Genomic DNA, 55,395 nt, shown 5'->3' on the forward strand with positions numbered 1-55,395 from the left:
AAGCAGTGATGCATAGTCCAAAGGGGCAAAAAGAGCGGCGCGTTCGATCCAGGTCATGGCCGCGACAGTAAGGCCGGGCATGGGAACTTGCCAGAGTAAGAAATTGGTAATATTATTTTACCAAAAGGAGTGATGCCATGGAGATGCCAAAGCCAAGCCCGGATGTTCTGAGCCGGAAATCTGCGCTTGTTGCGCGGCTGTCGCGGGTTCTGCCCGAAGATGCGATCATCCATGACCCCGCCGAAACCCGCGCTTACGAGTGTGACGCTTTGACAGCCTATAAATGCCCGCCGATGCTGGCCGTGCTGCCGTCAAGCACACAGCAGGTTTCGGACGTTCTGCGCATTTGTCATGACGAAAACGTGCCTGTGGTGCCGCGCGGCGCGGGCACTTCACTGGCCGGTGGAGCCTTGCCCACGGCGGATTGCGTCATTCTGGGCGTCGCACGGATGAATGAGGTGTTGGAAATCGACTACGACAACCGCTTCATCAGAGTACAGACGGGTCGCACCAATCTGAGCGTTACCGGCGCGGTCGAGGAGGAGGATTTCTTCTACGCCCCCGATCCGTCTTCGCAGCTGGCCTGTGCCATTGCTGGCAATATTGCGATGAACTCGGGCGGAGCGCATTGCCTCAAATATGGGGTAACAACAAACAACCTGTTGGGCGTGACCATGGTCATGATGGACGGCAGCGTTGTCGAAATCGGTGGTGCGCATCTGGATGCACCAGGTCTGGATCTGTTGGGCGTCATCTGTGGGTCCGAAGGTCAACTGGGTGTGGTGACCGAGGCCACGCTGCGTATTCTTCGCAAGCCCGAGGGCGCACGACCGGTCCTGATGGGTTTTAATGACAATGAGGTTGCGGGGCAGTGTGTCTCGGACATCATCCAATCGGGCATATTGCCGGTCGCGATCGAGTTCATGGATACATTGTGCATCAGGGCCTGCGAAAACTTTGCCCATGCCGGGTATCCCGATTGCAACGCGCTGCTGATCGTCGAAGTGGAGGGGTCTGACGCTGAAATAGATTTTCAGCTTTCGAAAATCATCGAGATAGCAAAACGCCATGACCCGGTTGAATTGCGCGAAAGCCAGTCGGCTGAGGAAAGCGCTAAGATCTGGTTGGGTCGGAAATCTGCATTCGGTGCCATGGGACAATTGAACGATTATATGTGTCTGGATGGCACGATCCCGGTGTCAGCCCTACCAACCGTTCTGCGTCGTATCGGAGAATTGAGTGAGGAGTTTGGGTTGCCGGTCGGAAATGTGTTCCACGCGGGCGACGGAAATATGCATCCGCTGATCTTGTTCGATGCCAACAAACCCGGCGATCTGGAAAAATGCGAAGCTTTTGGGGCAGAGATTCTGAAGCTGTGTGTTGACGAGGGTGGCTGTCTGACTGGGGAACATGGTGTGGGGATCGAAAAGCGGGATCTGATGTCTCATCAATATTCACCTGCCGACCTTGAGGCGCAGATGGCGGTTAAGGACGTTTTCGATCCTAAATGGCTGCTGAACGCGGCCAAAGTGTTTCCGCTCGACGTGTCGGAGCCGCGGCGTATGGCTGCAGAATAAGGGGGCGCTGCCCCCTTGCCCCCGGAGTATTTTGAAAAAGATGAAGCCAATGAGACCTGAGACTGAGGCCGATCTGGCAAAGCTGGTGGCCGGGTTGGAAAACCCTGTACGCATTGTCGGAGGCGGGACGCGTGGAATTGTCGGTCCGCATGCAGAAATCGAAACCGGAGCTTTGCGCGGTATCACGCTATATGAACCCGGGGCGCTGACCCTTGTTGCACGGGCAGGGACGCCTTTGGCAGAGATCACGGCGGCGCTGGAAGCAGAGGGCCAGCACCTCGCATTTGAGCCGATGGACCATCGCGGTTTGCTGGGAACACAGGGTGAACCGACCATTGGCGGTGTCGTCGCGGCCAATATTACGGGCCCGCGACGGATTCAGGCCGGGGCCTGCCGGGATTTTCTGCTGGGGGTGCGCTATGTCGATGGGCGCGGGCAGGTGATCAAGAACGGTGGCCGCGTCATGAAGAACGTCACCGGGTACGATCTGGTCAAATTGATGGGCGGGTCCTGGGGTACTTTAGGGGTTTTGACCGAGGTCTCGCTGAAGGTGTTACCCAAACCGGAACGGGCGGCAACATTATCTGTTGCGGTTCGGGATGCTGGCACTGCGGTTCGGGTGTTGTCCGCTGCACTGAGATCGCCGTTCGAGGTAACCGGGGCTGCGTATGATCCCGACGCCGGGAAAGCCCTGCTTAGGGTCGAAGGCTTCACGGATGCGGTCGCATATCGTACAGGCAGGTTGACGGCTGAACTGTCCCGGTTTGGGGAGATTTCAGAAGAAGCAGATGCAGACACGCTTTGGGCTGGTATCCGCGATGCTCATCCGTTTCAGGGGCAGGACGGGGATGTCTGGCGGCTTTCCGTAAAACCCGGAGATGCGGCCGAAGTTTCTGCGCGTGCTGAAGCGGATCAGTTGCTTTTTGACTGGGGCGGCGGGCTTGTCTGGCTGCGCGTCCCGAAAGGTACGGATCTGCGCGCGCGGCTTGGAGTGTTTTCCGGCCACGCGACACTTGTGCGTGCGGATGCTGAAACGGTCGCGCGACTGGAGCGCTTTCAACCGGAGAACATGGCCGTCTCGACCCTGACAAAGGGATTACGCGCGAAATTTGACCCACGTGGTTTGTTCAATCCGGGGCTGATGGGATAGGTTTATGCAGACATCATTCACTGAACGGCAGCTGCAAGACCCGGCAACCAAGCGCGCAAACGAAATTCTGCGAAATTGCGTCCATTGCGGATTCTGCACGGCGACTTGCCCGACTTATCAGGTTCTTGGCGATGAATTGGACAGTCCGCGCGGGCGCATCTATCTGATCAAGGATATGCTCGAAAACGAGCGGCAGCCCGATGAAAAGACGGTCAAACATATCGATCGGTGCCTGTCCTGCCTGGCTTGTATGACCACTTGCCCATCCGGCGTACACTATATGCATCTGGTCGATCACGCGCGTGAATATATCGAGGCGAATTACAAGCGCCCTTTGGCGGATCGTATTTTGCGTTGGGTTCTGGCGCAGATCCTGCCCTATCCGATGCGCTTTCGCTGGGCCCTGATCGGGGCTAAACTGGGTCGCCCGTTCCGGTTCTTGATGCCAGATGCCCGGTTGCGTGCCATGCTGGACATGGCGCCAATGAACATTCCACCTGTCAGCCGCAACGATGATCCACAAAATTTTGCGCCCGAAGGCGAGCGGAAAAAGCGGGTGGCCCTGATGACGGGATGCGCGCAGAAAGCGCTGAATACCGACATTAATGACGCCACGATCCGTCTGCTGACCCGGCTTGGATGTGAGGTTGTGGTGGCTGAGGGTGCTGGATGTTGTGGAGCACTGACCCATCACATGGGCAAGGTGAAAGACAGCCATGCAGCCGCAATCGCCAATATCAGGGCCTGGATTCGCGAGATGGACGGCGACGGATTGGACGCCATCGTGATCAATACCTCGGGCTGTGGGACGACAGTCAAGGATTACGGGCATATGTTCCGAAACGACACGCTCTCGGATGATGCTGCGCGGGTCTCGGGTATTGCGATGGATATCAGTGAGCTGGTTATGCAGCTGAATTTGCCCGAAGGGCGTGATCAGGACCTTACTGTTGCGTATCACGCAGCCTGTTCACTGCAACATGGGCAGAAGATCAAGACCTATCCCAAAGACCTGCTGAAACGTGCCGGGTTCAAAGTGGTCGAGCCCGCCGACAGCCATTTGTGCTGCGGTAGCGCAGGGACTTACAACCTCATGCAGCCGGAAATCTCGGGTCAGTTGAAGCAGCGTAAAATAAAGGCACTGGAGGTCAAGAAACCCGATATCATCGCCGCAGGCAATATCGGCTGCATGATGCAGATCGGGTCCGGCACCCAAGTGCCAGTCGTTCATACGGTCGAGCTGCTGGATTGGGCGACAGGGGGGCCAAAGCCACCCGCCTTGCAACGGGCAGAGGGCGCTGTTCCCATATTGCGATGAGCCGCCCTGATGCCGACCCGCATCATTTCCTCAGGAAATTCCCCTGTACACCGATCGCCCTATTTTCGCCCAACGGGGCACGTACGACAAAAGCTTCAGAGTGAGTCTCCGGAGACCCGAGTGCGCAACTGGATTAAGGCGATTGTGCTTTGTGCTTTGCCGATGGCGGCTACAGCACAGGACACCAGGCTGGAAAGCCTGGAGACCTCGGATTCCGGGCGCGAATGGATGGCTGTCGGGCGTCTGGATATTGCCGGAAAAGGGTTTTGCACCGGAACGCTTGTGTCGCCGACCCTTGTGCTGACAGCTGCGCACTGCCTGTTCGACAAGGTGTCCGGGCAGCGGGTGAACCCGTCCGATATCGAATTTCTGGCTGGGTGGCGGCTGGGCCGCGCTCTGGCCTATCGAACGGCAAGACAAGCTGTAATTCACCCGGATTATCAATTCAGTGCCGAGTCGTCGACGGACCGTGTCGGCGCGGATGTCGCCCTGATCGAGCTTTGGCAGCCGATCCGCAACACATCGGTCATTCCGTTTGAATCAGGAGATCAGCCCCGCCGGGGTGCGGAAGTGGGCGTGGTGTCTTATGCACATGACCGGTCAGAAGCGCCTTCGTTGCAACAGGTTTGTTCGGTCATGAACCGGCAGGCAGGCGTTATGATCATGTCCTGCGACGTCGACTTCGGATCTTCAGGGGCACCGGTTTTTTCCTTTACAGGCGCTCGCCCTCAAATCGTGTCGGTTGTGGCGGCAAAGGCCAGCATGGATGGCCAGAGCGTTGCGATCGGCACTGCGGTTGAACATTCGCTGCAACTGCTGCGCGACGAGCTGTCTGCCGGGCACGGATTTGGATTGTCGACCTCCGGTTCAAGTACCGGCAAGAACGTCGGTGCAAGGTTTGTCAGGCCATGACCAAGGTCTTATTAATTTTGCTTTTGGGCCTGAGTGTTCTGGCGACCGCATCCCATGCGCAAGCCAACAAACGCAAGCTGACAGACCGGGATGACCTTTATGGTTGGGAAGCAATCGGGCGGCTGGATGTGCGCGAAGAGTCCTATTGCACAGGTACGCTGATCGCGCAGGACATGGTGCTGACCGCTGCCCATTGTGCTGTGGACCGCCGTACCGGGGAAACATACGCGCCCAAAGACATCACGTTTCGTGCGGGTCTGAGCAACGGCAACGCGTTGGCCGAGCGTCAGATTACGCAGATTGCGGTTCTGCCCGGCTACGCTTCAAATAACCCGCTTTCGCACGAAGGTGTTCGGATGGATGTCGCCCTGATGCGGCTGAATGAGCCCATTCCGTATTCGATTGCCGATCCTTTCGTGTTGCACAGCGGGCGAGTTTCGGGAAACGAGATCAGCATAGCCTCGTATGGGCGCGGACGATCCGAGGCGATCACGCGCGAAAGGTCGTGCCGCGTATTGGATCGCAGGCAGGGCCTGATCACATTTGATTGCGACGTCACCTTCGGGTCTTCCGGATCCGCCATTCTGGTAAAAAACGGTTCGCGCTGGCAGGTTTTGTCCGTGGTTTCAGCGGTAGGCACCAACGGTCGCAGAAAGGTGGGGTTCGGCATGGAGCTTGACGGAATAGTGGCCGAGCTCAAGTCCATCATGCGGCGCGATGCGCCAAAACCAACAGCTACGATCCGCCGGTTACAGGCTGGGTCCGGCGCGTCCGGGTCTGGCGCGAAATTCATCAGCTCCGGCGGGGGTTGAACTCGGTCAAATCGCTTCCCATGTCACTGATATCGGATCGCCACAACGGGGTCCGTCATCAACATTGGTCCGTCCAGCCGGAGGGCCAGATCGTGAATCGCTCAAAAATGAGGATATGACACATGCGTACATTTGATTTTGCACCGCTGCACCGCGCCACCATTGGCTTTGACCAGATCGCCGACATGATGGATCGTGTTCTGACCAATGATGTGGCACAGCCAAGCTATCCACCCTATAACATCGAAAAAACCGATGTCGACACTTACCGTATCTCGGTGGCCGTCGCCGGTTTTTCAGAAAGCGACCTGTCCGTTGAAGTGAAAGAAAACGCGCTGGTTGTTGCAGGTAAGAAGGCATCCGAGGACAAGAGCCGCAGCTATCTGCATCGAGGCATCGCAACCCGCGCGTTCGAGCGTCGCTTTGCGCTGGCCGATCACGTCCGTGTCACCGGTGCAAGCCATGAGAACGGAATGCTGAACATCGACCTGAAGCGCGAAGTGCCCGAGGCACTGAAACCGCGCCGGATCGAAATTACCTCGGCTAAAGCCATCGAAAAAGATGTGGTTGACGCCAAGGCCGTGAACTGAGGCTTTGAAAGCCTAGCGGCAGTCTCCTCCTCCCGGACTGCCGCAACACCCGCGCCCCGCGTTCCTCCAGACGCGGGGCGTTGTTTTTTTGATGAAAACGCCTTTGCATATCAAAGCGTGGGCCCGGTAAACTCCGCTACACTAATCGCGAACCTGTGCTAGAACTTGCAGATGTCGACGACATCCACGCAGACTAGACCGGCTATTCCTCAACCGCTTGCGGTTGTTGGCGTTCTTTTCGCTTCAATTTGTTTCGGGCTTGTTCCCTATTTCAGCAGGGGGCTGACCGAGCAGGGCGTCGCACCTTTCGCGGTCGCATTCTACCGCTACATCGTTCCGGCGGTTTTGTTACTGCCAGTTCTCGTCGTACATCGAACAGCCTGGCGCGAGATTTGTTGGGGTCTTGCGGTCGGAGTGGTGATGGGGCTTGGCTGGATCGGATATGTCACAGCCCTAAAGACACTGCCCGCATCGACGGTGGGCGTGCTCTATATGACATATCCGGTTTTCACGTTGATCATTGCGTGGGCTTTGTTCGCCGATACTCCCACAAGGCGTGCGATTCTTGCTTCTGGTCTCATAATTCTGGCTGCCATCATAGCAGGCTCGCCAGCATCCGTTCCGGTCGAGCACATTCCTACGCTTTTAATCTCGCTGGCGGCGCCATTTGGTTTTGGCTTCGGGATTTCTGTTCTGGTCCACAGGTTGTCCCGAATTGCGCCACTTGCACGTATCGCCTCGGTATCTCTGGGATCGGTACTTGGGCTTTTGCCTTTGATGCTGAATGCAGACGTTTCCACGCTGCTTCCTGAACGTCAGTCCGATTGGGTTCTGATCATTGGAATTGGATTGGTCACGGCGCTTGTGCCGCAGCTTGTCTACACGATCTGTTCGCCGCTGATCGGCGCTTCTCAAACTGCGGTTGTCGGAAGCATTGAATTGCCCACGATGTTTGCAGTCGGGTTCTTTGCGTTTGGAGAAGCGATCACAACTGCGCAAGCCATAGCCTGTGCTTTGGTCTTAGGGGCGATTACAATAACCAGAAGTCGGGTGACGCGCACCGTAACGACCGTGATAGCGAAAAACGAAAAGACGTAAGTTTGGGATCGTATCGAGCCCCATACGAAAAGTTCCTGCGATGCTTGCGCGTGGGGAATTCATGCTTGGTGAAATAAGTTTATTTCCCAGCCGCCACCGGTCCGTTTGACCCGAACAACGCCTCGCCTGCGGGCAGAATGGCCACCGCCCCAAGGCGATGGCCCGCCAGATCAGACCGACATGCAGACGTATTTCATCTCAAGATAGTCTTCCATGCCGTGATGGCTGCCTTCTCGGCCCAGACCGGATTGCTTGACGCCGCCGAACGGGCCTAGCTCAGTCGAAATGATGCCGGTGTTCACGCCGACAATGCCATATTCCAGCGCCTCGGCCACTTTGTAGACGCGGCTCAGGTCCTTTGCATAGAAATACGAGGCCAGTCCAAAGATCGTGTCATTCGCCATGGCGATCACGTCATCTTCATTCTCGAACTTGAACAGCGGTGCCAGCGGGCCAAAGGTTTCATCCTGCGCCACCATCATGTCCTGAGTCACGCCGGTCACAATGGTCGGCTGAAAGAACGTACCGCCCAGATCGTGAGGCAATCCGCCGGTCAGAACGGCGCCGCCCTTGTCCGTGACATCCTTGATATGCTCTTCCACCTTGGCGACCGCATCGGCATTGATCAGCGGGCCGGTTGTGGTGCCCTCGGTCAGACCGTCGCCGATTTTCAGGGCTTCAACTGCCGCTTTCAGTTTGGCAGCGAACGCGTCGTAAACACCGGCCTGTACATAGATGCGGTTGGCGCAGACACAGGTCTGGCCGTTATTGCGGAATTTGCACAGCATCGCGCCTTCGACGGCTGCATCCAGATCGGCGTCATCAAACACGATAAAGGGTGCATTGCCGCCCAGTTCCATCGAGCATTTCATGACCTGATCAGCAGCTTGCCGCAGCAGGATACGCCCCACCTCGGTCGAGCCGGTAAAGGTCAACTTGCGCACACCGGGGTTTTCGCAGAACTCCTTGCCGATCTCGCTGGCCTGGGATGAAGGCACCACGTTGAAGACACCAGCTGGCACGCCGGCTTGTTCCGCAAGAAGCGCCAGAACCAGCGCGGACAGTGGTGTTTCTGCCGCCGGGCGGGCAACAAAGGCACACCCCGCCGCCAGCGCCGGCCCTGCCTTGCGCGTGATCATGGCGTTTGGAAAGTTCCAGGGTGTGATCGAAGCCGCCACACCAATGGGCTGTTTCAGCACCATGATCCGCTTGTCGCGCTGATGTCCCGGGATGGTCTCGCCATACACTCGCTTGGCTTCTTCACCGAAAAACTCGATGAAGGACGCGCCATAGCCGATTTCGCCGATGGCCTCAGCCAGCGGTTTACCCTGTTCTGCGGTCAGGATCTTGCCCAGATCTTCGGCGTTCTCCATCATCAGGTCGAACCAGCGCCGCAGGATCACGGCACGTTCCTTGCCGGTCAGCTTGGCCCATTCCTTTTGCGCGGCTTCGGCCTGTGCGATTGCTCCGGCAACCTGCGCGCGGCTGACATCGGCCACTTTGGCCACCACATCGCCCCGGGCCGGGTTGGTCACGTCGAACGTTCCGTTGTCACCATCCACCCACTGACCGCCGATATAGGCTTTGGTTACAAGCAGGCCTGGGTTCTTCAGAATTGATTTTAGATCAGTCGTTGCGTCCAGCATGTCATTCTCCGCGCAGAAATTGAGTTGGCGCACCCAATCAGGTGTTGAAGGCTTTGTCTATGGCCACTGATACAGGTCGATCAGCCCAGTTTTGATCAAATTATTTTCGGACCTAATCGTTGCAGCATAGTCGCAGCGTTGAGTTCTACGTCAGGTTGCGATCACGCGGCTTTTCTTTCCACCCCAAGTTTGCCAGAGTTTGCGTGATTTTTGGACTCAAGGGGATGTAAATGACCGTAACATTTCCTATCTTATTGGGTAATTAAAGAAAAAAAGGACAGCAGAGATGTCGAACCAGCAATTCGAAGCGCTCATCAAAGAAACGCAAACGAAAGTGCGCGAAAGCCAGTCGCAGATTGAGGGGCTGACCTCGCACATCGAAGCGGCGCGGGCCAAGATTGGAACGGCCGAGGCCGATATCGACATCGAAAATGCCACGCTCGAGGATGTTCACGCCCACACTGAGGTGATGAACGCCAACATCGCCGAGCTGATCATGGGTCTGGACGATGTTACCAACGCGTTTTCCAAGGATTTCGACGAGATGCGCTCGAAAACCGGGTGGGAATCGTTTGTTGGCATCTTTTCCAAGGGTAAATCCGAGTCGCTGCGGCAAGAGCGGATGCGCACGGCCAATATCGACGACAAATTGCAGGACCTGATCGCCAAATCCGATGTGATCGTGAAGCTGCTGCAAGGGCAGCTGACCGTGCTGGAAGAACAACGTGTAAAGGTCGAGGACAACCTGACAGGCACGCTGGACGATCGGGAGGCAACCGTGGCCGAGCTGGAAGCATTGCGGGCCGAGATTCAGGGCATGGACCCGGCGATTATCACGCTGGAAAACAAGATCAGTGTCGAACAGGACGCCGCCGCGCGGACCCAGCTGGAAACGCAGCTGGCCGACCTGAACAAGCAATACAACGCCAAGGTTCAGGAAGAGCAGGTCAAGTTGGCCAAGTCTCAGACACTGGAGCGTTATATCGAAAAGGGTAAAACTTGGGTCGATTCACTCCAGAACCAGGCGGCGACACAGATGGTGCTGATCAACAAGCTGCAAACAGACACGCAGCAGCGCGTGGTGCTGTATGACGCCCTGACCAAATCGCTGAAAACCGCGCAGCAGCAGGACGTGGCCCACCGCATTAACGAGATCGGTGTGCAAACCGACCAGGAGGCTCAGACGGCAATGGCTGCTATTGGTACCGCGACCAACCAGAAAATGGCCGACATGCTTGAGGCGCATGAGGACCACATGGTCTTTGCCCGCGACGTGCTGGAGAAAAAGGCCAAGGCGGATGAGCGGTTCGCGCGCCGATTTGCCTCGATTGTCGAGAAGCATGATAAGAATTTGTATGGGGGCTCTTGAAGGGCGCAGTCGCAATGAAAGACAGCGGCAAAGGCACCTCCTACCGACCAACGCGCAAGGATATCGAGCTACCCGATTGGGTTGAGACCGCGATGATCATGCGATGGTTCGCAATCGGCATTGGTGTCGTACTCTACTGGATCACTGAGTCTATTTGGTTTCCAATATTGGGCTTTGCTGTGTTCATTGCTGTAGGGCACGTGGTTTATCGTCTCTATCGGAAAGAGGATCCGGTTTCTGCTGAAATCGCCTTTCACAACGAGGCAGATGGGTTTCATTCAGGGGATGCCGATGGTGATGGAGACGGTGGAGACTAATGGTGAATGACGCCACCCAAGACCATGTCGGCCTGACCGACACCTTCGCCTCGCGCCGCTATTTCCGCAAATTCGAGGTGATCACTGTCCACCTCCTGCGCGTGGCGGCAACGATGGAGGCCGAGGGCGCGATCTCGAAGCAAGAGGTGCGGATTGTGTCGCGTTACCTTTCGGGGTTGCTCTACACCTTTCGCGCGCTCAGCATGAAATACCTGCTGGTCGGGCGCGATACGGGGCGGTTCTTTGGCAGCCTTGCAATGGACAAGCGCGACAGCGGGTTTCCGGTGGCGGCCGAGTTGCTGACCATGGCCAATGACGCGCAGCAGGCGCAGGTGCATCTGGCGAATATGCCCTCGGAAGATGACTTGAAAACCGACATGGTCCGCACGATCATTGGCGACCGGGGAATCCCCACCAAACTGCAATTTGCGCTGTCTCAACGGCTCTATTACGAAGAGTTGCTGAAGGGTCAGCTGTTCTGGGCCCGCAACGATCCTGAGTGCCACTGGATCGGGAATGTAGGCGAACGGCGCAAGTTCATGATCCACTGGGCGGTCTATGACAGCCAGATCAACCTGCCCGTCATCTATCTGATGCAGCTGGAGGACACAGGCAAAACCGCCCTGCCCAAGGACCAACGCCGCTGGCCTGAGGTGCAGGCTCACTTGATGGCGCAGTCTTTAGGCGGGCTGAAACTGGTGACCATCGCAAAGGGCTTTGATCAGGATTTCAACGACCTGCACCCCAAACACCTGCGCCGCATTCATGTGGGTCCGATGTATTCTTCGGCCTTTACCGAACAATCCGGCCCCTTGCGGCAGGTGCTGGAGGATGCGCAATCTCCGCAAGGTCAGGATTGGGCGCTGGCCTGGACTACCGAAGAGTTGCACAGCGAAGAGGTCATCGAGGAACGCGCTGGCTGGTTTTCAACTGTCGAGCGTGAGGTTTTTGCACTGGATCCTTTTGGCGGGCAGGGGGCCGAGACCGGGGCCACCCGCACCCAACGGTCGATCATCCTGCCACAGCGCCCGTTTCAGGTGCTGGCCGAACGCAACCCGCCGGGTTTTGCCGATGTGCGCAAGTTCGTCGTCAGCAATGCGGGGCAGGTTTTGAGGTACTAATTTTCGCCTTCGGCGAGAGTATTTTTGAAAAGATGAAGCAAGGGCGGTTTTTTAGATGAGTTTGACGTCAGATCAGATGGAATTGCGCGAAGACGATATTCGCAAGCACTACCCGGCAGCGACCGCTTTGCTGAATGGGTTCGAACATGCGCCGCGGATCGCCAAAGCTGTGGAAACCACCGTTGAACGCTCGCCGGGCGTGTCAACCGGTCGGCGATTTCGCTCGACGACACCGGGGTTGGTGACACGCCGGACCGTGCGCGCAGACGGGGTGCATCTGGTTGAGCGGATCGAAGCCTCGGACGATGGTGATGCCTTGGTTTCGCCGCCGCAAGCGACTGCACAACAGGTGATCCGCCGCGCCGTCGCAATCGCTCTGGCCGTGGCGGACACTTATGCGGAACAGACCCCGTTGGCCGATCTGAAACGGGCAAACCTGGCCGGGGATCTGCCCGCCGCACGGAAGACCGAGTTTTCAGAGGTACTGACAGCCGAAGCGTTGATCACGTTACACACGTTCGGCAATGCGCTGGCCTATCTGTTGTCCTCGCATCTGGGTGAGACTACGGTTGCTATTGGTGAGATCGAAGAGGTCCTGACCGACAACGGCCAACTTGCCCTGCACGGCGCGTTGTGGGAGCTGGACCAGACGCTGGCCAAATACGCCTTGGACGATGCCCATCTGATTGCGGCCACCAGTGCCTATGCCGAACAACTGATGGAGAAGTCAGCCCTGCGCGCAGGGTCCGCAGGTCATCTGGCCCCGTTCCAGAATGCGGCCTGGCATATCGAGGCCGACGATCTGACGATCCGGGGGTTCGAGCCCGCTTCAAAGGCAAAATCAACCACCTTGACCATGACGTTCAAGAAACCAAACGAAGTGGTCGGCAACCATATCGCCAAGTATCAGGCGATGAAGCTGGCCAAGATGGTGATGGCCTATGATTTCGACCGCCGCCTGAACCCGTTTGCGGAACTTGGCGGGTTCATCTTCACCTTCATGGGTGACGGCAAACCGGGCACCGGCAAGACCACCCTGATCCAGATGATGGCCGGGCTGATCAACGAGTATTGCCAGAACGCGGGCTATCCGTTCCGCTATCAGAACCTGAGCACCGACAATATCGACAGCTATCAGGGCAAATCCGGCCAGAACGCCAAGGCGTTTATCAACACGATCATCGACCCCTCGGTCATCGGCTTTGGCACCATCGACGATATCGACCAGCTGGCGGGTAAGCGCGGTGACCGGCAGTCGTCAGCCGGGCAGTTGGAAATCACCGCCGTTCTGATGGAGAGCTTTGCCGGTGCCAACACCGTCGTGCGCGGCAACTGCACCTTTGGTATGTTCTCGAACTACCCTGAGAATGTGGACGACGCCCTGCGCCAGCGGGCGGGCGCGCGGTTTCTGGTGGACGGGCCGCAAACGCGTGAGGATTACATCGACATCCTGCACCTGTTGATGGGCCGCAATCACGACATTCCACTGGGCGAACACGAGGCCTATGCCGCGCAGGAAATCAAGAAAGCCGTCGCCGCCAGTTTCGAAAGCCATTCCCGCCCGCATGAGGATGCTTTGTTGCAGGTCTATGACCGGGTCTCGGGGGAGATCGGTCAGATGGACACAATTGCCAAGCTGGGCACCTACCTCAAGGCGATCCAGCAGGCGGATGAGCGCTTTACCGGCCGTGCGATCAAGAACATCACCGACGCGGTCAAGGTCCGCGCGATGGATTTCGAACTGCCCGATGAGTGGATGGAAAACCCCGACCTGTTCCTGTTCCGCGACTACGACACCAAGAAAGCGATGATCGAGGACCTGCGCCAGCCGATCACGGTTGAGATGGTGATGCAGGAAATCAACCGCTACGCCGACAGCGAGTTCCGCTATGCTGACAAGAGCGACGAGGTCGCCATCGAAAACGCCGTCCGCGAGATGGGCCGGATGGAAGAGGCCAAGCGGCGGTATCTGGAGGGAAAGGGGTGACGGAAGTAAAAGGGTTTCTCCGTTTCGATGAAATGCTGATCGAGGGGCGGCACCTTAAAGGTGTGCCTGCTGATCAGGCAGCATTCATGTCTCTTCTTCTTTGCGCTTACAATGAGGTGAACACGCTTCTCAGATTGTATTCATTGAATGCCCGCGAAATCTCCGACCCAAAACCTGCTTATCTGGTTTCACTCAGCACAAAGATGTTTTTAGCTAGGACTCTTTCCGCGAAACTCTTTGAAGTTGTTGAGCTTTTGAAGGGAAAGCAAAAGTGGAATAAGACCGATGATCTAATCATTAAGAACTTTTCGACCAATAGTCTTGACCAGTTCCAAAAACTGCAAAGCGATGATGGCTATCGCATCGCTCGTACCCTACGGAGTGAATGCACTAACCACTACTCGCTGACCGCTGCGCGAAAAAGTGTTTCTAGCTTGGAAGATGACCTAGATCTCACGTTCTTTATTCATAAGACGGAAGGTAACTCCTTCGCCCTCGCGGGTGAACGGGTGGTTTTTGATGAACGATTCCGCGTAGGAACGCTACCAAAAGGCGAAAATGATGACACCAATCCCTTTGAGACTTGGATGGACTGGACGCTGTCTGCCGTAAAGTGGCTAAAAAACATCTGTGCAGAGTTCGTGTTTTTGGTTTTGCCTGACAGTGCGACAAGTCGAATAAAGCGAAATCAGATGTACTGGCCGGAAGGTGATGTGGTCGGTGACGTGAATAAGTCATTTGCGCCGATTTTCCTTAGAGAGAAAAGAGCATGATCCGCCTCATCGAAAAAGGCCTGATGTTTGGCAACCTCGTCCACATCTCCAGCCCGGCCTTAGTCGAGCGGTATAACCGCGCGCTGCAGCATCTGGCGGGCAAGACCACACAGCTTTCGGATTTCCATGTCGATATCTCGGGTTATTCGCCGGAGGTGGGGATTGAGCTGGAGGACGAGCTCTACCTTAACCCCAACGGGGTCAACCGGCAGTTTATCCTGCTGACGACCGAGCAGAAACGCGCACCGTTGCTGAACGTCAAATTCTCGACCTCGCGCGATATCCTGCGGGAATTCATCGAGATGAATGAGGCGCAACTGTTTGCCCTGACCGCCACCGACGCGGTGGCCGGAGAGCTGGTGAACTCGGTCTTCAAGCTCAGCAGTCCCCGTGATTTGTTTAATCTGCGCAAAATCGAGATTGAGGCCGACACCGCAGGCGGCACCTTGCGCAAGGCGCAGCAGCTGGCGGGCATGGTCGAACAGTTCAAAACCGCCGAGGATGCCTGGTTCGACGATGTGCTGATCGCCAGGATGATCGAGACCGCCAAGGAAACCGGCGACGTCACGCGTAACCCCGTCCATCTGCGCCACACGGATTTTGAGCAACGCAACTTCTGGACGGCGCATTTCGGCGGGCTGTACCTGTTCCCGGACCTGGATCACCCGGCGGCGATCTGTATGGGTGACAGGCCTGACGATTTGCCGATCAAATACGTTTTTGACCCGTTGCAGCGGAACCAGATTGCAAAGTTTCTGGATTACAATGATCTGGTCGAACCCATCGTCAAGGCGCGCGGCGTGGATGCCGCCGCAATCCTGCAGCAGAAGATGGATTTCCTGACTGTCGACGCGGCGACGGATGCAGATGTCGACCTTACCGGACTGGACCGAAGCGATATGCGGCGGTTGGCGCGCAATCACTCGGATCGCCTGCCCGAAGCCTATCACGGCCTTGCGCAACTGTTGCGCTGGGCAAGCGACGGGGGGCCGTGGCCGCGTATCACGTCGGATCATCCGGCTTATTTCTACACTTTGCGCGCCGCTGACACGCCGAACCGTGATCTGGTGAACATGCTGCTGGCCGAACTGGCCCCGCTGGACCCGCGCCAGATGTTCATTTGCCACAAAGAGCTGTTCTATAGCACCTATTCCAGATGGCCCGAGAGCAAGAAAGCCTATGTTGCCGACTTCCTCGCGCGCGAGTATCAGGTGGACAAGCAAGGGGCCCGTGCCGCGCTGTTCGGCCATGAGCCGGATATGAGCGGAGAAGACCGGGTCAGCGATGACATAATCGCGCGGGTCGGTCCGTGGGGTTCGGTAAGGAAAGGCTGAAATGTTCGGGTTATTGCGCCTTTTGCTGATCTTGTTGGTGATCCAGTCGATCGCCTATGTCGCGCTGTCTTTCTACTCGCGCGGGATACGCCGCCGCAAACTGGAAAGCTGGTGGGACGAAAAGGGCAAGACGGGCAACAAGGACGCTTTTGTCGAACGCGGATTGCATGTGTATGACAATTCGTTCCGGCGCAAACTGATCCTGGGTGTCTATATTGTGCCATGGGTGGCGATTGGCGCGCTGATCTACATCGTGAATTACATGTGAGGGTTTAGGCATGGCCTATGTGAAATGGGCGTTCATCATCATCTTCTGGGGAACGATCGCGGCGGTCCTGCAATACTCGCTGCCGCAACATGACGTTGTGCGTATCGTAAACACCTACGAAGAGCGGCAGGATCTGAACGACTGGACACGGATATTCTGGTCCGAACCCGAAGACCAATCCACCAGCCTGTCCAACCGGGATGTGCAATTCATTCAGGCCGTGCGCGAAAATGGCAAGCCGATCGTGTACCGAAACGAAGACACCGGGTGGGGGTGGCCACCTTATTTCAAGTTTGACACAGCGAATCTTTACACCGAAGCCAATGATGCGAAATCGACCAAAGAAAACCCGAAATGGGTGGTCGTGACCCATTACGGATGGCGTAACGAGTTTATGTCGATCTTCCCCAACGCCATTTTCATCAAACATGTGGAAGGGCCAGATGTGCAGGTCATTCCCTGGTTCAACATCATTTTCCTGACAATTTTTGCCGCGCTGGTCTGGGCGGTTTGGGTGCGCTGGCGCAGGTTCCGGAAGGCCCGAATTGATCCGATGATCGAGAATGTGGAAGACGGCTTTTATGCTGCCGGCGACGCGATTGAAGAACGCCGAAACAGATTTCAGCGCTGGCTGGACAGCTGGAAGTCGAAATAGGCCTTAACGTCGCGGGCGTGTTCGCAGCACGCCCGTTGGGCCAGAGATGCCGGCTACCTGACGACAAATTCTGCGTGCAAGGCACCCGCCGCCTTGATGGTTTTCAAGATGTCGATCATATCCTGGGACGACACCCCTAGCGCGTTCAGGCCTGCGACAACCTCGGACAGGGTCGTAGCTTCGGGGATTTCGGCAAGGCCAGTTCCTTCTTCCTCTTCGATCCCCGCAATAGTGCGCGGCACGATTACTGTTTCGCCCTTGGCAAACGGGTTGGGTTGCACGGCAATCGGCGCTTCCTGAACTGTCAGGGTCAGGTTACCCTGAGAGACAGCCACACGCGATATCCGGACTTCCTGCCCCATAACGATAGTGCCGGACCGCTGATCGACCACCACACGCGCTTTTGCTTCCGGCTCGACCAAAATATTCTCGATACGCCCGATGGCATGGGCCGTTGATACTGCCTGAGTAACCTTGATCACATAGGTTCCGGTTGGCAGGTCGGCTCGATCAGTCAGACGAATTTCGGGCAGGATCAATCCGAAGGTGGACGCCACGTAGGTGCGCATATTGGCGATGCGGGCATCCAACCCGGTCCCGGGATTCAACACCAGACTTACCAGATCAGGTGCGAATTCAAGGTGCACGTCATCCAGATCCAGAATATCACCAATAGCCTGCGAGAAAGGCACCTCGGTGTCGGTCGCCTGCGAATGCAATGACGGGTCCGTTTCTTTCTGCTTTTTCCGAATTCTGTAGGCCGCATATCCAAGCACAGCTGCACCGAGGATGAACGGCAGGAAAGGCAGGCCGGGCACCAGCGCAAACAGGACCATTAGAACAGCCACGGTAGACAGCGCCGCCGGATGCCGCCCGAGTTGGGAGAAAATGGCATTGTCAGTGGCACCCTGTGTTCCGCCGCGCGCCAGCAGCAATGCAGAGGCAATCGAGATGATAACAGCGGGGATCTGCGAGACCAGACCATCACCGACGGTCAGGATTGCATATGTCTCGAACGCCGAAGACACCGGCATTCCGTGCACGATCACCCCCATGACCAAACCCATAACAAGGTTCAAAAGAGTGATCAGAAGACCGGCAACGGCATCACCTTTGACAAATTTCGACGCACCGTCGAGCGAGCCGAAGAACGTTGTCTCCTGCTGTTCGCGTTCCCGCCGATCCTTTGCTTGCTGATGGTCGATGGCCCCGGCTGACATGTCGCTGTCGATGGCAAGCTGCTTGCCCGGCATCCCGTCCAAGGCAAAGCGAGCGCCCACTTCGGCCATACGGGCGGCCCCTTTGGTGATGACCATGAAGTTCACGATCAGCAGCACGCCGAATACAACAAGACCCATAAAGATGCTGCCGCCCATGACGAAATTGGCGAACCCTTCGATCACGTCACCCGCTGCGTTGGGTCCGGTATGCCCCTGACCGATGATCAGTTTGGTTGACGAGACGTTCAGCGACAGGCGCAACATCAGCGATGCCAGAAGAATCGTTGGGAAGGATGAGAAATCCAACGGATGCTCGATGAACAGCGTCAGCGTGAAAATCAGGATGGCAAGCGCGAAAGAGGCGGCTAGCCCGACGTCCAGCACCCAGGCGGGCATGGGCAGGATCATCATGACGATGACGGTCATCAGCGCCACTACCAACAAGACAGTAGGTGATAACAGGGACCGGATGTCAAACTGGGGCACGCAGGTATCCTAATTGAAAGGGATGAAAGCAGTTGCTGTGCTATTGGTCGGGACCAGAGAGCCCAGGGCAGTGGTGGCGGGTGTGGCCACTAGCATCGGAATCAAGGGCGCTGCGGCCCTTGTGAACGGATCGAGTGACATACGAGAAAATCCGTACGAGGACGGGTTGTCCAACTGGGCCATCACTGTCTGGAACCGACCACGATAAGCCTTGGCCAGAGCATTCGTACGGGAATGATAAGCCCCGGCCGCAGCCGGCCACGAACCAAGCTCGAAATAAAGGTCTTTCAGGAAGCGGGCGGCATAGGTCGCATTTTCATCCGGATCGAACATCGAATCGATCGAGCGGAAGGCCTTGCCATGCCATCGATAATTGACCTGAAAACACCCGACGTCAAAGCTACGAGAGCCCGCTTTGAAAATATCGAAAACATAGGCCTTGGCCTCGGCCTCGGACTTGAACCAATACCCCTGACCTTCGACATTTATAGTCCAGGGCCAGGGCTGCAACATTCCGCCAACTGTTCGCCCGGTTTCAACGCGTGTTATGGCGCGCAGTACGTCCAGCGGAACATCTTCGGACAGTGATGCACGGCGCGCGGCCTGATCACAAAGCCCGCCTGTTGGCACATTGTGCATGGCGGTACCCGCCTGCGCCAACAGCACATGCAGTATCATGAAAGCAATCGGTATTCTGTGAATTGGCATTCTGCCGGTCCGGGATTCTGGTGTTCCCGGCCAAGCTAGACGCCGATCGGTTTACAGAGTGTTATCGCAGCCTCAGTTTCGGTCGATCCTGCGCCCGAAAACAACGCTTGTATTGGTGCGCAGGACACCGGGGATCTTCGCCAGATCGTCCACCAGTATGTCCAGATCCTCCAGCCTCGGGGCATCTGCAGTCAGCATCAGATCGAATTCGCCGTTGATCGACAGGCACAGTTTGACCTCGGGATAGGCCTCGAGCCGTTTAAGGATTCGGTTGGTTTCCTTCTGCTGCACTTCCAGCATAACGATGACCTGCACTTTAGGCGTGTCTTCCGTGGACCCAAGGCGCACGGTGTATCCCGTGATTACGCCGCGATGTTCCAGCCGACTGATCCGTTCATGCACAGTCGTGCGGGCCACACCCAGCGAGGCCGCGATCTGCGTGGTCGAGGCACGTGCATTGGCTTGCAGGGCGGCGATAATACGACGGTCAAGCTGGTCCATTGGGGCTCCGGTTTGCGGCAAGTCCGGGTTTAGATCAGATTGACGCCCTTTCTCAAGGCTCACGCGGCATGCGTGGGTGCAGATCATCGATAATGATCGGGTGCGCGTGCGGGCCTACCCCGGCCAGATGCGGATGATCGGTCGGCAGATCGGGGTGATTGTGAACAACCGGTTCCTGATCGTCACGCGGCCAAAGACTGACTGCTACAATCACACCCGTCATGGACAGAATAGACATACTGCCGAGCGCGACAGTCGGTCCATAGACGGTCATTATCCACCCAGCCAGCGGATAAAGCACCAACCAGCAACCGTGTGACAGAGTAAACTGTGCGGCAAAGACAGCTGGGCGGTCTTCAGGATGGGCCGAACGAGTCAACAAACGGCCCGAAGGCGTAAGGGTTGTGGAATACCCAAAGCCGGTAAAGGCCCAAAAAACGGCAAGGACACCCAGCGTAAGCGGGATCGTCGCGGTCAGAACCGAGGCGACGGTCATAGCGCCTGACGCAAGAATGGCTCCGGACAGCATAACCTTGCGATCCTCGATCCGATCCAGCAGGCGGGGCAGAGTGAACGCCGCCAGCATCGACCCGCCCCCAAATCCGGCCAGTGCAATGGCCACGGCGCTTTCGGACAGGCCAAGCGTGGCCCGCACGATGACCACTGTGTTGACGATCACCATCGAACTCAGCGCTGCCGCGCTCCAGTTGAGCGCAAGCAACCCACGCAGCCGGGGCGTTTTCAGGTAGATGCGAATTCCGCGTGTCGTGCGGTCATAGATTCCGCGTGGTTTGCTGGGCTTGGGCGAGGGCAGGGCGACCGAGACCACCAGAAATGCCGAGGCAACAAACCCCAGCGCTGTGCCCCAGAACAGGCTGTTGAAGCTGACCAGCAACAGAAGTGCCGCGGCAAACATCGGGCTCAGCAGGCTTTCCATGTCGTAGGCCAGACGTGATAGAGACAAAGCGCGGGTATACTCGTTTTCATCTGGTAAGACGTCCGGAATCGTCGCCTGAAAGGCGGGCGTGAACCCGGCCGAGGCGGATTGGAGCACGAAGATCAGCACATAGATTTGCCAGACCTCGGTCACGAAAGGCAGGCATACGGCGACTGCGGCGCGGATCAGGTCCAGAAAAACCAGCATTTTCCGACGGTCCAGCCGTTCGGCAAAAGCGGCGGCCAGGGGGGCCACGGTGACATAGGCCACCATCTTGATTGTCAGCGCGGTGCCCAGCACAAGGCCGGCAGCATCTCCGGCCAGATCAAAGGCCAGCAGCCCTAGCGCGACTGTGGCCAGCCCGGTTCCGGTCAGGGCGACGATTTGGGCGGCAAACAGGTGGCGGTAGGTCCGGTTTTTTAGAATGCTCAGCATGGCTCAGAGGTATTTCGTGATGGCTTTGAAATCCTCGATCCCGCCGCTATCGCCATCAGAAGACAGGCAATGGTCGATGTGATCATGGATCAAGGCGCGCTTGGCGTTGGTGACCGCTTTTTCAACGGCAAACAGCTGTTGGGCGATGTCTGAACAGGGGGCCTGACCTTCAAGCATGGCAATGACCTTTGCCAGATGCCCGTGGGCCCGTTTCAGCCTTGCCGTGATATGCGGATGCGACTCGCGGGGTAAATTTGTCATGATGTATCCCTATCCCCCCCATGAGGATATTGTCAATCCTGTTGCGGGGATCTGCCCGTGACTTTTGGACGGCGTTGAGTTTATGGACCAAACCGCCTATCTCGGAGGCGATATCGCACAAAGGAATAATCGGGTGGCGAACCATTTGTACAAAAACGACCTGCCGGACGGGTTGGATCTGGGCCCCGTTGTGGCCATTGACTGTGAAACCATGGGTCTGAACCCACATCGTGACCGCTTGTGTGTGATTCAGATGTCGGGTGGAGACGGCAACAGCCATATCGTGCAGGTGGAAAAAGGCCAGACAGAGGCGCCGAACCTATGTGCCATGCTGGAAAACCCTGACGTACTGAAGCTGTTCCATTTCGGGCGCTTCGACATCGCCGCCCTGTACCATACCTTTGGTGCTCTGGCCGCGCCGGTCTATTGCACCAAGATCGCCAGCCGCCTGGTGCGGACCTATACCGACCGGCACGGGCTCAAGAACCTGTGTCAGGAACTCATCGGTGTCGATATTTCCAAACAGCAACAGATGAGCGACTGGGGCGCAGTCTCACTTACAGACGCTCAATTGGATTATGCTGCGTCAGACGTACTCTATCTGCATCAGCTGCGCGATGCGCTAAACATTCGTCTGGTTCGCGAGGACCGGACTGAAATGGCGCAGGCCTGTTTTGACTTCCTGCCGATGCGTGCGAAACTGGACCTTGCCGGTTGGCCCGAAACGGATATCTTTGCGCACTCATGACCGATACCGAAGCATTCCTGAGAACCGCCCGTCAGGTGGTCATAGACGAAGCCCGCGCGCTGGACGTCCTTGCCGACAGTTTGGACAAGCATTTTGCCGAAGCGGTGCAACTGATCCTTCAGGCCACCGGGCGCATCATCATCAGCGGTATCGGCAAGTCAGGCCACATAGGTCACAAGATTGCGGCCACGCTGGCCAGCACCGGAACGCCTGCCTATTTCGTGCATCCGGCAGAGGCCAGCCATGGGGATTTGGGCATGGTCTCCAAAGGTGATGTGGTTCTCGCGATCTCGAATTCGGGAGAGGCACCGGAACTTGCTAATCTGCTGGCCTTTACGCGCCGCTTTGGCATTCCGCTGATCGGATTGTCCAGCAAACCTGACAGCACATTGATGAAACAGGCCGACGTACATCTTCTGATCCCGTCGATGGGCGAGGCTTGTGGCTATGGTATGGTGCCGTCGATTTCCACGACGCTGACCCTTGCCATGGGCGATGCATTGGCGATTGCCCTTATGAAATACCGCGATTTCCGACCCGAGGATTTCCGCGCCTTCCATCCCGGCGGCAAACTGGGTGCGCAATTGAGTACGGTACAGGATTTGATGCATGTCGGAGAGGCCCTGCCTCTGGTTGCGGCGCATACTCCGATGAGCGATGCGCTGATCGAAATCAGCCAGAAGGGGTTTGGTGTTGCTGGTGTAACGGACCCGCAGGGTCAGTTGGCCGGGATCATTACAGACGGTGACTTGCGGCGCCACATGGATGGGTTGCTGAACAAAACGACCGAGCAGGTAATGACCCCCAACCCCACAACCATATCCCCGGGTGCGTTGGCGGAAGAAGCGGTCGCGATCATGAATGACCGTAAGATCACCTCGCTCTTCGTGGTTGACGAGGCTACATCAGGTCAGGCTTTGGGGCTGCTTCATATCCACGACTGCCTGCGTGTCGGTCTGGGCTGAGGGAGGCTGAAGTGGACAGATATTCCCGCATGGTGCAGTTCCTTAAGGTGCTGTTGCCGCTCGCGGCTATTGTGATGTTGTCCACGGTATTCTTGCTGTCCCGCAGCATCGAAACAAACGTATCCGTGCCCTTCGCGCAGAAAGACATTGATGAGAGACTGGAACAACAGGTGGTAACGCGGCCGGATTACCGCGGAACGACCCGCAAGGGAGAGACCGTGCATATCGAGGCTGTGCAAGCCAGGCAGGGCACCGAGGCGTCGGTTCCGACCGCGTCCGAGTTTCGCGGCCGCTTTGGGCTGCTCAATGGCGGCACAATTTCCCTGGATTCGAATTCCGGCCAGATCCGTCCGGATAGTGGAACAGCAACCTTTGTTGGTGACGTGGTCATCACCACGGCGGATGGTCTCAAGGTTACGACGGATCTGCTCAATACCTCGTTGGATGAAGTCCGGGGCGACACGCCGGGGCAGGTGAACGGAACCGGTCCGATCGGTAACTTTTCTGCGGGGCGTATGACCTTTGGCACTGAAAAAACGGACGGGCCAGTCCATATTGTTTTTACAGATGGTGTGAAGCTGGTATACGAGCCTGAAAAAGCAGAAAGATAACTTGTGTTCGATTTTCGATTTGTTCCTTTGTGCCTCGCGTTGATCGCGGGCGCCGCGCCCGTGATCGCGCAGGAGGCGCAGGTGGCTTTTGGGTCCGCGAATGCCGATCCGAGCCTGCCGGTCGAGGTGACATCGGAAACCCTGAACGTCAATCAAGAGGACGGATCGGCCGAGTTCATCGGGAACGTTATCGTCGTGCAGGGTGAAATGCGCCTGACAGCCGAACGCGTGCTGGTTATCTACAATCAGGAACGCTCGGCGATCGAGCGAATGGAAGCGACCGAGAATGTGGTTCTGGTCAGCCCGCCGGATGCAGCGGAAGGCGACTGGGCTGAATACAAGATCGGTTCGGGTGAGATTGTCATGAAGGGCAATGTCCTGCTGACACAGGGCCCCAGCATCATCAGTGGCGATCAGATGAACGCCAACCTGACTACGGGCACTGCGACCATGACCGGGCGGGTCAAAACGATCTTGCAGCAGGGAAACAACTGATGGCGCGTCCCGACCTGAAACTGACCGAGGGCAGTTCCGGGCTGCGCATCGAAAAACTGCGGAAGTCCTACAAAAAAAAGACGGTGATCCGCGATGTCTCGATGACGTTGGGCCGGTCCGAAGTGGTAGCGCTGCTGGGGCCGAACGGGTCAGGTAAGACCACAACGTTTTATTCAGTTGCGGGACTTGTATTCCCCGAGGCGGGAAAAGTCACGATAGACGGCCAGAATGTGACTACTTTGCCGATGTACCGGCGGGCGCGGATGGGGATCGGCTATCTACCGCAGGAGATGTCGATCTTTCGCGGCATGAGCGTCGAGGACAACATTGCTGCCGTTCTGGATATCACGGTCTCTCATGCGCATAAGCGCAAAGAGCGTTTGGAAGAGCTGCTGTCGGACTTCTCGATCGAACACTTGCGCCGGGCCCCGGCATTGGCGTTGTCAGGCGGCGAGCGCCGCCGGGTCGAGATCGCGCGCTGTTTGGCCGCAGACCCCAAATACCTGCTGCTGGATGAACCGTTTGCAGGCGTTGACCCGATCAGTGTCGGGGATATTCGCCATCTGGTCGCGGATCTGAAAAAACGCGGTATTGGTGTGCTGATCACCGATCACAACGTCAGGGAAACGCTGGAAATTGTCGACCGGGCCTATATCCTGCATGACGGTCAGGTTTTGATGTCCGGCACACCTGATGAGGTTGTCGAAAACGAGAATGTGCGCCGCGTCTATCTGGGCGAGAATTTCCGCATTTCATAATCTTGCGCGGAGTTGTGCCAATTGCATGGCGGAAATCGCGTATATACACATCTGTTTTGATTGACTCTTCCCTCGTCTCTTGCCTCAATTGGCTTATGGCATTTACCCGGCTCCAGTCTGGATCTCGATGTCCCTTCTTCGAAGGGCTGGAAACAAGGCAACCGCGGAAAATGTCTCGACCCCCCACCCGATAAAAACAAGCTCGTCGCGTTTCGCGGCGTCAGAATGGGTGTGAATTGTGAAGGAGATCACATGCGTTACCAAATCAGCGGAAAACAGATCGACATCGGTGCGGCGTTGCAGACACACGTGCAGACCGAACTGAATGAGGTCGTGGGCAAATATGCGCAGCGGCCTACGGATGCAAACGTCGTCTTTTCCCGTTCGGCGCATGAATATGTATGCGAGACAACAGTGCACCTGTCCACTGGCCTGACGGCTCAGGCCAAAGCCCATGCAACCGAGATCTACGCGGCATTTGAGGCATGCTGTGATAAAATGGAAAAACAGTTGCGTCGTTACAAGCGTCGCCTGAAGGACCACCACAAGGATCGGGTCGAACCGGTTGAACTCTTTGGGGCGTCCTCTTATATCCTCGCTTCTAACGAATCGGAGTCGGCCGATGAACCCGAATCGCTTCAGCCAATGATTGTGGCCGAGATGGAAACAAAAATCCCATCTTTGAGCGTCGGAGAGGCCGTTATGCAAATGGAACTTGCCGGTGCGCCAGTACTGGTGTTCAGAAATGAAAACAAGGACGGATTGAATGTCGTTTATCGTCGCGATGACGGTAATATCGGCTGGATTGATCCGTAACAGGCAAGGATACGGGGCCGCGCCCGCTGATGCGGGTGCGTGCCATGGAGCGTGATCATGGAGCTTTCGAGCATACTGAAGCCCGAAGCGGTGCGTGTTTTGTCCGCGGCTTCCAGCAAGAAGCGGCTGTTTCAGGAAATCGGTGACGTCGCCGCGGCGACGCTGGGTATCGATCCTCAGGAAGCGGTTGATTTCCTGCTGGAGCGGGAAAGCCTTGGACCGACCGGTGTCGGCCATGGTGTGGCGTTGCCACATGCGCGCCTGCCCGATCTTGATTCGGTTTCAGGTGTTTTTGTCATGCTTGAGAAGCCGATCGATTTCGGTTCGGTTGATCGCCAGCCTGTGGACATTGCCTTCGCGTTGTTTGCACCGGAAGAGGCGGGCGTTGATCACCTCAAAGCTCTGGCACTGGTGTCTCGCACATTGCGGGATACTTCGGTTTGCACCAAGCTCCGGGCGAACCCTGATCCGGTAAAGCTCTATGCGATCCTGACTGAGGCGCAGTCTATGCAAGCCGCCTGATTAACAAAAAGCCCCCGAAAACCGGGGGCTTTTTTCTTTCCGTTTGGCCGGATCAGCCGCCGGTTCCCATTTCCAGCGTCCACCAGATTTTACCACCGCCTTCCTGATGCCAGGCGAATCCCATTTGGGTGGCCTTGGCGTCCATTATGACAGCCCTCGGTCCGGGTTCCTGCATCCAGGCGGCAAGCGTTTCAGTCTCGGTCTCGTAAGTTTCGGAAATGGCTTCCCCCAGAAACGTGCCGAAATAGCCAACACGCGCTGCCCGGTCGATCGGTGATGAACCGTCTGAACCAAAGTGCCAGGGCCGGTTCTGCCGCGACATATCCTTCGAATGAGTCGCCGCCGCTGCGTTCAGCTGCGCGTTCAGCTGTACGGGCTGCAATCCCTGGGCCTGACGCAAGGCATTGACCGAATCAAGCATGCGGAACTGCAGCTTTTCCGGATTGCCGCGGATCTTATATACGGTCGGCAATGGGCGACCATCAGATCCCAGGGTGGTTGAGCCAGTGTTGGTACATGCCGCAAGTGCGACAAAGCAAATCAACAGTAAAGAAACGATGCGCGTCATGTTCGACCTGATTATTGTATCTCAACAGGGCATAGCGCGCCTGCTTGTTCTGAGCAAACGCGCAATGGCCACAACTTGCGTGATTCTGCCGGTTTGGTTTGCGACTGAAGCATTCTGGCAATAGAATGCCTCTGATTTCAGACCTCACCTAAACACAGGACCCGTCGTCATGGTCAAGAAGCGCATTCATTCGCCCACCCGCAGGGGGTTTCTGGCAGGGGCTACCGCCACTCTGGCTACACCGGCACTGGCGCAATATATCCCGGGCGACCCGCTGCGCCCTGCACCCGAAACCGAACCGGCGGTTCGCCGCAACGTATCCGGGTTCCGGGCATTGGATTGGCAACCGTATTTCTCGAACACCAGAAATGGCGCCATATTGGTCGACACCGTCTCAAGAGCGCTGCATTACTGGTCGGATGACCAAACAGTCTATAAATTGTACCCGTCGTCGGTTCCGCTGACCGAAGAACTCACCCGGCGCGGGCGCACCAGTGTGATCCGCAAGGTCGAAGGCCCAAGCTGGTCTCCGACGCCGTCGATGAAGAAGAGAAATCCGGAATGGCCGGACTATATTCCTCCGGGTCCTGATAACCCATTGGGAACGCACGCTTTATACCTGAGCTGGAAGTATTATCGCATTCACGGCACCCATGATACGCGTAAAATTGGTCGCAGATCGTCGAATGGATGTATCGGCCTTTTCAACGAAGACATCGCCGAGCTGTTTTCGATGGCAAAGGTTGGCACGCAAGTGTTGCTAATATGACGACATTTTCATGTGCGAAGCCGCTTACAGGTCAAGTTGCAATTGCATTCCCGCTCTAATGCTGATTAGAAAAAACTACGAGGTAAGTCTTAGATGTGCGGCTCTGGATATTGGAGCCGTGCAAATTCTGGAGGTTAATATGAAGAAACTCGTTCTCGCCGCAGCTCTGACTGCAGCAGCTTCGACTGCATATGCTGGCAACCTGGAAGAGCCGGTTGTTGAAGCACCAGTTGTTGTTGAAGAAACTCAGGGTTCGTCGCAGGGCATTCTGCTGCCGCTGATCCTGCTGGTCGTTGTTGCTGCTGCTGTTGCTGCAAGCTAATCCGACACGGAATTCATGAAAAAGGCGGTGGAGCAATCCACCGCCTTTTTTAATTCCAACAGGTCTTCAAGCCTGTTGCGCGCCGGGGGATACTGACAGGCCAGTATCAAGCCGTGCCTAACGTTCTCATAGGAAATGCGGGTTGCGTTCTGTAAACGCTTTACTCCAGCCACCCGCACAGATTGTCTTCGATCACTTTTCCAAGTGCCGCGATATGGGCGCCGTCATCGTTAAGGCATGGAATATAGGTAAACGTTTCGCCGCCTGCTTCTTCGAAGCTCTCTTTGATTTCTTCGTTAATCTCTTCCAGCGTTTCGATGCAGTCCGCAGAAAACGCCGGGGCAATAACAGCAATGTTCTTTTTGCCTAGCTTCGCCAGGTCGGCCACGTGTTCCACAGTGTAAGGTTTCAACCATTCTTCGGGGCCAAAGCGCGACTGGAAGGTCGATACCAATTGATCATCCGTCCAGCCCAGTCGCTCCTTTAACAGCCTCGTCGTTTTAGCACACTGACAGTGATAGGGATCGCCCTGCTGCAAATACCGCTCGGGCATCCCATGATATGAGCAGACCAGAATGTCGGGTTTTGTTTCCATAGCCTCGTATGCACGTTCAACTGACTGTGCCAGCGCATCGATATAAATAGGTTCATCGAAATAGGCCGGAACGGTTCGCGTGGCGGGCTGCCAGGCTTCGTCCATCAGCGCGCGAAAGAACTGGTCGTTGGCGGTGGCCGTCGTTGCGCCAGCGTATTGAGGGTAAAGCGGAAAGAACAAGATGCGATCGCACCCTGCCTCTACCATCTCGCGCACTTTGGATTTGGTCGACGGGTTGCCGTAACGCATACAGAAATCGACCATGACCTGATCACCGTATCGTGCGTGCATCGTCTGGCTTAGCTTGGCGGTCTGGTCCTTGGTGATGGTCATCAACGGGCTTTCGCCTTTTTCCTGGTTCCAGATCGATTTGTAAGCCTCGCCGGAACTGAAAGGTCGCTTGGTCAGGATGATCGCCTGTAGAATCGGTTGCCATTTCCACTTTGGATAATCGATGACACGCTGGTCCGACAAAAACTCATTCAGATATCGGCGCATCGGCCAATATGTGTAGTCGTCCGGCGTGCCCAGATTGGCCAGCAATATGCCGACGCGCCCCATCCTGATCTTGGGGTGATCCGTAGGAGCGTGAGCGGGTCGCGTGGCATCAAACATATGAGGCTTCCTGAATTTCTTGCGTTAGGGCCTGAAATAAGGGGATTTGGTCGCGCGTCAATCGGGCAGTTTGCCCTCGTCCGTGCGCAAGGCGTCAGCCAAACGTGCTTGCGCCGACCCAGGACGCAGTGGTTTGGGTTGACTGTCGTGGGGGGACCATCCGGTCAGGCAGATCAGTTCGAACGTGGCTGCCAGACGTCCCGACTCTGTGGTGAAATGAGACGCGTAGATGTTTTGCGCGGCCTCAAATACTGCGCGTTTGGTCGGGTGTTTCAGTCGCCCGGATAACGCATTGGCCTCACCCATATGCCGCAGATCGTGCATCAGGTGCCAGATGTCACGGTACTCAGCCGTGAGCGGCACCGAGTCTGCGACTGGCAAGGCCAGACCTGCCCGCTGCAACAAACCGCCCATGTCTCGCAACCCGGCCATCGGGGCGATGCGGGGGCTGAGGCCACCGGTAACGTCAATCTCGGCCTGACCCAACGCCGCGCGCAATTCGTGCAGCGTTTCGCCGCCCAGACAAACAACCAGCAACAACCCGTCGGGTTTCAGCGCGCGGTGGCATTGGATCAACTGGCCCACCGGATCGTTTGCGCAGTGCAGTGTCATGGCGTGGATCACAAGGTCATGTACGCCGGGTTGCAGTGCCAGCACGTCGTCATCCGCAATGATCGAGGCTTCGGGAAACGCGTCCGTCCAAAGCTGCGGGTATGCGGTCACGATCGCTGCCGCCGTAAAGGTTTTGTTAACCATGGAGAGCCGATCCTGAACCTCGTCCATCGCGGCGCGGTGCAGAAAAAGAGCGTCATCCTGCACGCGGCTGCGATGACGCAGAATAGCGGCACGGTCAAAAAGTGAGGGTGCAGTGGGTTCGGGCAGTTTCATAGCTGGCAAGTATCGTATCGCGCAAAGGATTCAAACCGCACTTGCGCTTATTTATCCACCACGTTGCATGGGGTGTGGCGACCTGACCGAGTCCGATTTCGGCCTGTGTGGCCCATGCTGGCGCGAAACGCCATTTATCGGCGGCACGGTCTGCGAAAGCTGCGGTATGCCCCTGATTGGGGCGCAGGACGGGTTTCGGACTGAGTGCGACGATTGCCTGAAGACCGCGCGCCCCTGGAGGGCAGGCCGCGCCGCGCTTTTGTATGACGGCAAGGCGCGGTCACTGATCCTGGCGTTGAAACATGGTGATCGGCCCGAACTGGCCCGCCCTGCCGCGCAGTGGATGGCGCAGGCAGGGCGCCCATTGCTGCGAGCGGGTATGGTGATTGCTCCGGTTCCTCTGCATTGGTCGCGCTTGCTCAAAAGGCGATACAACCAGTCAGCTCTCTTGGCGCGGAACCTGGGGCGTGAGACAGGATTGGAATGCGTGCCCGATTTGTTGATTCGCAAAAAAAAGACGCCGGTGCTGGACGGCAAAACAGCAGCCGAGCGGGCACAGATCTTGGAAGACGCGATATGCCTTCAGCCCCGAAATGCCCGCCATCTAACTGGCCGGAACGTCTTGCTGGTAGACGACGTGATGACGTCCGGGGCAACACTGGCCGCATGCACTCGGGTCTGTCAGGCGGCGGGGGCAAATCATATTTTTGTGTTGGCTCTGGCGCGCGTTGCTAAGAATGCCTAATTCGCCCAAGATTGCGCGAAATCCGAAGGGAACGGAAAATGAAGTCGGTAGAGATCTATACATCGCCACTGTGCGGGTATTGTCATGCAGCCAAACGCCTTCTGAAGCAGAAAGGTGTTGAGTTCAAGGAAATCGACGTGCTGATGCACCCCAAACGCAAACCTGAAATGATTCAACGTGCCGGAGGCAAACGCACGGTCCCGCAGATTTTCATCGGCACCACGCATGTCGGCGGTTGCGATGATTTGTACGAGTTGGAGCGTCAGGGCAAGCTTGACCGTCTGCTTGCGGCCTGATGAAAACCGCGCTGCTGCAAATCACCTCGTCGGACGATCCGGCTGAAAACCTCGGGATGGTACGAGGCCTGATGGCTGAAGCGGCAGAACAGGGTGCCCGCTTTGTTCTGACGCCAGAGGTTACGAATTGCGTTTCGACCAGCACCACACGGCAGCACGCGGTTTTACAACATGAAGAAGATGACATCACCTTGGCGGGCCTGCGCGAACAGGCTGCTGATCTGGGTGTATGGCTTCTGATCGGCTCGTTGGGGCTCAAGACTCATGACAATGACGGTCGTTTTGCCAACCGCTGCTTTATGATCGGACCGCAAGGTCAGATCGTGGCGCGGTATGACAAGATCCATATGTTCGATGTGCAGGTCACCGAGACCGAGACGTTCCGCGAATCAAAAAACTACCGCCCTGGTGAAAAAGCGGTCATCGCTGAAACGGATTTCGGCAAGGTTGGTCTGACGATCTGTTACGATATCCGCTTTCCATACTTGCACGCGGCGCTGGCGCAGGCGGGCGCGCGCATTCTGACCGTCCCGGCTGCGTTCTCACCGGTCACGGGCGCCGCGCATTGGGAAGCCTTGCTGCGCGCACGCGCAATCGAAACCGGGTGTTGGGTGCTGGCCCCGGCCCAGACAGGGGAACACCCGAAAACCGGTAGCAAAACACGTTATACTCACGGTCACAGCATGGTCGTCGACCCGTGGGGAAAGGTGCTGATCGACGCAGGGACCGATCCAGGCATTCACATTTTCGATTTGGATGATAGTTCTGTAACTGAGGCACGCCGACGTGTCCCTTCACTGCACCACCGCCGATCCTTCGACGGACCCTGACAGAACGGAACAATGACAGACGACACCAATGCCCTTGCGGTCACGCTGTTCAGCGAGATCCTGACCGCCGACCAGCTATTGCGGAACCGGCTTAGTCGCGTGCTGCCCAAGGGCATGGAAATCTCGCATTTCTCGGTTCTGAACCACCTGGCTTTTGTCGCGGATGAGCGCAGCCCGGCGCAGCTGGCCAACACGTTCCACGTCACCCGCGGCGCGATGACCAACACCTTGGCCAAGCTGGAATGGGCCGGATACATCCACATCCGACCCGATTGGGACGATGCCCGCCGCAAGATGGTGGCGATCAGCCCCGCCGGTAAACGCGCGCGGGATCAGGCGATTTCCTCGATTGCCCCGTTGATCAACCGCGTGGTCGGAGAGTTGGGGGACGACCGTGTTCGTTCGACACTGCCGGTGCTGCGCGATCTGAGAAAGCAGCTGGAAGGGGAATAACCTTCAACCCGGTTTCACACTTGCCGTTACGTAATTCACGCTCAAATCCCGGTCCGAAATCGACCAGCTCCACAGGATCGGGTTGAACACGAATCCCTTGCGGTCCACCGGCTCGACCCCGGCTTGGCGCAGCAGGTCGAACAACTCGTCAGGGGTGATGAACTTGTTCCACTCATGCGTGCCGCGCGGCAGCCAGCGCATTACCACCTCGGCCCCGAAAATAGCCATCGCATAAGATTTCGGGTTGCGGTTGATGGTTGAGCAAATCAGCAGCCCGCCGGGCCTGAGCAACTGCTGCGAGGCGGTCAGGAAACCCTCCGGGTCGGCCACATGCTCCACCACTTCCATGTTCAGGACCACGTCGAACTGCTCACCCGCGGCGGCCATGTCTTCGGCTGTGGTGTGGCGATAGTCGATCTGCAAACCGGACTGCTCGGCATGGATACGCGCAACAGGCAGGTTGCCTCCGGCGGCATCGGCCCCGACGACCTCGGCCCCCAGACGCGCCATCGGTTCGCTCAGCAGACCACCGCCACAACCGATATCCAACAGGCGCAGACCTTCGAACGGTTTCCGCGCTTTCAGATCGCGGTCGAATTCACCGGCGATCTGCTGTGTGATATAATCCAAACGGCAAGGATTCAGCATGTGCAAGGGTTTGAATTTCCCATGAGGATCCCACCATTCCGCCGCCATCGCTTCGAATTTTGCGATCTCGGATGGATCCACCGTGTTCGGATGCGCTTGCATTCCTGTCTCCGTATGCTCTTTTACGCTTAAGGACTATATAGGGCCATAATGGACAAGTACCCGGACCAAAAGCGCGCAGTTCAATATCTGTACCCGCCGATCGACCCGTTCGACCAGCGTATGGTCGATATGGGCGACGGGCACCGTATCTATGTGGAACAATGCGGTAATCCCGAAGGCATACCGGTGCTGATCCTGCATGGCGGTCCGGGTGGCGGTTGCAGCCCTGCAATGCGCCGCTACTTTGATCCGCGTGTCTACCGGGTGATTCTATTTGATCAGCGTGGGTGTGGCCGGTCTCGCCCCACGGCTTCGGTTGAAAACAACACGACATGGCATTTGGTGGCCGACATTGAACGGTTGCGCGACCTGCTCGAGATTGATGAATGGATAGCTTTTGGCGGCAGCTGGGGCGCGACCCTTGCCTTGATCTACGCGCAGTCGCATCCCGACAGGGTCAGCCGTTTGGTGCTGCGGGGCGTGTTTCTGGCAACTCAGGCTGAACTTGACTGGTTTTATGGCGGCGGAGTGGGGCGTTTCTGGCCGGAGCAGTGGCAGAAATTCACCGCGCTTTTGCCCGAGGCCGAGCTGAAGGACACCATCACCGCCTATAACAAACGCCTGTTCTCGGGGGACCGCGCGACCGAGACCCTGTATGCGCGGGCATGGTCGCACTGGGAAAATGCGCTGGCATCGATCCATACGAACGGATCAGTGGGCGAAAGTCCCGGCGAATACGCCCGTACATTTGCGCGGCTCGAGAATCACTATTTCTACAATAAGGTGTTTCTGGAAAAGGATGGGCAGATCCTAGATCAAATGGACCGGATCGCTCATATCCCGGGTCACATCGTGCAGGGGCGATACGACATGATTTGCCCGCCGCAGGCCGCCTGGTCGCTAAGCGAACGCTGGCCGAATGCCGAGATCAAGATGGTACGTCAGGCCGGTCATGCGCTTTCTGAACCCGGGATCAGCGCAGAACTGATCCGGATCATGGATCGCGTGGCGGAGGGTTTGGCATGACACGCATCGACCGCCGTGCCTTGTTTGCTTCGGGTGCCGCCGCCGCGCTGCTTGCCGCGACAGGCGCGTCTCTGGCGGACAGACCCGAGAAAGGCGGAACGCTGCGATTGGCCGTGCCGCGCGACGACAGTCTTGAGCAGGTGGCGCGCGGTGCTGTTTTCGACACGCTGACCGAGATCGCCCCGGATGGCACTTTGCGGGGCGAGCTTGCGACGGGCTGGCAAACCGACGCCGATGCGAGGGTCTGGAGCTTTGATCTGCGCAATGATGCGGTGTTCCACGACGGCGCGCCTTTGGACATCTCAGACGTTGCGACCGTATTGGCCGAAGTCGGGTATACCGAGGCATTGACCGCCAACCGTTTGCGGCTGGAACTGGCCGAGGCAAATCCGGGCCTTCCATTCCTTTTGGCGGAAAGTCGTTTTGTCATTGCCCGCAATGGCGAAGGCGTCACGCCGCTACACAGGGCCAACGGTACGGGTTGCTACCGTGTCGAGCGCGCCGAAGACGGGCGACATTTCCTGGGTCGCCGTGTTTCGGGACATTACAAGGACGGTCAGGCCGGTTGGGTCGATGCATTCGAAGTGATCGTTATTCCCGATGCCCGTGTCCGCGCCGAGGCATTGCGCGATGGCTACGTCGATATTGCGGCTTTCCCAGATCCGTCCGAGATCCGCAGTACGCGCGGTCTTCGCTTCCATCCTTCCGAGACCGATATGGCACTGGCCGTTTCTGGGACGGTGGGATTGCCGCGGCAGATTGCCGGACGCACGGTTCTGGACGACGGTCGTATCGCTGAACGGTGGTGGATCGTGTAATTCCGGGTGATACTTCTGTCGGGGGTTGCAGACTCGGATCATCCTGCGTATATGCAGTTTCAACAGCGGCGCGTTGGACTTCCGGTCCAAGGCTCCACCGGAATATTCGACGGGCCGCGCGCCCGTTTTTTTGTGCCCGATTGACAGGGTAGAGAACCTGATGACAAACGACCTGATAGCCAAAGCTGCCATCGACCGGCGACTTGCCGAGATCATCACCCCGGTGATCGAAGACCTGGGGTATGAGCTGGTCCGTGTCCGGCTGATGAGTGGCAAGCAGACCACGCTGCAAATCATGGCTGACAAACCCGAAGGCGGCATCGAAGTGGATGACTGCGCCGAGATTTCGAATGCGGTCAGCGCCACCCTGGATGTGGAGGACCCGATCCTCGACGCCTATACGCTTGAGGTGTCCAGCCCCGGTATCGACCGCCCCCTGACGCGCCTCAAGGATTTTGAGACTTTTGAGGGGTATGAGGCCAAGATCGAAACCTCTGAACTGATCGATGGCCGCCGCCGGTTCAAAGGGGAACTGGCCGGGATCGAAGGGGAAGAGGTTCTGATCAATATTCCCGAAGGGTCCGAGACGATCACAATCGGCCTGCAATTCGACTGGCTGAGTGATGCCAAGCTGGTCCTGACCGATGATCTGATCAAAGAAATGCTGCGCCAGCGCAAAGATATGGGCGCCCTGAACGAAAAAGCTTTCGACGAGATTGAGACCGAAGGGTCCGAAGAGGAGACGAACTGATGGCAATTACCTCAGCCAACCAGCTGGAGCTGCTGCAGACTGCCGAGGCCGTGGCCCGCGAAAAGATGATCGACCCCGGTCTGGTTGTCGAAGCGATGGAGGAATCGCTCGCCCGCGCTGCCAAGAGCCGCTACGGCGCCGAGATGGACATTCGCGTGTCGATCGACCGCAAGACCGGCAAGGCGACATTCACCCGTGTGCGCACCGTGGTCGAGGATGACGAGCTTGAGAACTATCAGGCCGAATTCACCGTCGAACAGGCCAAACAGTACATGGAAGACCCGCAGGTCGGTGACGTTTTTGTTGAAGAAGTGCCGCCGGTCGAAATGGGTCGGATCGCGGCGCAGTCCGCCAAGCAAGTGATCCTGCAAAAGGTCCGCGAAGCCGAGCGTGATCGTCAGTATGAAGAATTCAAGGATCGTGCGGGCACCATCATCAACGGTGCCGTCAAGCGCGAAGAATTCGGCAATGTTATCGTCGATCTGGGCGGTGCCGAGGCCGTTCTGCGCCGCAACGACAAGATTGGGCGCGAAAGCTATCGCCCGAATGATCGTGTGCGCGCGTATATCAAGGAAGTCCGCCGCGAAGTGCGTGGCCACCAGATCTTCCTGTCGCGTACCGCTCCGGAATTCATGGCCGAGCTGTTCAAGATGGAAGTACCGGAAATCTATGACGGTATCATCGAGGTCAAGGCCGTGGCCCGTGACCCAGGTTCACGCGCCAAGATCGCCGTAATTTCCTATGACGGCTCGATTGATCCCGTTGGCGCTTGCGTTGGTATGCGCGGCAGCCGCGTACAGGCCGTTGTGAACGAACTGCAGGGTGAGAAGATTGACATCATCCCGTGGAACGAAGACCAACCGACCTTCCTGGTTAACGCGTTGCAACCTGCCGAGGTTTCGAAGGTTGTTCTGGACGAAGAAGCAGGCAAGATCGAGGTTGTGGTTCCTGAAGAGCAACTGTCTCTTGCAATCGGTCGTCGCGGTCAGAACGTGCGTCTGGCAAGCCAACTGACCGGCCTGGACATCGACATCATGACCGAAGCTGAAGAATCAGCACGCCGTCAGAAGGAATTCGAATCTCGTACCAAGCTGTTCATGGACAGTCTGGATCTGGACGAATTCTTTGCGCAGCTGCTGGTGTCCGAAGGCTTCACCAATCTCGAAGAAGTTGCCTATGTCGAGATTGACGAACTTCTGGTCATTGATGGCGTCGACGAAGGTACCGCGCAGGAACTTCAGACTCGGGCGCGTGAATTCCTTGAAGCCCAGGCCAAAGCCGCTCTGGATGCCGCGCGCGCACTGGGTGCCGAGGACAGCCTCATTGAATTCGAAGGCCTGACACCCCAGATGGTAGAGGCTCTGGCCAAGGACGATGTGAAGACGCTGGAAGACTTCGCAACCTGTGCAGACTGGGAACTGGCCGGTGGCTGGACCACAGTTGACGGTGAACGCGTCAAGGATGATGGCGTGCTGGAGCCCTTTGGCGTCACGCTCGAAGAAGCACAGGACATGGTCATGACTGCGCGTATCCTGTTGGGTTGGGTTGATCCGGCCGAGCTGGAGCAGGCGGAAGAAGACATCGACGGCGACGCAGCAGACGAGGAGGTCGAGGCCTGATCTCAGGTCTCGGGTGGCGCGTATGGGTCGCGGTGGCGTCCATAAGGATCGGTCTGACGGACCCGAACGCAAGTGCATCGCCACAGGCGAGGTTCAGCCTAAATATGGCTTGATCCGCTTTGTGACGGGGCCGGACGGTCAGGTCTTTCCGGATGTCGCGGCAAAGTTGCCGGGGCGGGGCGTTTATGTGGCGGCGGATCGTGCCGCGCTGGACAAGGCCATTGGCAAGAAACTGTTTGCGCGGGGGTTCAAGGCACAGGTGACCGTGCCTCAGGACCTGACGGCAGAGGTTGAAAAACAGATCGCGCGCCGTGTGATTGAGTTGCTCAGTCTGGCGCGCAAGTCCGGCGACGCGGTTGCCGGGTATGAAAAGGTCAAGTCGTGGCTGGACCGGGAAGAGGCTCAGGTGCTGATTCAGGCCACTGATGGATCGGGGCGCGGCAAGTCGAAGCTCAGTACGCCGCACTTAGGAAAATACATCGGTTGGCTGACGGCAGACGAATTAGGGCAAGCATTTGGGCGCCAAACGGTGATTCATGCGGCCTTGGCCTCTGGCGGACTCGCCAAACGTGTTGTAGAGGAAGCGCAGCGCCTGCGTGGCTTGCGCGAAACGGATGACGGCGGCAAGGGCCGCGCGGAAGGGTAAGAAGCTTTATGAGCGATAGTGACGGCAAAAAGACATTGGGTCTTCGTGGCGGGGCACGCCCCGGAAATGTGAAACAGAGTTTCAGCCACGGACGCACCAAGAATGTCGTGGTGGAAACCAAACGCAAGCGCGTGGTGGTCCCCAAGCCGGGCGCGGCAAAGCCGGGTGGCGGTGCCGCCCCTTCGGGTGATCCGTCGCGTCGTCCCGCAGGTATTTCCGACGCGGAAATGGCGCGCCGTATGAAAGCTTTGCAGGCTGCCAAGGCCCGCGAGGTCGAAGAGGCCGCTGAACGCGAAGCCGCTGAAAAGGCACGCGAAGAAGAACGTGTGCGCCGCCGTGCGGAACAGGAAGCGAAAGAGCGCGAGCAGCGTGAAGCCGAAGAGCGCGCCCGTCAGAAAGCCGAAGATGAAGAGCGCAAGCGCGTGGAGGCTGAAGAAGAAGCCAAGCGTGCTGCTGTTGCTGCTGTCGCTTCGCCGGCCCCTGAAGAAGCCAAAGCTGCACGCAGCCCGGCCAGCAAACCTGCGCCTGCAGCCGCGCCTCGCAAGCAGGATCGCGAACGCGAACAGCGCGGTCGTGGCAAGGGCCGCGAAGACAACCGTCGTTCAGGCAAGCTGACACTGGGTCAGGCCACTGGTGACGAAGGCAGCCGCCAGCGGTCGATGGCAGCGATGAAGCGCAAGCAGGAACGCGCCCGTCAGAAAGCCATGGGCGGTTCGGTCGAGCGTGAAAAGGTGATCCGCGACGTACAACTGCCTGAGGCGATCATGGTCTCGGAACTGGCCAACCGTATGGCCGAGCGTGTGGCTGACGTGGTCAAATCGCTGATGCAGATGGGTATGATGGTCACGCAGAACCAGACCATCGATGCCGATACTGCCGAGCTTATCATTGAAGAATTCGGCCATAAAGTCACCCGCGTCTCTGATTCGGATGTCGAAGACGTCATCAAAGAGATAGAAGACAGCGAGGACGATCTGAAGCCCCGTCCACCCGTCATCACCATCATGGGTCACGTCGACCACGGGAAAACATCGCTGCTGGATGCAATCCGCGATGCGCGCGTTGTGGCTGGTGAGGCCGGTGGCATCACCCAGCATATCGGCGCCTATCAGGTGAAAACCGATGGTGGATCGACGCTGACATTCCTGGATACACCCGGCCACGCGGCGTTTACCTCGATGCGTTCGCGCGGTGCTCAGGTGACCGATATCGTGGTTCTGGTTGTCGCTGCCGATGACGCGGTCATGCCGCAGACAATCGAGGCGATCAATCACGCGAAGGCGGCCAAAGTGCCGATGATCGTGGCGATCAACAAGATCGACAAGCATGATGCAAATCCGGACAAGGTGCGCACCGATCTGTTGCAACACGAGGTGATCGTCGAGAAAATGTCGGGTGAGGTTCAGGACGTAGAAGTGTCCGCCATCACCGGTCAGGGTCTGGACGAGCTGCTGGAAGCCATCGCATTGCAGGCCGAGATTCTGGAACTGAAAGCCAACCCCGATCGCGCAGCCCAGGGTGCCGTGATCGAGGCGCAGCTGGATGTGGGCCGCGGTCCGGTCGCGACCGTTCTGGTTCAGAACGGCACGCTGCGTCAGGGCGATATCTTTGTTGTGGGTGAGCAGTACGGTAAGGTCCGTGCGCTGATCAATGACAAGGGTGAACGCGTTCAGGAAGCGGGTCCTTCGGTTCCGGTCGAGGTTCTGGGTCTCAATGGCACACCGGAAGCCGGTGACGTTCTGAACGTGACCGAGACTGAAGCACAGGCGCGCGAGATCGCCGCCTACCGCGAGCAGGCCGCCAAGGACAAACGCGCTGCCGCCGGTGCCGCTACCACCCTTGAGCAGCTGATGCAGAAGGCCAAGGAAGACGAAAGCGTCACCGAACTGCCGATTCTGATGAAAGCGGACGTGCAGGGCTCGGCTGAGGCCATCGTTCAGGCGATGGAGAAGATCGGCAACGACGAGGTACGCGTGCGCGTATTGCATTCGGGCGTGGGTGCAATCACCGAAACCGATGTCGGTCTTGCCGAGGCCTCGGGTGCTCCGATCCTGGGTTTCAACGTGCGGGCCAATGCGTCTGCCCGGAACACGGCAAACCAGAAAGGTGTCGAGATTCGCTATTACTCGGTTATCTACGATCTGGTGGACGACGTGAAAGCTGCCGCATCGGGTCTGTTGAGCGCCGAGATTCGCGAGAAGTTCATCGGTTACGCCGAAATCCGCGAAGTCTTTAAGGTCACCGGCGTTGGCAAGGTTGCCGGCTGTCTGGTTACCGAAGGTGTGGCGCGACGTTCCGCCGGTGTCCGCCTGCTGCGCGACAACGTGGTTATTCACGAAGGCACGCTGAAAACACTGAAGCGTTTCAAGGACGAAGTGGCCGAGGTTCAGTCGGGTCAGGAATGCGGTATGGCATTCGAGAACTACGATGACATTCGCGCAGGCGACGTGATCGAAATCTTCGAGCGCGAAGAAGTCACCCGCACGCTGGACTAACCCGGCATAAGATGAGAACGAAAAACAGCGGCCCCCTTAGGCCGCTGTTTTCTTTTGTCGAGGCGCTTATTTTGTTTGGGGCAGAAACGTAGCTGAATGCATGATGATATCGAAATGATGCATTCCTTGCGCGAGCATAAAGCTGACAGAGTGTCCGGACTTTCGCAGCCTTTCGGCATAGTCACGGCTTTGGCGAATGAACTCACCCGTATCCCGTTCGGCCACCGAAACATGGTATCGAGGACCGGGCCGGGGCAGATTGCGGATGGGTGACAGATCGTTGACTTCGACTGGTGTCAATTGCAGCGGCTCGTTCACCGACATCAGGCTGATCGGTTCCAGGTCGTATATACCGCTGATCAGAATCACATCCCGCACCCGGAGCCCCGCTTTGGCAAGGGCATCTGATGAGGTTGCCATCACCATCGCCGCCAGATGCGCGCCTGCACTGTGACCTGACAGGGTGATCCGCGACGGATCGAACCCCAACTCCCCAGCCTGGGCCGCCAGCCACAACAACGCGTCACGGCACTCGTCGATCATGTCGCCAATCCGGGCATCGGGTGCCAGCGTGTAGTTCACAGTCGCAAAAGCTTGCCCGTGTTCCAACAGCCCCGGCGCCATCAGAGACGACTCATTCTGGCTGAGCGCCTGCCAGTACCCGCCGTGAATGAAGACGTGCAAGGGTGCCTTGTCATCGCGAGCGGGAAAGAAATCCAAAACTTGAACGGGGCTGTCACCATAAGCCAGACTTTCCCGTACCCGAAAGTCGGCCCGCGCCTGAGCACTCAGCGCCTGATAACTGGCAAGATAGGGGCTCAGGTCGCCGCCGATCATTGTGCTGGGAGAGTACTCCCGCTCCAGATCGGATTGCGAAAATCCTCGATACAACATGTCTTAGTTCTGCCCGCTATACATCAATTCCGTACGCACGTCGTAAAGGTCGTGGAAAAACCGCAGCTCTAGCGCCTTTCGCAAAAAGGCCACGCCGCTTGAGCCACCAGTGCCAGGTTGCATCCCGATCACGCGCTCAACCGCGGTGGCATGGTCAAAGCGCCAGCGTTGAAACAAACTTTCCACATCCATCAGCTTTTCGGCCAAAGCATAAAGATCCCAGTATTTTTCAGTGTTTCGAAACACCTCCACCCAAATTTGCACCACGCGCGAATCGCCGGAATAGGGTTGGGCGTAATCGCGTTCGATCAGATCTTTGGGCACATCGAACCCTTGGCGGGCCAACATGTGCAACACCTCGTCATAAAGCGACGGTTTGGTCAGTGCGGCATTCAGCATCTCCATCACCTCTGGGTCATGCGTATGGACCTTCAGTGTTGAGGCATCCTTGTTGCCGAGAATGAATTCGATCTGCCGATACCCGTAGCTCTGAAACCCTGACGAGCTGCCAAGAGCCTGCCGAAACGTCATATAGTCGGCAGGCGTCATGGTCAGCAGGGTTTCCCAAGCCGCAATCAACTGCCGTTGAATGGCCTTGATTCGGTCGAGGTTTTTCATGGCTGGGCCAAATTCATCCTGTTGCAGAAAACGGCGCACCTCGACCAGTTGGTGGTGCATCAGTTTCAGCCACAGTTCGCTGACCTGATGGATAATAATGAACAGCATCTCGTCCGGCTGCGCAGGGTCCTGAAAGGTCTTTTGCAGATTCAGCAGCGTTTTGAGTTGCAGAAAATCTCCATAGCTTTTGCGATGTGTCTCGGCGAAATCAGTGATCAGAGTGTCTTCGACACCTCTTTGCAACAGACGATCGTCTTTGTTCTCGCCCATCTCATGCCTCCGTTGTGCGATCCTTGCACCTGTCTAGGCGTTGAGTTCGTAACTTTCCAGCGGGTTAGGTCCAGTCAAGGACAACCTTGCCTGAGAGGCCGGATTTCATCGCGGCAAAACCATCCGCGAAATCATCAACCGCAAAGCGATGCGTGATCACGCGGGACACATCCAAGCCATTTTGCAGCATGGCGATCATCTTGTACCAGGTCTCGAACATTTCGCGACCATAGACACCCTTGATTGTGATCGCCTTGAAAACGATACGCGACCAGTCGACTGGAGATTTCCCCGGCGGTATCCCCAGCAAGGCGATTTTCCCACCCATCACAAGCGCTTCGACCATCTGGTCAAGCGCGGCTTGTGAGCCGGACATTTCAAGCCCCACATCAAAGCCTTCTTTCATTCCTAGCTGTGCGATGATGTCGTGCAAATCTTGTTTGGAAACATCAACGGTCCGCACCGACGGCACGACATGTTCCGCGAGTTTCAATCGTTCAGCGTTTATGTCGGTAATCACAACGTTACGGGCACCTGCATGGCGGGCAACGGCGGCGGCCATGATGCCAATGGGTCCTGCGCCGGTGATCAGGACATCTTCGCCCAGAAGATCGAAGCTTAACGCGGTGTGTACCGCATTGCCCAGCGGATCAAGGATTGCCCCGATCTCATCCGGGATATCATCCGGTAGGGGAACAACATTGAAGGCAGGCAGTTTCAGGTATTGCGCAAACGCGCCCTGTTCATTCACCCCGATCCCGCGCGTGCCGGGGTCGAGGTGAAACTTGCCTGCGCGGCTTTGACGGCTTTCAGTGCCGATCAGATGCCCTTCGCCGGAACAGCGCTGCCCAACGTTCAGGCCGGTTACGTTGCGCCCAATCTCAACGATTTCCCCAGCGAACTCATGACCAGTGATCATCGGAACCGGAACGGTGTGAGAGGCCCACTCATCCCAGTTCCAGATGTGAATGTCGGTACCGCAAATTCCGGTCTTGTTGATCTTGATCAGCACCTCATCCGGCCCGATTTCCGGGACCGGGGCCTGTACCATCCACAACCCCTCTTCGGGTTTCGACTTTTCCAGCGCTTTCATCGTGTTGGGTCGCATCAGATCACCCCCAGTTCCTTGCCGACTTTGCCAAAGGCCGCCAGAGCGCGGTCCAGTTCGTCCCGCGTCAGGGCGGCGTTCATCTGTGTCCTGATCCGCGCCTGCCCGCGGGGAACAACAGGAAAGAAGAAGCCCGAGACATACACGCCCTCGTCAAACAGCTTGGTGGCCATCTCTTGTGCCAGCGTCGCGTCGCCCAGCATGACAGGGATGATCGGATGTTCGCCGGGCAAAACGTCAAAGCCAAGCTTTTCCAAACCGGCACGCCAGTACTTTGCGTTTCCGAACAACTGCGCGCGTAGAATGTCGCCTTCTTCGACCAGGCGGATCGCCTCAATCCCTGCGGCGACGATGGATGGCGGCAGCGAGTTCGAGAAAAGATAGGGCCGCGCCCGCTGCCGCAGCAGGTCGATCACTGGCTGCGGCCCGGCGATGTAGCCGCCGATTGCCCCCCCAAGTGCCTTGCCCAAAGTTCCAGTCAGAATGTCGACGTCAACACCAAAGTGATCCGGTGTTCCTGCACCGCGCGGCCCCATGAAGCCCGTTGCATGGCAATCATCGACCATCACGATGGCGTCGTATTTGTCAGCCAGTTCGCGAATTTTCGGCAGGTTGGCCAGATAGCCATCCATCGAGAACACGCCATCGGTTGCGATCATGATGTGACGCGCGCCATCCTCGCGCGCTTGCTTCAGCCACGCTTCCAGGTCGTTCATGTCATTGTTCAGATAGCGATAGCGCTTGGCCTTGCACAGCCGCACCCCGTCAATGATCGAGGCGTGGTTCAGACTGTCCGAAATGATGGCATCTTCAGGCCCCAGCAACGGTTCGAACAGCCCGCCATTGGCATCAAAGCAGGCCGCAAACAGGATCGCATCGTCCTTGTTCAGGAACTTCGCCAACCGCTGTTCCAGTTCACGGTGAATATCCTGCGTCCCGCAGATGAACCGGACCGAGGCCATACCGAATCCTTTCGGACCCATCGCATTTGTTGCGGCCTCGATCAGCGCGGGGTGATCCGCAAGACCCAGATAGTTGTTGGCGCACAGGTTGATCACCCGTTTGCCGCCAACCGTAATCTCACCGCCCTGAGGCGAGGTGATCATTCGTTCGCGCTTATACAGCCCCTCGGATTCGATCTGCGCGAGTGTGTCCGTGATGTGGGACAGGAATGCATCTGCCATGGCGACCTCCGTTCAACTGAGTCGCACGTCTAACATAGCGGATGGATTTCCCAAATAGGGGAATTTCAATATACAGGAAAATTTTCCGTGAAGGCGGAAATCTGCTGATGTCAGGCGTTCTTTACGATCAGAAACACCCGCGCTGGTTCTTTGGCCGAGATGGAATGCACGATATCCGCGGCATAGCGGGCGGTATCCCCTTGGCTCAGTTCCGACTCGGCACTGCCCGATGTAACCTTGACGGCGCCTTCCAGCACGGTCAGCTGCTCACGCGCGCCGCGCGCATGGGGCTGGCTGTTCAAGGCCCCGCCTTTGTCGAACACGATATCGTAAACCTCATGACCTCCGGCCTCTTCCGGCGGGGACAGGATGCGAATGCGGCAGTTCTGCCCCATATTGTCGATGCTGGGCACTTCGGACGCGCGCAGCACCTCGATCTGATCACTGGCTTTTGAACCTTCCAGAAGACCGGCAAAATCCACCTGTAGCGCACGGGTCAGGTTCCAGAGGGTCGAGATCGTCGGGCTGCTTTCCCCGCGTTCGATCTGGCTAACCATGGATCTGGACACGCCACTCAGGTTTGCGACTGCTTCCAGCGACAGTCCTTTGGCCCGGCGTGCGTCTTTCAGGCGGGCGGGCAAAAGGTTCAGGATATCGTCTGTGTTCTCCGTCATGACGGAATCCATGCGTGTTGGGACCCCGCTTGTCAATTCCATCCGTGACGGCACGTCCTATAGGACAGGATCATGCTGCATGTGCATACTGACGACGATTCCAAGAGGAGAAAGACATGACAGACATCGTATTGTTGGATGGTGCGCGCACCGCGATTGGAACTTTTGGTGGCGCACTTGCGTCAACCGCGCCCATTGATCTGGCGACGGTGGTCACCGAAGCGGCCTTGGAGCGGTCAGGGGTAGAAGGTGCTCAAATCGGGCATGTTGTGTTTGGTCATGTCATCAACACCGAGCCTCGGGACATGTACCTGTCGCGCGTTGCCGCGATGCAGGCCGGGATTCCGAACGGCACCCCTGCGATGAATGTAAACCGACTGTGTGGTTCAGGCGCACAGGCGATCGTGTCGGCAATGCAGTCCTTGATGCTTGGCGATGCCGATTTTGTCGTGGCAGGTGGGGCAGAAAGCATGTCGCGAAGCCCTTACATTGTTCCACAGGCACGCTGGGGCGCGAAAATGGGTGATGTCACATCACTGGACATGATGCTGGGTGCGTTGAACTGCCCCTTTGGCACAGGGCACATGGGTGTGACGGCCGAGAACGTTGCCGATGAACACCAGATCAGCCGTGAACACATGGACGAATTCGCCCTTGCCAGCCAGACCCGCGCGGCCGCCGCAATTGAAGCCGGATATTTCGAAAGTCAGATCGTGCCCGTTCAGGTGAAGGTCAAGCGGGACATGGTGGATTTCAAAGTTGATGAGCATCCCAAAGCGACGACCGCCGAAGCGCTGGCCGGGTTGCGACCTGTGTTCAAGAAAGATGGGCGTGTAACGGCAGGCAATGCCTCGGGCATCAACGATGGCGCGGCGGCGATGGTTCTGGCAACGGCGGATGCGGCGGAAAAGGCCGGGTTGAAGCCAAAAGCACGTGTAATCGGCTATGCACATGCTGGCGTGCGCCCCGAAGTCATGGGTATTGGCCCGGTGCCGGCCGTGCAAAACCTGCTCAGGAAGACGGGTCTTTCGGTGGAAGATTTCGATGTGATCGAAAGCAACGAAGCATTTGCCGCGCAGGCGCTGGCCGTCAATCAGGAGCTTGGGTTGGATGCAGCGAAAGTGAACCCGAATGGAGGCGCGATAGCACTAGGGCACCCTGTAGGCGCGACGGGCGCCATCATTACCATGAAGACACTTTACGAGTTGGAGCGTACAGGCGGATCAAAAGGGTTGATCACCATGTGTATTGGTGGCGGTCAGGGGATCGCCATTGCCATCGAGCGGCTCTGATCCGGGTTTGGGCAAGGGGGGCTGTCTGCCCCCCATCGCGCAAGGCGCGATTCCCCCCGAGGATATTTTCAGCCAGATGAAGCTGCGGATCACAATCAGCCGAGTGTCGTGATCAACAGAACTATGGCTGCGCCGGCAACTGCACCGAGAGCGGCGGGCAGGATTTTTGGCAAAAGACCCGAGTTTTCCGGTTCTTCTTTGTGTGTCTGTGCAATCAACGCGTTTTCGACCAATGTCGGCAGGCGCGGACCAAAGCGTGCCAGAACCAAAGCGGTTTTGGCAAAGTCACGAAGCGCGGCGCGCGGGCCGATGGATTGTTTAATGTAATCTTCGACCACGGGGCGGGCGACTTCCCAGATATTGATGTGGTCATCCAGTGACCGGGCAACACCTTCAACCACGACCATCGTGCGCTGTAGGAGGATCAGCTCGGTACGTGTCTCCATGCCAAAACGCTCTGTCACTTCGAACAGATAGCTTAGCAAACGGCCCATCGAAATATGCGAGGCATCCATACCGAAGATCGGTTCGCCAACCGCACGCAGGGCGCGGGCGAATTCATCGACGTCCTGATGTGCAGGAACGTAACCGGCTTCGAAATGCACTTCGGCCACGCGCTTGTAGTCGCGGCGGATGAAACCGAACAGGATCTCGGCATAGACCCGGCGCGTGTATTCGTCGATATGGCCCATGATACCGTAATCATAAGCGATGATGTCACCGTTGGCGGCGACCTTTAGGTTGCCCTGATGCATATCGGCGTGGAAATAGCCGTCGCGCAAGGCGTGAAGAAGGAATAGACGCAGCACACGTTCAGCCAGGTCGCGGCGATCGTGGCCTGCGGCGTCCAGTGCGTCATTTTCACCCAATGCAACACCGTCGGCCCAGCGGAGTGTCATCACGCGCCGTGCCGACAGTGACCACAAGACGGGCGGCAGCCAGAACCCTGTGTCGTCTTTTGTGTTGGCCGCGTATTCCGAGGCGGCAGCGCTTTCCAGACGCAGATCCAGTTCGCCCCGAACAACGCCGTCGAAATGTTCAATGACCTCCATGGGCCTCAGACGGCGGGCACCGGGGGCGAAAAGCTGCACGATGCGAGCGGCGAAATAAAATGCATCCACATCCTTGCGAAATGCGCGCTCGATCCCCGGGCGCAGAACTTTGACGGCGACATCTTCGCCTGTGCTAACCAGTTTGGCTTTGTGGACCTGAGCGATGGACGCGGCTGCAATAGGTTCACTGAACTCAGAGAACACGTCCGCCACTGGCTGTCCAAGTTCCTTTTCAACCTCGGCCATGGCTTTTGTCCGGGAAAAAGGCGGGAGTTTGTCCTGTAGGACACGTAATTGTTCTGCCAGTTCGTTGCCGACGACATCAGGGCGGGTGGAAAGCACCTGCCCGAATTTGATGTATGCCGGACCCAAAGCGGTCAGGGCACGGGTTGCGGGTGGCATCTGCGGGTCGCCTTTGTAGCCCAGCCACTGAAACGGTTTGCCCAAAGCATGAGCGATGACGCGAAGCGGGCGCGGGGCTTCGAATGCATCCAGCACGACATTCATGGCACCGGTGCGCTCAAGCGTGGCACCCGTTCGGATCAGGCGGATGATATTATGTGGGCCACGCATGTGTCAGATTTTCCAGCCGGAATGCAGCGCGGCGATACCCATGCTGAGATTGCGGTATTTGGCGTTTTCGAAGCCAGCAGTTTGGACCATGTTCAGGAAGGTTTCCTGATCGGGAAACTTACGGATCGACTCCACCAGATACTGATAGCTGTCGTAATCATTCGCGATCAGTTTTCCCATGCGTGGAATGACATTGAAACTGTAGAGGTCATAGAGCTTTTGCAACCCGTCATTGGGAAGCTGACTGAACTCCAGCACCATCAGGCGGCCACCGGGTTTCAGCACGCGAAAGGCTTCGTTCAGGGCCTCTTGCGGGCGGGTCACGTTCCGGATGCCGAACGAGATCGTGTAGACGTCAAAGGTGTTGTCCTCGAACGGCAGGGCCATGGCATCGCCCACCACCCAGTTCAGGCTGTCGGCCATCTGGTCGGCTTCGGCGCGTTGCCGGCCTTCGACCAGCATGGGTTCTGTCAGATCAAGAACCGTGGCATGACCATAGCCTGCACGTTTCAGAAAGCGAAAGGAAATGTCACCGGTTCCGCCCGCAACATCCAGCAAACGCTGACCGGGACGCGGAGCTAGCCAGTCCATCATCGCGTCTTTCCAGACCCGGTGGATACCCATCGACATGACATCGTTCATCACGTCATATTTCGAGGCGACCGAGTTGAACACGCCCTGCACTCGTCCGGCCTTGTCAGCCTCGCGTACGGTTTCGAACCCGAAATGAGTGGTGTTGTCGCTGTTGTCGGACATAAGCCTTGCCGTTTGTCGAATTTCGCTTCTGTTATAGGGCTCTGGAAGCGGGGCACAATGCGGCCCTTTGGAATAGGAGCCCTGTAATGCCGGAATTGCCCGAGGTCGAGACCGTAAGACGCGGCCTGAGCCTTGCGATGGAGGGGGTCGAGATCGAACGCGCCGATGTGAACCGCCCGGATCTGCGATGGCCATTTCCCGAACGCATGGCTGAACGGCTGACCGGGCAGCGCGTGGATCGGTTACGGCGGCGATCAAAATATATCCTGGCCGATCTCAGCAGCGGCGAGACATTGTTGATCCATCTGGGGATGTCCGGGCGAATGACGGTGTCAGGGGATCCACTAGGTCATTTCCTGCGCGAACATCCTGCCGCTGATAAACATGACCATGTTGTTTTTCACATGGCCAACGGGACGCGTATCACATTTAACGATCCACGCCGGTTCGGAGCGATGGACCTGCTGCCCACAGCCACAGCCGAGGATCACAAGCTTCTGGCGGTTCTGGGACCAGAGCCCTTGGGCAATGATTTCCACGAGCAACACCTGATTGAGGCGCTCAAAGGCAGGAATACCCCAGTCAAATCAGCCCTGCTGGATCAGGGAATCGTTGCCGGATTGGGGAATATCTATGTTTGCGAAGCGCTTTATCGCGGCAAGGTGTCGCCACGTCGCAAAGCAGGGCAAATTTCTGCGGCGCGTGTCGCATCGCTGGTTCCCATCATTCGGAAGGTGTTGCAGGACGCGATCCAAGCAGGCGGATCATCCCTGCGGGATTTCCGGCAAGCTGATGGAGAACTTGGATATTTTCAGCACAGTTTTGATGTCTACGGTCGTGAAGGAAAGCCCTGCCGAACCGAGGGTTGCAATGGTCTGATCCAGAGAATCACCCAGTCCGGTCGCTCATCCTTCTACTGTGCGCAATGCCAAAGATAGCTTGATCCAGAGAATTCGCGTGGTAAGGACTCGTAACTGAACGGAACAACCGGAAGCTTTTTTCTCATGGCTTTTGAGACGATCATCGTCGAAATCGAAGACCACGTCGCCCTAATCAAACTCGACAGACCAGATGCGTTGAATGCGCTGAACTCCCAGTTACTGGGTGAGTTGTGTACCGCGCTGGAAGAGGCGGACAGCAACGACAAGGTGCGTTGCATCGTCATCACCGGATCGGACAAGGCCTTTGCCGCAGGCGCGGACATCAGGGAAATGTCCGAGATGAGCTTTGTCGATGTCTACACAACCAACCTTTTTGCTGATGCAAACGATCGGGTTTCGGCGATTCGCAAACCGATCATCGCCGCGGTCGCGGGCTATGCTCTGGGTGGGGGATGCGAGTTGGCAATGCTTTGCGATTTCATCATTGCTGCGGACACTGCAAAATTCGGCCAGCCTGAAATAAACCTTGGCGTCATAGCCGGGTTGGGCGGCACCCAGCGTTTGACGCGCTTTGTCGGCAAGTCCAAGGCGATGGACATGAACCTGACTGGGCGGTTCATGGACGCGGACGAAGCCGAGCGCGCTGGTTTGGTCAGCCGGGTCGTACCGGCCAAGAAGCTGATCGAAGAAGCCGTCGGTGCGGCGCAAAAAATAGCCGAGAAATCGGCACTGACGGCAGCGGCGGCAAAAGAAGCGGTCAATCGCAGTTACGAGCTTCCGCTGAGTGAAGGTATGCTGTTTGAGCGTCGGGTCTTCCATTCCATGTTTGCCACCGAAGACCAGAAAGAAGGCATGGCGGCGTTTCTTGAAAAGCGGGCTGCGCAGTTTCGTGACAAGTAGAACGCAAGAGACTAATGAAAGGCGGGTGTTGCCCGCCTTTTCTTTGCCGGGTCTGTGAGATCCAAGAATCGGCTTGGCAATCCTTGAAATGTTCGGTAATGAGCGCCGCAATACATGCGCGTGCGGCCCGCTTGGCCCGACTCACACTCGTGATTTCTGATCCGGTGCGGATATGTCCGTGGCGCGCAACCCTTGATAACCGTACCGAACGAAGGTCAGAGACACATGGCAAATTCGCCCCAGGCAAAGAAACGCGCCCGTCAGAACGAAAAGCGTTTCGCTGTTAACAAAGCGCGTCGTTCGCGCATCCGCACCTATCTGCGTAAAGTCGAAGAAGCGATTGCATCCGGTGACAAAGATGCGGCAACCGCAGCACTGCGCGCCGCCCAGCCCGAGCTGATGCGCGGCGTCACCAAAGGCGTGTTCCACAAGAACACTGCTGCGCGTAAAATGTCGCGCCTGTCGGCCCGGGTCAAAGCTCTGGGTTGAAGCCTGCGGGTTACCCTAGGTCAAGTCAGCAAGGCTGAACTAATGTCAAAGGCGCTGCGCATTGCGGCGCCTTTTTTCGTGTTGCCGGAATACCGCGCCTTCACGAAACCGAGAGATTCTTTCGACCAAAGACCCGAGTCAATATCAGAGTTTCGTTGCCGCGCCCCATTTCAAGTTGCTACCACTGATGTCAGCGATTCACTCGCTTGGGGGGACAGGCTGTTTACTCGATCGGACTGACGGGCATCAGATCGATCAGGAAACATTCGTCGACGACTGGCGCAAGCTGGGCTGCCGATCTGCCGCGAAGTCCGGATTATCCGGGATTCTCGGCCCTGTCTGAAAAATGAGATTGTGACGTGCAGCCCGAGTTTCGGGACGCTCATTTATTGTTGAGCGTCGAAAATCCGGGTGCACCGAACTTTCAGGGGCGATCCCGCCAAGCCGTTAGGTTTGGCGACAGGTTCCCTTTGGGCGTGTGAATGCAAGACCGGGCAACCGGCTTCGTATGATAAGGCCGACAGGCCAATAAGAATGGGATGCGTGAGGCGCTGAATGACACAAGAGAAATGGGGACTACTGCGTAACAAATTGCTGAAGGCTGTCGGTCGGAATAATTACACCACATGGATCGAGCCTCTGGAATTTAAAGAGCTGCAGGATGGTGTGGCGGTTTTTTCCGTGCCAACGAACTTTATGGGGAACTACGTCAGCCAGAATTTTGCGGACCTCATCTTGTACGAGCTGAATACGGCTGGGGAAACCGTTCAGCGTCTGGACTTCCGTGTTGCTGCCAACTCGCCCGCGCGTCCCAAGCCCGCAGCCAAGGTGGTCACCGAAACTCAGCCAGAGCCGGTACCCTTAGCGGCGACGGATAGTGCGCAGAACGCTTTGGAGTCGTTGCAGGCCGCGCCGCTCGATTCACGTTTCACCTTTGACAGTTTTGTGGTGGGCAAACCCAACGAGCTGGCCCATGCTGCCGCGCGCCGTGTGTCCGAAGGTGGCCCGGTAACATTCAACCCGCTTGTTCTGTATGGTGGAGTGGGTCTGGGTAAGACCCACCTGATGCACGCAATTGCCTGGGAGCTGAAAACCAACCATCCGGAACTGAATGTCCTGTACCTGTCAGCCGAACAGTTCATGTATCGCTTCGTGCAGGCCCTGCGGGAACGCCGGATGATGGATTTCAAACATTTGTTCCGTTCGGTCGATGTGTTGATGGTCGATGACGTGCAGTTCATTGCCGGAAAGGATTCTACTCAGGAAGAGTTTTTCCATACGTTCAATGCGCTGGTGGATCAGAACAAGCAGATCATCATCTCGGCCGACCGCGCCCCGGGCGAAATCAAGGATCTGGAAGATCGTGTAAAGTCCCGCCTTCAATGTGGTTTGGTCGTTGACCTGCATCCGACCGACTATGAATTGCGTCTGGGCATTCTTCAGAACAAGGTCCAGCAATATAGCAGTTCCTATCCCGACCTGACGATTGCAGATGGCGTCCTTGAATTTTTGGCTCATCGTATCTCGACCAATGTCCGCGTGCTGGAAGGTGCTCTGACACGTCTGTTTGCCTTTGCCTCGTTGGTTGGACGCGAGATCGACATGGAGCTGACGCAGGATTGTCTGGCAGATGTCCTGCGCGCATCCGAGCGTAAGATCACGGTTGAAGAGATTCAGCGGAAAGTATCCGAATACTACAACATCCGCATGTCTGATATCATCGGTCCCAAGCGCCTGCGATCCTACGCGCGCCCTCGTCAGGTGGCGATGTATCTGTGCAAGCAGCTGACCAGCCGGTCGCTGCCAGAGATCGGCCGCCGGTTCGGCGGGCGCGACCACACCACGGTCATGCATGGCGTCAAGCGCATTGAAGAGCTGAAACTGACCGATGGTCAGATCGCTGAAGACGTGGAAATGCTGCGCCGTTCTCTCGAAGCCTGAACCGGGCCAGTAGTGCTAAGAAACGCTCCGGACTTCTGTGCCGGGGCGTTTTTTGTGCGTAAGAATCCACGGTTGCACCAGAACTGAGGCGTGTGGGGCACGCCGCACTTGACGGTTGGTGCATTCCAACCCAGAAATCCGTAAAAAATCCTTGTGCCTCGGGGTGGAACCGCTAACGTGCCAGTCCCGCCCATGTCGGTACGCAAGTCAGAGGAATTGAGGGTATGAAGATCAGCATTGAACGCGGCACCCTTCTTAAAGCCGTTTCGCAGGCTCAGTCCGTTGTAGAACGTCGCAATACCATTCCTATACTTGCCAATGTCCTGATCGAGGCCGAAGGCGATCAGGTCCAGTTCCGTGCCACCGATCTGGATATCGAAGTGGTCGATAAGGCACCCGCACAGGTCGAAAAGGCGGGCGCGACGACCGTCGCGGCAACAACCCTGCATGAGATTGTGCGCAAACTGCCGGACGGTGCGCTGGTGACATTGACTGCTGACAGCGCCGCAGGACGGCTGACAGTTGAAGCGGGTCGGTCGAATTTTTCGCTGGCGACACTGCCAAAAGAAGATTTTCCGGTGATGGCGTCCTCGGAATATCAATCGAATTTCAGCGCGTCGGCAGCATTGCTGCGCCGGTTGTTCGACAAGTCAAAATTCGCCATCTCGACCGAAGAGACCCGGTACTATCTGAACGGTGTGTACATGCATGTGGCAGATGGGTCCGAGGGTGGAAAAGTGTTGCGTTGTGTGGCCACCGATGGCCACCGGCTTGCGAGAATTGACGCAGATTTGCCAGCTGGCGCGGCGGATATGCCCGGCGTGATCGTGCCTCGCAAAACAGTGGGCGAGTTGCGCAAGCTGTTGGATGACGACGAGATGGATATCGCCGTTTCGGTCAGTGAAACCAAGGTACGCTTTGCCACGCCGGATATCACGCTGACGTCGAAGGTTATTGACGGCACCTTCCCCGACTACACACGTGTTATCCCACAAGGAAATACCCGCAAGCTTGAAGTGGATGCTGCTGAATTCGCGCAGGCCGTAGATCGCGTGGCGACTGTTTCGTCGGAACGGTCGCGGGCAGTGAAGTTGCAATTGGAAGGCGACAAGCTGATCTTGTCGGTGAATGCTCCTGACAGCGGCGCGGCCGAGGAGGAATTGGCTGTCGCTTACGGAGATGAGCGGTTGGAGATCGGGTTCAACGCCAAATACCTGTTGGAGATTGCGTCTCAGGTGGATCGTGAGAATGCAGTTTTCCTGTTCAACTCGGCTGGTGACCCGACATTGATGCGTGAAGGCAACGATCTGAGCGCTGTATACGTCGTCATGCCGATGCGCGTCTGATCGCGCGGATGCGATGCCTCCGGCGGGAGTATTTTTGAAAAGATGAAGGGAGGGGTCATGGGATTGGCCCTGACCGAGCTAACGGTCTCGCATTTTCGATCTCATAAGCTGGCGCGGTTGTCTCTGGACGGCCGACCGGTTGCCATTCACGGGCCGAACGGGGCCGGGAAGACCAATATTCTTGAAGCGGTGTCGTTGTTTTCGCCCGGTCGCGGGATGCGGCGGGCGAGCGCGGCCGAGATGACCCGTCGGCCCGAGGCGTTGGGTTGGAAACTGTCCGGGTTGCTGGACGCTCAGGGGCAGCGGTTTGAAATCGAAACCTGGTCCGAGGGCAGCGCAGCGCGACAGGTGCGAATTGATGGCAAGTCGGCGACCCAGATCAATCTGGGGAAACTTGCACGGGTAGTCTGGCTGACCCCGTCCATGGACCGTCTGTGGATTGAAGGGGCTGAGGGACGCCGTCGGTTTCTGGACCGTATCGCGCTGAGTTTTGACCCGGCCCACGCCGAAACATCGCTGATTTATGAAAAAGCGATGCGCGAACGTAACCGTCTGCTGAAAGAGCAGATCAGGGACGCGCATTGGTACGCCGCGCTTGAAGGGCAGTTGGCCGAGACGGGGCACCGCATCCATACCGCGCGGTTGAGGTCGCTGGATCTTCTACGGGCGGCGCAGGACCGGGCGGAAACGGTCTTTCCTTCGGCCGAACTGGAGTTGGTGCAAACCGAAGGCGCAATGCCCGAGACAGCGGAAGATTTGCGAGACGCGTTGAGCGAGAGCCGGTTCAGGGATCTGGCAGCGGGCCGAACCCTGGTGGGGCCGCATCGGTCCGACCTGTACG

Annotated in this window: 59 protein-coding genes (2 of these 59 cut by a window edge); 41 read left to right on the forward strand and 18 right to left on the reverse strand. The window is 57.3% G+C overall.

What is annotated here, in order from left to right:
* Positions 1–57, reverse strand: the 5' end (the start) of a protein-coding gene (locus ACR0BF_RS15955) for a DUF599 domain-containing protein (RefSeq protein ID WP_480606580.1). 654 nt of this gene lie to the left of the window's left edge; only the first 57 of its 711 coding nucleotides appear in the window; the start codon lies at positions 55–57; its stop codon lies beyond the left edge, outside the window.
* Between the two features lie 80 nt (positions 58–137).
* Here ACR0BF_RS15955 and ACR0BF_RS15960 point away from each other — a divergent pair, with 80 nt between their 5' ends.
* From ACR0BF_RS15960 to ACR0BF_RS15990, 7 genes are all read left to right on the forward strand, one after another.
* Positions 138–1,577 (forward strand): FAD-linked oxidase C-terminal domain-containing protein, encoded by a 1,440-nt coding sequence (locus ACR0BF_RS15960; RefSeq protein ID WP_480494513.1) that lies wholly within the window; start codon positions 138–140, stop codon positions 1,575–1,577.
* Positions 1,578–1,626: 49 nt separating this feature from the next.
* A complete protein-coding gene (locus tag ACR0BF_RS15965; protein ID WP_480625296.1) occupies positions 1,627–2,727 on the forward strand; it encodes an FAD-binding protein in 1,101 nt (366 codons plus the stop codon).
* 4 nt (positions 2,728–2,731) lie between these two features.
* Entirely contained in the window at positions 2,732–4,045 is a 1,314-nt protein-coding gene (gene glcF, locus ACR0BF_RS15970) for a glycolate oxidase subunit GlcF (RefSeq protein WP_480625297.1), read from the forward strand.
* Between the two features lie 120 nt (positions 4,046–4,165).
* The gene (locus tag ACR0BF_RS15975; protein WP_480520066.1) at positions 4,166–4,957 is read left to right on the forward strand and encodes a trypsin-like serine peptidase; all 792 of its coding nucleotides are present in this window, start codon (positions 4,166–4,168) and stop codon (positions 4,955–4,957) included.
* On the forward strand, positions 4,954–5,769 hold the full coding sequence (locus tag ACR0BF_RS15980) for a trypsin-like serine peptidase (RefSeq protein ID WP_480625298.1): 816 nt from the start codon (positions 4,954–4,956) through the stop codon (positions 5,767–5,769). Before ACR0BF_RS15975 ends, ACR0BF_RS15980 begins: the two co-directional genes overlap by 4 nt.
* Before the next feature lie 122 nt (positions 5,770–5,891).
* Positions 5,892–6,359: an Hsp20 family protein gene (locus ACR0BF_RS15985; protein WP_480474711.1), complete on the forward strand. Its 468-nt coding sequence runs from the start codon at positions 5,892–5,894 to the stop codon at positions 6,357–6,359.
* A gap of 171 nt (positions 6,360–6,530) precedes the next feature.
* Positions 6,531–7,457 carry a DMT family transporter gene (locus tag ACR0BF_RS15990; RefSeq protein ID WP_480625299.1) on the forward strand — a complete coding sequence of 309 codons (927 nt, stop codon included), beginning with the start codon at positions 6,531–6,533 and terminating at the stop codon, positions 7,455–7,457.
* A gap of 170 nt (positions 7,458–7,627) precedes the next feature.
* Here ACR0BF_RS15990 and ACR0BF_RS15995 read toward each other — a convergent pair whose 3' ends face one another.
* Entirely contained in the window at positions 7,628–9,103 is a 1,476-nt protein-coding gene (locus tag ACR0BF_RS15995) for an NAD-dependent succinate-semialdehyde dehydrogenase (RefSeq protein ID WP_480625300.1), read from the reverse strand.
* A gap of 286 nt (positions 9,104–9,389) precedes the next feature.
* Between ACR0BF_RS15995 and ACR0BF_RS16000 the strand changes: the two genes are divergently transcribed.
* The 8 genes from ACR0BF_RS16000 to ACR0BF_RS16035 are packed head-to-tail and all read left to right on the forward strand — an operon-like array spanning position 9,390 to position 16,927.
* Positions 9,390–10,472, forward strand: a complete 1,083-nt coding sequence (locus ACR0BF_RS16000; protein WP_480625301.1) for a hypothetical protein — start codon at positions 9,390–9,392, stop codon at positions 10,470–10,472.
* 14 nt (positions 10,473–10,486) lie between these two features.
* A complete protein-coding gene (locus ACR0BF_RS16005; RefSeq protein WP_480474719.1) occupies positions 10,487–10,789 on the forward strand; it encodes a hypothetical protein in 303 nt (100 codons plus the stop codon).
* The gene (locus ACR0BF_RS16010; RefSeq protein ID WP_480625302.1) at positions 10,789–11,910 is read left to right on the forward strand and encodes a hypothetical protein; all 1,122 of its coding nucleotides are present in this window, start codon (positions 10,789–10,791) and stop codon (positions 11,908–11,910) included. The genes ACR0BF_RS16005 and ACR0BF_RS16010 overlap by 1 nt, the downstream gene beginning before the upstream one ends.
* 55 nt (positions 11,911–11,965) lie before the next feature.
* The gene (locus tag ACR0BF_RS16015; protein ID WP_480625303.1) at positions 11,966–13,897 is read left to right on the forward strand and encodes an AAA family ATPase; all 1,932 of its coding nucleotides are present in this window, start codon (positions 11,966–11,968) and stop codon (positions 13,895–13,897) included.
* Positions 13,894–14,670 (forward strand): hypothetical protein, encoded by a 777-nt coding sequence (locus tag ACR0BF_RS16020; protein WP_480625304.1) that lies wholly within the window; start codon positions 13,894–13,896, stop codon positions 14,668–14,670. The genes ACR0BF_RS16015 and ACR0BF_RS16020 overlap by 4 nt, the downstream gene beginning before the upstream one ends.
* Complete coding sequence (locus ACR0BF_RS16025) at positions 14,667–16,004, forward strand: DUF6638 family protein (RefSeq protein ID WP_480625305.1); 1,338 nt, start codon at positions 14,667–14,669, stop codon at positions 16,002–16,004. The genes ACR0BF_RS16020 and ACR0BF_RS16025 overlap by 4 nt, the downstream gene beginning before the upstream one ends.
* Position 16,005: 1 nt before the next feature.
* Positions 16,006–16,272 carry a hypothetical protein gene (locus ACR0BF_RS16030; protein WP_480483903.1) on the forward strand — a complete coding sequence of 89 codons (267 nt, stop codon included), beginning with the start codon at positions 16,006–16,008 and terminating at the stop codon, positions 16,270–16,272.
* Positions 16,273–16,282: 10 nt separating this feature from the next.
* The gene (locus ACR0BF_RS16035; protein WP_480488151.1) at positions 16,283–16,927 is read left to right on the forward strand and encodes a DUF1523 family protein; all 645 of its coding nucleotides are present in this window, start codon (positions 16,283–16,285) and stop codon (positions 16,925–16,927) included.
* 53 nt (positions 16,928–16,980) lie between these two features.
* Here ACR0BF_RS16035 and ACR0BF_RS16040 read toward each other — a convergent pair whose 3' ends face one another.
* The 5 genes from ACR0BF_RS16040 to ACR0BF_RS16060 form a co-directional block, all read right to left on the reverse strand.
* Positions 16,981–18,573, reverse strand: a complete 1,593-nt coding sequence (locus ACR0BF_RS16040; RefSeq protein ID WP_480625319.1) for an FHIPEP family type III secretion protein — start codon at positions 18,571–18,573, stop codon at positions 16,981–16,983.
* 69 nt (positions 18,574–18,642) lie between these two features.
* Positions 18,643–19,341, reverse strand: coding sequence for a transglycosylase SLT domain-containing protein (locus ACR0BF_RS16045; protein ID WP_480625306.1), 699 nt, complete (start codon positions 19,339–19,341; stop codon positions 18,643–18,645).
* A gap of 72 nt (positions 19,342–19,413) precedes the next feature.
* Positions 19,414–19,842 (reverse strand): Lrp/AsnC family transcriptional regulator, encoded by a 429-nt coding sequence (locus ACR0BF_RS16050; RefSeq protein WP_480474766.1) that lies wholly within the window; start codon positions 19,840–19,842, stop codon positions 19,414–19,416.
* A gap of 52 nt (positions 19,843–19,894) precedes the next feature.
* Positions 19,895–21,214, reverse strand: coding sequence for an MFS transporter (locus ACR0BF_RS16055; protein ID WP_480625307.1), 1,320 nt, complete (start codon positions 21,212–21,214; stop codon positions 19,895–19,897).
* Between the two features lie 3 nt (positions 21,215–21,217).
* A complete protein-coding gene (locus ACR0BF_RS16060; protein ID WP_480474768.1) occupies positions 21,218–21,475 on the reverse strand; it encodes a metal-sensing transcriptional repressor in 258 nt (85 codons plus the stop codon).
* A gap of 133 nt (positions 21,476–21,608) precedes the next feature.
* Here ACR0BF_RS16060 and ACR0BF_RS16065 point away from each other — a divergent pair, with 133 nt between their 5' ends.
* From ACR0BF_RS16065 to ACR0BF_RS16095, 7 genes are all read left to right on the forward strand, one after another.
* Entirely contained in the window at positions 21,609–22,223 is a 615-nt protein-coding gene (locus ACR0BF_RS16065) for a ribonuclease D (RefSeq protein WP_480474769.1), read from the forward strand.
* Entirely contained in the window at positions 22,220–23,188 is a 969-nt protein-coding gene (locus tag ACR0BF_RS16070; protein ID WP_480474771.1) for a KpsF/GutQ family sugar-phosphate isomerase, read from the forward strand. Before ACR0BF_RS16065 ends, ACR0BF_RS16070 begins: the two co-directional genes overlap by 4 nt.
* Positions 23,189–23,199: 11 nt before the next feature.
* Positions 23,200–23,799, forward strand: coding sequence for an LPS export ABC transporter periplasmic protein LptC (lptC, locus tag ACR0BF_RS16075; RefSeq protein ID WP_480520011.1), 600 nt, complete (start codon positions 23,200–23,202; stop codon positions 23,797–23,799).
* A gap of 3 nt (positions 23,800–23,802) precedes the next feature.
* Positions 23,803–24,294, forward strand: coding sequence for an LptA/OstA family protein (locus tag ACR0BF_RS16080; protein ID WP_480555273.1), 492 nt, complete (start codon positions 23,803–23,805; stop codon positions 24,292–24,294).
* Entirely contained in the window at positions 24,294–25,052 is a 759-nt protein-coding gene (gene lptB / locus ACR0BF_RS16085; RefSeq protein WP_480474775.1) for an LPS export ABC transporter ATP-binding protein, read from the forward strand. Before ACR0BF_RS16080 ends, lptB begins: the two co-directional genes overlap by 1 nt.
* A 252-nt stretch (positions 25,053–25,304) precedes the next feature.
* Positions 25,305–25,868, forward strand: coding sequence for a ribosome hibernation-promoting factor, HPF/YfiA family (gene hpf / locus ACR0BF_RS16090; protein ID WP_480474777.1), 564 nt, complete (start codon positions 25,305–25,307; stop codon positions 25,866–25,868).
* Positions 25,869–25,925: 57 nt separating this feature from the next.
* Positions 25,926–26,390: a PTS sugar transporter subunit IIA gene (locus ACR0BF_RS16095; RefSeq protein ID WP_267363095.1), complete on the forward strand. Its 465-nt coding sequence runs from the start codon at positions 25,926–25,928 to the stop codon at positions 26,388–26,390.
* Between the two features lie 52 nt (positions 26,391–26,442).
* Here ACR0BF_RS16095 and dalA read toward each other — a convergent pair whose 3' ends face one another.
* Entirely contained in the window at positions 26,443–26,958 is a 516-nt protein-coding gene (dalA, locus tag ACR0BF_RS16100; RefSeq protein ID WP_209507204.1) for a divisome-associated lipoprotein DalA, read from the reverse strand.
* Positions 26,959–27,127: 169 nt separating this feature from the next.
* Here dalA and ACR0BF_RS16105 point away from each other — a divergent pair, with 169 nt between their 5' ends.
* Positions 27,128–27,727 carry a L,D-transpeptidase gene (locus ACR0BF_RS16105; protein WP_267363097.1) on the forward strand — a complete coding sequence of 200 codons (600 nt, stop codon included), beginning with the start codon at positions 27,128–27,130 and terminating at the stop codon, positions 27,725–27,727.
* Positions 27,728–27,866: 139 nt separating this feature from the next.
* Positions 27,867–28,049, forward strand: a complete 183-nt coding sequence (locus ACR0BF_RS16110; RefSeq protein WP_117870963.1) for a hypothetical protein — start codon at positions 27,867–27,869, stop codon at positions 28,047–28,049.
* A 160-nt stretch (positions 28,050–28,209) separates the two neighbouring features.
* Here the strand turns inward: ACR0BF_RS16110 and hemH are convergent, their stop codons facing one another.
* Positions 28,210–29,259: a ferrochelatase gene (hemH, locus tag ACR0BF_RS16115; RefSeq protein ID WP_480625308.1), complete on the reverse strand. Its 1,050-nt coding sequence runs from the start codon at positions 29,257–29,259 to the stop codon at positions 28,210–28,212.
* A gap of 57 nt (positions 29,260–29,316) precedes the next feature.
* Positions 29,317–30,147 (reverse strand): methyltransferase domain-containing protein, encoded by an 831-nt coding sequence (locus tag ACR0BF_RS16120; protein WP_480488123.1) that lies wholly within the window; start codon positions 30,145–30,147, stop codon positions 29,317–29,319.
* Between ACR0BF_RS16120 and ACR0BF_RS16125 the strand changes: the two genes are divergently transcribed.
* From ACR0BF_RS16125 to ACR0BF_RS16140, 4 genes are read left to right on the forward strand one after another with little or no spacing between them, the layout of a single operon-like run.
* Positions 30,128–30,892, forward strand: a complete 765-nt coding sequence (locus ACR0BF_RS16125; protein ID WP_480625309.1) for a double zinc ribbon domain-containing protein — start codon at positions 30,128–30,130, stop codon at positions 30,890–30,892. The two genes, ACR0BF_RS16120 and ACR0BF_RS16125, sit on opposite strands and share 20 nt — an antisense overlap.
* A 38-nt stretch (positions 30,893–30,930) precedes the next feature.
* Complete coding sequence (gene grxC / locus ACR0BF_RS16130; RefSeq protein WP_480474786.1) at positions 30,931–31,188, forward strand: glutaredoxin 3; 258 nt, start codon at positions 30,931–30,933, stop codon at positions 31,186–31,188.
* Positions 31,188–32,018, forward strand: coding sequence for a carbon-nitrogen hydrolase family protein (locus tag ACR0BF_RS16135; protein WP_480474788.1), 831 nt, complete (start codon positions 31,188–31,190; stop codon positions 32,016–32,018). The genes grxC and ACR0BF_RS16135 overlap by 1 nt, the downstream gene beginning before the upstream one ends.
* Positions 32,019–32,030: 12 nt before the next feature.
* A complete protein-coding gene (locus ACR0BF_RS16140) occupies positions 32,031–32,471 on the forward strand; it encodes a MarR family winged helix-turn-helix transcriptional regulator (protein ID WP_267363106.1) in 441 nt (146 codons plus the stop codon).
* 3 nt (positions 32,472–32,474) lie between these two features.
* On the opposite strand, the gene ubiG is transcribed toward ACR0BF_RS16140, so the two are convergent.
* Entirely contained in the window at positions 32,475–33,221 is a 747-nt protein-coding gene (gene ubiG, locus ACR0BF_RS16145; protein ID WP_480606542.1) for a bifunctional 2-polyprenyl-6-hydroxyphenol methylase/3-demethylubiquinol 3-O-methyltransferase UbiG, read from the reverse strand.
* A gap of 48 nt (positions 33,222–33,269) precedes the next feature.
* Between ubiG and pip the strand changes: the two genes are divergently transcribed.
* The 6 genes from pip to infB all read left to right on the forward strand — a co-directional run bounded on the left by pip (position 33,270) and on the right by infB (position 40,576).
* Positions 33,270–34,247 carry a prolyl aminopeptidase gene (pip, locus tag ACR0BF_RS16150; protein WP_480474792.1) on the forward strand — a complete coding sequence of 326 codons (978 nt, stop codon included), beginning with the start codon at positions 33,270–33,272 and terminating at the stop codon, positions 34,245–34,247.
* Positions 34,244–35,065 carry an ABC transporter substrate-binding protein gene (locus tag ACR0BF_RS16155; RefSeq protein ID WP_480555267.1) on the forward strand — a complete coding sequence of 274 codons (822 nt, stop codon included), beginning with the start codon at positions 34,244–34,246 and terminating at the stop codon, positions 35,063–35,065. The genes pip and ACR0BF_RS16155 overlap by 4 nt, the downstream gene beginning before the upstream one ends.
* Before the next feature lie 160 nt (positions 35,066–35,225).
* Positions 35,226–35,816, forward strand: coding sequence for a ribosome maturation factor RimP (gene rimP / locus ACR0BF_RS16160; RefSeq protein WP_480606548.1), 591 nt, complete (start codon positions 35,226–35,228; stop codon positions 35,814–35,816).
* Positions 35,816–37,435, forward strand: coding sequence for a transcription termination factor NusA (gene nusA, locus ACR0BF_RS16165; protein WP_480474797.1), 1,620 nt, complete (start codon positions 35,816–35,818; stop codon positions 37,433–37,435). The genes rimP and nusA overlap by 1 nt, the downstream gene beginning before the upstream one ends.
* Before the next feature lie 22 nt (positions 37,436–37,457).
* A complete protein-coding gene (locus tag ACR0BF_RS16170; protein ID WP_480474799.1) occupies positions 37,458–38,081 on the forward strand; it encodes an RNA-binding protein in 624 nt (207 codons plus the stop codon).
* Between the two features lie 8 nt (positions 38,082–38,089).
* A complete protein-coding gene (infB, locus tag ACR0BF_RS16175) occupies positions 38,090–40,576 on the forward strand; it encodes a translation initiation factor IF-2 (protein WP_480519995.1) in 2,487 nt (828 codons plus the stop codon).
* Between the two features lie 66 nt (positions 40,577–40,642).
* Here infB and ACR0BF_RS16180 read toward each other — a convergent pair whose 3' ends face one another.
* From ACR0BF_RS16180 to ACR0BF_RS16200, 5 genes are all read right to left on the reverse strand, one after another.
* Positions 40,643–41,470, reverse strand: coding sequence for an alpha/beta hydrolase (locus tag ACR0BF_RS16180; protein WP_480625310.1), 828 nt, complete (start codon positions 41,468–41,470; stop codon positions 40,643–40,645).
* Positions 41,471–41,473: 3 nt separating this feature from the next.
* On the reverse strand, positions 41,474–42,358 hold the full coding sequence (locus ACR0BF_RS16185; protein WP_480494561.1) for a tryptophan 2,3-dioxygenase: 885 nt from the start codon (positions 42,356–42,358) through the stop codon (positions 41,474–41,476).
* Positions 42,359–42,422: 64 nt separating this feature from the next.
* The gene (gene tdh / locus ACR0BF_RS16190) at positions 42,423–43,451 is read right to left on the reverse strand and encodes an L-threonine 3-dehydrogenase (protein WP_480606586.1); all 1,029 of its coding nucleotides are present in this window, start codon (positions 43,449–43,451) and stop codon (positions 42,423–42,425) included.
* 14 nt (positions 43,452–43,465) lie between these two features.
* Positions 43,466–44,650: a glycine C-acetyltransferase gene (locus ACR0BF_RS16195; RefSeq protein ID WP_480606558.1), complete on the reverse strand. Its 1,185-nt coding sequence runs from the start codon at positions 44,648–44,650 to the stop codon at positions 43,466–43,468.
* A gap of 110 nt (positions 44,651–44,760) precedes the next feature.
* Entirely contained in the window at positions 44,761–45,324 is a 564-nt protein-coding gene (locus ACR0BF_RS16200) for a helix-turn-helix domain-containing protein (protein WP_480625311.1), read from the reverse strand.
* Positions 45,325–45,440: 116 nt separating this feature from the next.
* On the opposite strand from ACR0BF_RS16200, the gene ACR0BF_RS16205 reads away from it, so the two are divergent.
* A complete protein-coding gene (locus tag ACR0BF_RS16205) occupies positions 45,441–46,616 on the forward strand; it encodes an acetyl-CoA C-acyltransferase family protein (protein WP_480625312.1) in 1,176 nt (391 codons plus the stop codon).
* Between the two features lie 95 nt (positions 46,617–46,711).
* On the opposite strand, the gene ubiB is transcribed toward ACR0BF_RS16205, so the two are convergent.
* Positions 46,712–48,241 carry a 2-polyprenylphenol 6-hydroxylase gene (ubiB, locus tag ACR0BF_RS16210; RefSeq protein WP_480625313.1) on the reverse strand — a complete coding sequence of 510 codons (1,530 nt, stop codon included), beginning with the start codon at positions 48,239–48,241 and terminating at the stop codon, positions 46,712–46,714.
* Positions 48,242–48,244: 3 nt separating this feature from the next.
* Positions 48,245–48,997, reverse strand: a complete 753-nt coding sequence (ubiE, locus tag ACR0BF_RS16215) for a bifunctional demethylmenaquinone methyltransferase/2-methoxy-6-polyprenyl-1,4-benzoquinol methylase UbiE (protein WP_480625314.1) — start codon at positions 48,995–48,997, stop codon at positions 48,245–48,247.
* A gap of 86 nt (positions 48,998–49,083) precedes the next feature.
* Between ubiE and mutM the strand changes: the two genes are divergently transcribed.
* The 6 genes from mutM to recF all read left to right on the forward strand — a co-directional run.
* A complete protein-coding gene (gene mutM, locus ACR0BF_RS16220; RefSeq protein ID WP_480606570.1) occupies positions 49,084–49,935 on the forward strand; it encodes a bifunctional DNA-formamidopyrimidine glycosylase/DNA-(apurinic or apyrimidinic site) lyase in 852 nt (283 codons plus the stop codon).
* A 66-nt stretch (positions 49,936–50,001) separates the two neighbouring features.
* On the forward strand, positions 50,002–50,778 hold the full coding sequence (locus ACR0BF_RS16225; protein WP_480494565.1) for an enoyl-CoA hydratase: 777 nt from the start codon (positions 50,002–50,004) through the stop codon (positions 50,776–50,778).
* 225 nt (positions 50,779–51,003) lie between these two features.
* Positions 51,004–51,267: a 30S ribosomal protein S20 gene (rpsT, locus tag ACR0BF_RS16230; protein ID WP_039541017.1), complete on the forward strand. Its 264-nt coding sequence runs from the start codon at positions 51,004–51,006 to the stop codon at positions 51,265–51,267.
* 555 nt (positions 51,268–51,822) lie between these two features.
* Positions 51,823–53,208 (forward strand): chromosomal replication initiator protein DnaA, encoded by a 1,386-nt coding sequence (gene dnaA, locus ACR0BF_RS16235; protein ID WP_480625315.1) that lies wholly within the window; start codon positions 51,823–51,825, stop codon positions 53,206–53,208.
* Between the two features lie 224 nt (positions 53,209–53,432).
* Entirely contained in the window at positions 53,433–54,554 is a 1,122-nt protein-coding gene (gene dnaN, locus ACR0BF_RS16240) for a DNA polymerase III subunit beta (protein ID WP_480519984.1), read from the forward strand.
* 57 nt (positions 54,555–54,611) lie between these two features.
* Positions 54,612–55,395: the 5' portion of a DNA replication/repair protein RecF gene (gene recF / locus ACR0BF_RS16245; RefSeq protein ID WP_480519982.1), read on the forward strand. Its footprint extends 314 nt past the window's final position; the window shows 784 of its 1,098 coding nt (coding positions 1–784); its start codon is at positions 54,612–54,614; the stop codon falls past the right edge of the window.

Source organism: Ruegeria sp. AG7 (assembly GCF_056541545.1).

What these genes read in the sequence shown, in the direction of transcription:
- tdh (WP_480606586.1), bottom strand. Translation starts at nt 43,451, where the DNA reads ATGAAAGCGCTGGAAAAGTCGAAACCCGAAGAGGGGTTGTGGATGGTA.
- ACR0BF_RS16070 (WP_480474771.1), top strand. Translation starts at nt 22,220, where the DNA reads ATGACCGATACCGAAGCATTCCTGAGAACCGCCCGTCAGGTGGTCATA.
- hpf (WP_480474777.1), top strand. Translation starts at nt 25,305, where the DNA reads ATGCGTTACCAAATCAGCGGAAAACAGATCGACATCGGTGCGGCGTTG.
- ACR0BF_RS16010 (WP_480625302.1), top strand. Translation starts at nt 10,789, where the DNA reads ATGGTGAATGACGCCACCCAAGACCATGTCGGCCTGACCGACACCTTC.
- ACR0BF_RS16200 (WP_480625311.1), bottom strand. Translation starts at nt 45,324, where the DNA reads ATGACGGAGAACACAGACGATATCCTGAACCTTTTGCCCGCCCGCCTG.
- infB (WP_480519995.1), top strand. Translation starts at nt 38,090, where the DNA reads ATGAGCGATAGTGACGGCAAAAAGACATTGGGTCTTCGTGGCGGGGCA.
- ACR0BF_RS16135 (WP_480474788.1), top strand. Translation starts at nt 31,188, where the DNA reads ATGAAAACCGCGCTGCTGCAAATCACCTCGTCGGACGATCCGGCTGAA.
- ACR0BF_RS16035 (WP_480488151.1), top strand. Translation starts at nt 16,283, where the DNA reads ATGGCCTATGTGAAATGGGCGTTCATCATCATCTTCTGGGGAACGATC.
- ACR0BF_RS16000 (WP_480625301.1), top strand. Translation starts at nt 9,390, where the DNA reads ATGTCGAACCAGCAATTCGAAGCGCTCATCAAAGAAACGCAAACGAAA.
- ACR0BF_RS16185 (WP_480494561.1), bottom strand. Translation starts at nt 42,358, where the DNA reads ATGGGCGAGAACAAAGACGATCGTCTGTTGCAAAGAGGTGTCGAAGAC.
- ACR0BF_RS16140 (WP_267363106.1), top strand. Translation starts at nt 32,031, where the DNA reads ATGACAGACGACACCAATGCCCTTGCGGTCACGCTGTTCAGCGAGATC.
- ACR0BF_RS15985 (WP_480474711.1), top strand. Translation starts at nt 5,892, where the DNA reads ATGCGTACATTTGATTTTGCACCGCTGCACCGCGCCACCATTGGCTTT.
- ubiG (WP_480606542.1), bottom strand. Translation starts at nt 33,221, where the DNA reads ATGCAAGCGCATCCGAACACGGTGGATCCATCCGAGATCGCAAAATTC.
- ACR0BF_RS16050 (WP_480474766.1), bottom strand. Translation starts at nt 19,842, where the DNA reads ATGGACCAGCTTGACCGTCGTATTATCGCCGCCCTGCAAGCCAATGCA.
- nusA (WP_480474797.1), top strand. Translation starts at nt 35,816, where the DNA reads ATGGCAATTACCTCAGCCAACCAGCTGGAGCTGCTGCAGACTGCCGAG.
- ACR0BF_RS16170 (WP_480474799.1), top strand. Translation starts at nt 37,458, where the DNA reads ATGGGTCGCGGTGGCGTCCATAAGGATCGGTCTGACGGACCCGAACGC.
- ACR0BF_RS16055 (WP_480625307.1), bottom strand. Translation starts at nt 21,214, where the DNA reads ATGCTGAGCATTCTAAAAAACCGGACCTACCGCCACCTGTTTGCCGCC.
- ubiB (WP_480625313.1), bottom strand. Translation starts at nt 48,241, where the DNA reads ATGCGTGGCCCACATAATATCATCCGCCTGATCCGAACGGGTGCCACG.
- ACR0BF_RS15995 (WP_480625300.1), bottom strand. Translation starts at nt 9,103, where the DNA reads ATGCTGGACGCAACGACTGATCTAAAATCAATTCTGAAGAACCCAGGC.
- ACR0BF_RS16025 (WP_480625305.1), top strand. Translation starts at nt 14,667, where the DNA reads ATGATCCGCCTCATCGAAAAAGGCCTGATGTTTGGCAACCTCGTCCAC.
- ACR0BF_RS16105 (WP_267363097.1), top strand. Translation starts at nt 27,128, where the DNA reads ATGGTCAAGAAGCGCATTCATTCGCCCACCCGCAGGGGGTTTCTGGCA.
- ACR0BF_RS16155 (WP_480555267.1), top strand. Translation starts at nt 34,244, where the DNA reads ATGACACGCATCGACCGCCGTGCCTTGTTTGCTTCGGGTGCCGCCGCC.
- ACR0BF_RS15980 (WP_480625298.1), top strand. Translation starts at nt 4,954, where the DNA reads ATGACCAAGGTCTTATTAATTTTGCTTTTGGGCCTGAGTGTTCTGGCG.
- ACR0BF_RS16180 (WP_480625310.1), bottom strand. Translation starts at nt 41,470, where the DNA reads ATGTTGTATCGAGGATTTTCGCAATCCGATCTGGAGCGGGAGTACTCT.
- ubiE (WP_480625314.1), bottom strand. Translation starts at nt 48,997, where the DNA reads ATGTCCGACAACAGCGACAACACCACTCATTTCGGGTTCGAAACCGTA.
- ACR0BF_RS15965 (WP_480625296.1), top strand. Translation starts at nt 1,627, where the DNA reads ATGAGACCTGAGACTGAGGCCGATCTGGCAAAGCTGGTGGCCGGGTTG.
- glcF (WP_480625297.1), top strand. Translation starts at nt 2,732, where the DNA reads ATGCAGACATCATTCACTGAACGGCAGCTGCAAGACCCGGCAACCAAG.
- hemH (WP_480625308.1), bottom strand. Translation starts at nt 29,259, where the DNA reads ATGTTTGATGCCACGCGACCCGCTCACGCTCCTACGGATCACCCCAAG.
- rimP (WP_480606548.1), top strand. Translation starts at nt 35,226, where the DNA reads ATGACAAACGACCTGATAGCCAAAGCTGCCATCGACCGGCGACTTGCC.
- ACR0BF_RS15990 (WP_480625299.1), top strand. Translation starts at nt 6,531, where the DNA reads ATGTCGACGACATCCACGCAGACTAGACCGGCTATTCCTCAACCGCTT.
- ACR0BF_RS16045 (WP_480625306.1), bottom strand. Translation starts at nt 19,341, where the DNA reads ATGCCAATTCACAGAATACCGATTGCTTTCATGATACTGCATGTGCTG.
- rpsT (WP_039541017.1), top strand. Translation starts at nt 51,004, where the DNA reads ATGGCAAATTCGCCCCAGGCAAAGAAACGCGCCCGTCAGAACGAAAAG.
- ACR0BF_RS16060 (WP_480474768.1), bottom strand. Translation starts at nt 21,475, where the DNA reads ATGACAAATTTACCCCGCGAGTCGCATCCGCATATCACGGCAAGGCTG.
- ACR0BF_RS16030 (WP_480483903.1), top strand. Translation starts at nt 16,006, where the DNA reads ATGTTCGGGTTATTGCGCCTTTTGCTGATCTTGTTGGTGATCCAGTCG.
- ACR0BF_RS16205 (WP_480625312.1), top strand. Translation starts at nt 45,441, where the DNA reads ATGACAGACATCGTATTGTTGGATGGTGCGCGCACCGCGATTGGAACT.
- ACR0BF_RS15960 (WP_480494513.1), top strand. Translation starts at nt 138, where the DNA reads ATGGAGATGCCAAAGCCAAGCCCGGATGTTCTGAGCCGGAAATCTGCG.
- ACR0BF_RS16015 (WP_480625303.1), top strand. Translation starts at nt 11,966, where the DNA reads ATGAGTTTGACGTCAGATCAGATGGAATTGCGCGAAGACGATATTCGC.
- lptB (WP_480474775.1), top strand. Translation starts at nt 24,294, where the DNA reads ATGGCGCGTCCCGACCTGAAACTGACCGAGGGCAGTTCCGGGCTGCGC.
- ACR0BF_RS16225 (WP_480494565.1), top strand. Translation starts at nt 50,002, where the DNA reads ATGGCTTTTGAGACGATCATCGTCGAAATCGAAGACCACGTCGCCCTA.
- mutM (WP_480606570.1), top strand. Translation starts at nt 49,084, where the DNA reads ATGCCGGAATTGCCCGAGGTCGAGACCGTAAGACGCGGCCTGAGCCTT.
- ACR0BF_RS16195 (WP_480606558.1), bottom strand. Translation starts at nt 44,650, where the DNA reads ATGGCAGATGCATTCCTGTCCCACATCACGGACACACTCGCGCAGATC.
- dnaA (WP_480625315.1), top strand. Translation starts at nt 51,823, where the DNA reads ATGACACAAGAGAAATGGGGACTACTGCGTAACAAATTGCTGAAGGCT.
- ACR0BF_RS16110 (WP_117870963.1), top strand. Translation starts at nt 27,867, where the DNA reads ATGAAGAAACTCGTTCTCGCCGCAGCTCTGACTGCAGCAGCTTCGACT.
- dnaN (WP_480519984.1), top strand. Translation starts at nt 53,433, where the DNA reads ATGAAGATCAGCATTGAACGCGGCACCCTTCTTAAAGCCGTTTCGCAG.
- ACR0BF_RS16040 (WP_480625319.1), bottom strand. Translation starts at nt 18,573, where the DNA reads ATGACCGTCATCGTCATGATGATCCTGCCCATGCCCGCCTGGGTGCTG.
- ACR0BF_RS16095 (WP_267363095.1), top strand. Translation starts at nt 25,926, where the DNA reads ATGGAGCTTTCGAGCATACTGAAGCCCGAAGCGGTGCGTGTTTTGTCC.
- ACR0BF_RS16120 (WP_480488123.1), bottom strand. Translation starts at nt 30,147, where the DNA reads ATGAAACTGCCCGAACCCACTGCACCCTCACTTTTTGACCGTGCCGCT.
- grxC (WP_480474786.1), top strand. Translation starts at nt 30,931, where the DNA reads ATGAAGTCGGTAGAGATCTATACATCGCCACTGTGCGGGTATTGTCAT.
- pip (WP_480474792.1), top strand. Translation starts at nt 33,270, where the DNA reads ATGGACAAGTACCCGGACCAAAAGCGCGCAGTTCAATATCTGTACCCG.
- ACR0BF_RS16005 (WP_480474719.1), top strand. Translation starts at nt 10,487, where the DNA reads ATGAAAGACAGCGGCAAAGGCACCTCCTACCGACCAACGCGCAAGGAT.
- dalA (WP_209507204.1), bottom strand. Translation starts at nt 26,958, where the DNA reads ATGACGCGCATCGTTTCTTTACTGTTGATTTGCTTTGTCGCACTTGCG.